Origin of the sequence: Salinicoccus albus DSM 19776, assembly GCF_000385175.1 — a bacterium.
Lineage (GTDB): Bacteria > Bacillota > Bacilli > Staphylococcales > Salinicoccaceae > Salinicoccus > Salinicoccus albus.
In genome coordinates this window covers 57672-115342 of sequence record NZ_ARQJ01000026.1, presented here as the reverse complement: position 1 = coordinate 115342, position 57671 = coordinate 57672, and the positions used below count along the sequence as shown (strand labels likewise).

At 44.3% G+C, this 57671-nt stretch carries 55 protein-coding genes (2 of these 55 cut by a window edge); 32 read left to right on the top strand and 23 right to left on the bottom strand.

The window, feature by feature from the left end; translation table 11 throughout:
• From G343_RS0106545 to G343_RS0106465, 17 genes are all read left to right on the top strand, one after another.
• Positions 1–1075, top strand: partial view of a S9 family peptidase gene (locus G343_RS0106545; RefSeq protein ID WP_020007325.1) — the 3' portion only. 710 nt of this gene lie to the left of the window's left edge; only the last 1075 of its 1785 coding nucleotides appear in the window; its start codon lies beyond the left edge, outside the window; its stop codon occupies positions 1073–1075.
• Between the two features lie 160 nt (positions 1076–1235).
• Positions 1236–2828 (top strand): ATP-binding protein, encoded by a 1593-nt coding sequence (locus G343_RS0106540; protein ID WP_020007324.1) that lies wholly within the window; start codon positions 1236–1238, stop codon positions 2826–2828.
• A gap of 2 nt (positions 2829–2830) precedes the next feature.
• The gene (locus G343_RS0106535) at positions 2831–3490 is read left to right on the top strand and encodes a response regulator (protein WP_020007323.1); all 660 of its coding nucleotides are present in this window, start codon (positions 2831–2833) and stop codon (positions 3488–3490) included.
• A gap of 144 nt (positions 3491–3634) precedes the next feature.
• Complete coding sequence (locus G343_RS0106530; protein WP_020007322.1) at positions 3635–4618, top strand: tripartite tricarboxylate transporter substrate binding protein; 984 nt, start codon at positions 3635–3637, stop codon at positions 4616–4618.
• A 24-nt stretch (positions 4619–4642) separates the two neighbouring features.
• Positions 4643–5089 (top strand): tripartite tricarboxylate transporter TctB family protein, encoded by a 447-nt coding sequence (locus tag G343_RS0106525; RefSeq protein WP_020007321.1) that lies wholly within the window; start codon positions 4643–4645, stop codon positions 5087–5089.
• 12 nt (positions 5090–5101) lie between these two features.
• Positions 5102–6601, top strand: coding sequence for a tripartite tricarboxylate transporter permease (locus G343_RS0106520; protein ID WP_020007320.1), 1500 nt, complete (start codon positions 5102–5104; stop codon positions 6599–6601).
• A gap of 12 nt (positions 6602–6613) precedes the next feature.
• Complete coding sequence (gene prpB, locus G343_RS0106515; protein WP_020007319.1) at positions 6614–7531, top strand: methylisocitrate lyase; 918 nt, start codon at positions 6614–6616, stop codon at positions 7529–7531.
• On the top strand, positions 7531–8943 hold the full coding sequence (prpD, locus tag G343_RS0106510) for a 2-methylcitrate dehydratase (RefSeq protein ID WP_020007318.1): 1413 nt from the start codon (positions 7531–7533) through the stop codon (positions 8941–8943). The genes prpB and prpD overlap by 1 nt, the downstream gene beginning before the upstream one ends.
• A gap of 307 nt (positions 8944–9250) precedes the next feature.
• Entirely contained in the window at positions 9251–10492 is a 1242-nt protein-coding gene (locus G343_RS0106505) for an MFS transporter (RefSeq protein ID WP_020007317.1), read from the top strand.
• Between the two features lie 104 nt (positions 10493–10596).
• A complete protein-coding gene (locus tag G343_RS15370) occupies positions 10597–10767 on the top strand; it encodes a hypothetical protein (protein ID WP_020007316.1) in 171 nt (56 codons plus the stop codon).
• 119 nt (positions 10768–10886) lie between these two features.
• A complete protein-coding gene (locus tag G343_RS0106495) occupies positions 10887–12965 on the top strand; it encodes a copper-translocating P-type ATPase (RefSeq protein WP_020007315.1) in 2079 nt (692 codons plus the stop codon).
• 85 nt (positions 12966–13050) lie between these two features.
• Positions 13051–13353 carry a metal-sensing transcriptional repressor gene (locus tag G343_RS0106490; protein ID WP_026366302.1) on the top strand — a complete coding sequence of 101 codons (303 nt, stop codon included), beginning with the start codon at positions 13051–13053 and terminating at the stop codon, positions 13351–13353.
• 29 nt (positions 13354–13382) lie between these two features.
• Positions 13383–13595 carry a copper chaperone CopZ gene (copZ, locus tag G343_RS0106485; RefSeq protein WP_020007313.1) on the top strand — a complete coding sequence of 71 codons (213 nt, stop codon included), beginning with the start codon at positions 13383–13385 and terminating at the stop codon, positions 13593–13595.
• A gap of 193 nt (positions 13596–13788) precedes the next feature.
• Positions 13789–15027, top strand: coding sequence for a hemolysin family protein (locus G343_RS0106480; protein ID WP_020007312.1), 1239 nt, complete (start codon positions 13789–13791; stop codon positions 15025–15027).
• A 72-nt stretch (positions 15028–15099) separates the two neighbouring features.
• Complete coding sequence (locus tag G343_RS0106475) at positions 15100–16083, top strand: Gfo/Idh/MocA family protein (RefSeq protein WP_020007311.1); 984 nt, start codon at positions 15100–15102, stop codon at positions 16081–16083.
• Between the two features lie 91 nt (positions 16084–16174).
• Positions 16175–17026, top strand: a complete 852-nt coding sequence (locus G343_RS0106470) for a metallophosphoesterase (RefSeq protein ID WP_020007310.1) — start codon at positions 16175–16177, stop codon at positions 17024–17026.
• Between the two features lie 58 nt (positions 17027–17084).
• The gene (locus tag G343_RS0106465) at positions 17085–17717 is read left to right on the top strand and encodes a LysE family translocator (protein WP_020007309.1); all 633 of its coding nucleotides are present in this window, start codon (positions 17085–17087) and stop codon (positions 17715–17717) included.
• Between the two features lie 18 nt (positions 17718–17735).
• Here G343_RS0106465 and menC read toward each other — a convergent pair whose 3' ends face one another.
• Complete coding sequence (menC, locus tag G343_RS14375; RefSeq protein ID WP_020007308.1) at positions 17736–18875, bottom strand: o-succinylbenzoate synthase; 1140 nt, start codon at positions 18873–18875, stop codon at positions 17736–17738.
• A 151-nt stretch (positions 18876–19026) separates the two neighbouring features.
• On the opposite strand from menC, the gene G343_RS0106455 reads away from it, so the two are divergent.
• The gene (locus G343_RS0106455) at positions 19027–20097 is read left to right on the top strand and encodes a PQQ-dependent sugar dehydrogenase (protein WP_020007307.1); all 1071 of its coding nucleotides are present in this window, start codon (positions 19027–19029) and stop codon (positions 20095–20097) included.
• Positions 20098–20164: 67 nt separating this feature from the next.
• Here the strand turns inward: G343_RS0106455 and G343_RS0106450 are convergent, their stop codons facing one another.
• From G343_RS0106450 to G343_RS0106410, 9 genes are all read right to left on the bottom strand, one after another.
• Complete coding sequence (locus G343_RS0106450) at positions 20165–20824, bottom strand: hypothetical protein (protein ID WP_020007306.1); 660 nt, start codon at positions 20822–20824, stop codon at positions 20165–20167.
• Positions 20825–20916: 92 nt separating this feature from the next.
• On the bottom strand, positions 20917–21165 hold the full coding sequence (locus G343_RS0106445; protein WP_020007305.1) for a hypothetical protein: 249 nt from the start codon (positions 21163–21165) through the stop codon (positions 20917–20919).
• Positions 21166–21214: 49 nt separating this feature from the next.
• The gene (locus G343_RS0106440; protein WP_020007304.1) at positions 21215–23854 is read right to left on the bottom strand and encodes an MMPL family transporter; all 2640 of its coding nucleotides are present in this window, start codon (positions 23852–23854) and stop codon (positions 21215–21217) included.
• Positions 23832–24302 carry a MarR family transcriptional regulator gene (locus G343_RS0106435; RefSeq protein ID WP_020007303.1) on the bottom strand — a complete coding sequence of 157 codons (471 nt, stop codon included), beginning with the start codon at positions 24300–24302 and terminating at the stop codon, positions 23832–23834. Before G343_RS0106435 ends, G343_RS0106440 begins: the two co-directional genes overlap by 23 nt.
• Before the next feature lie 160 nt (positions 24303–24462).
• Positions 24463–26457, bottom strand: coding sequence for a catalase (locus G343_RS0106430; RefSeq protein WP_020007302.1), 1995 nt, complete (start codon positions 26455–26457; stop codon positions 24463–24465).
• A gap of 140 nt (positions 26458–26597) precedes the next feature.
• Positions 26598–27707, bottom strand: a complete 1110-nt coding sequence (locus G343_RS0106425; RefSeq protein WP_020007301.1) for a mannitol-1-phosphate 5-dehydrogenase — start codon at positions 27705–27707, stop codon at positions 26598–26600.
• 1 nt (position 27708) lies between these two features.
• A complete protein-coding gene (locus G343_RS0106420; protein WP_020007300.1) occupies positions 27709–28134 on the bottom strand; it encodes a PTS mannitol transporter subunit IIA in 426 nt (141 codons plus the stop codon).
• A complete protein-coding gene (locus G343_RS0106415; protein WP_020007299.1) occupies positions 28134–30152 on the bottom strand; it encodes a BglG family transcription antiterminator in 2019 nt (672 codons plus the stop codon). Before G343_RS0106415 ends, G343_RS0106420 begins: the two co-directional genes overlap by 1 nt.
• 27 nt (positions 30153–30179) lie before the next feature.
• A complete protein-coding gene (locus G343_RS0106410) occupies positions 30180–31988 on the bottom strand; it encodes a PTS mannitol transporter subunit IIBC (protein ID WP_020007298.1) in 1809 nt (602 codons plus the stop codon).
• Positions 31989–32165: 177 nt separating this feature from the next.
• Here G343_RS0106410 and G343_RS0106405 point away from each other — a divergent pair, with 177 nt between their 5' ends.
• The 3 genes from G343_RS0106405 (at position 32166) to G343_RS0106395 (ending at position 34720) form a co-directional block, all read left to right on the top strand.
• A complete protein-coding gene (locus tag G343_RS0106405) occupies positions 32166–33188 on the top strand; it encodes a hypothetical protein (RefSeq protein WP_020007297.1) in 1023 nt (340 codons plus the stop codon).
• 169 nt (positions 33189–33357) lie between these two features.
• Positions 33358–34176 (top strand): hypothetical protein, encoded by an 819-nt coding sequence (locus G343_RS0106400; RefSeq protein ID WP_020007296.1) that lies wholly within the window; start codon positions 33358–33360, stop codon positions 34174–34176.
• 109 nt (positions 34177–34285) lie between these two features.
• Entirely contained in the window at positions 34286–34720 is a 435-nt protein-coding gene (locus G343_RS0106395) for a MarR family winged helix-turn-helix transcriptional regulator (protein WP_020007295.1), read from the top strand.
• A 40-nt stretch (positions 34721–34760) separates the two neighbouring features.
• On the opposite strand, the gene G343_RS0106390 is transcribed toward G343_RS0106395, so the two are convergent.
• From G343_RS0106390 to G343_RS0106380, 3 genes are read right to left on the bottom strand one after another with little or no spacing between them, the layout of a single operon-like run.
• Positions 34761–35894, bottom strand: coding sequence for an ABC transporter permease (locus G343_RS0106390; RefSeq protein WP_020007294.1), 1134 nt, complete (start codon positions 35892–35894; stop codon positions 34761–34763).
• Positions 35881–36933: an ABC transporter permease gene (locus tag G343_RS0106385; protein WP_020007293.1), complete on the bottom strand. Its 1053-nt coding sequence runs from the start codon at positions 36931–36933 to the stop codon at positions 35881–35883. The genes G343_RS0106390 and G343_RS0106385 overlap by 14 nt, the downstream gene beginning before the upstream one ends.
• On the bottom strand, positions 36933–37862 hold the full coding sequence (locus tag G343_RS0106380) for an ABC transporter ATP-binding protein (protein ID WP_020007292.1): 930 nt from the start codon (positions 37860–37862) through the stop codon (positions 36933–36935). Before G343_RS0106380 ends, G343_RS0106385 begins: the two co-directional genes overlap by 1 nt.
• Before the next feature lie 115 nt (positions 37863–37977).
• Here G343_RS0106380 and G343_RS0106375 point away from each other — a divergent pair, with 115 nt between their 5' ends.
• Complete coding sequence (locus tag G343_RS0106375) at positions 37978–39039, top strand: histidine kinase (protein WP_020007291.1); 1062 nt, start codon at positions 37978–37980, stop codon at positions 39037–39039.
• Complete coding sequence (locus G343_RS0106370) at positions 39017–39616, top strand: response regulator (protein ID WP_020007290.1); 600 nt, start codon at positions 39017–39019, stop codon at positions 39614–39616. Before G343_RS0106375 ends, G343_RS0106370 begins: the two co-directional genes overlap by 23 nt.
• A 32-nt stretch (positions 39617–39648) precedes the next feature.
• Here the strand turns inward: G343_RS0106370 and G343_RS0106365 are convergent, their stop codons facing one another.
• On the bottom strand, positions 39649–40575 hold the full coding sequence (locus G343_RS0106365; RefSeq protein WP_020007289.1) for a VOC family protein: 927 nt from the start codon (positions 40573–40575) through the stop codon (positions 39649–39651).
• Positions 40576–40662: 87 nt separating this feature from the next.
• Between G343_RS0106365 and G343_RS0106360 the strand changes: the two genes are divergently transcribed.
• A complete protein-coding gene (locus G343_RS0106360; protein WP_020007288.1) occupies positions 40663–41283 on the top strand; it encodes an alpha/beta hydrolase in 621 nt (206 codons plus the stop codon).
• A 1-nt stretch (position 41284) separates the two neighbouring features.
• On the opposite strand, the gene G343_RS0106355 is transcribed toward G343_RS0106360, so the two are convergent.
• Positions 41285–42124, bottom strand: coding sequence for an HAD-IIB family hydrolase (locus tag G343_RS0106355; RefSeq protein ID WP_020007287.1), 840 nt, complete (start codon positions 42122–42124; stop codon positions 41285–41287).
• 241 nt (positions 42125–42365) lie between these two features.
• Between G343_RS0106355 and G343_RS0106350 the strand changes: the two genes are divergently transcribed.
• From G343_RS0106350 to G343_RS0106325, 6 genes are all read left to right on the top strand, one after another.
• The gene (locus tag G343_RS0106350; protein WP_020007286.1) at positions 42366–43289 is read left to right on the top strand and encodes an AEC family transporter; all 924 of its coding nucleotides are present in this window, start codon (positions 42366–42368) and stop codon (positions 43287–43289) included.
• Positions 43290–43365: 76 nt separating this feature from the next.
• A complete protein-coding gene (locus G343_RS0106345; protein WP_020007285.1) occupies positions 43366–44394 on the top strand; it encodes an SEC-C metal-binding domain-containing protein in 1029 nt (342 codons plus the stop codon).
• 82 nt (positions 44395–44476) lie between these two features.
• Complete coding sequence (locus tag G343_RS0106340; protein ID WP_020007284.1) at positions 44477–46066, top strand: gamma-glutamyltransferase family protein; 1590 nt, start codon at positions 44477–44479, stop codon at positions 46064–46066.
• Positions 46067–46075: 9 nt separating this feature from the next.
• Positions 46076–46612, top strand: a complete 537-nt coding sequence (locus tag G343_RS0106335; protein WP_020007283.1) for a chromate transporter — start codon at positions 46076–46078, stop codon at positions 46610–46612.
• The gene (locus G343_RS0106330; protein WP_020007282.1) at positions 46609–47136 is read left to right on the top strand and encodes a chromate transporter; all 528 of its coding nucleotides are present in this window, start codon (positions 46609–46611) and stop codon (positions 47134–47136) included. Before G343_RS0106335 ends, G343_RS0106330 begins: the two co-directional genes overlap by 4 nt.
• A gap of 20 nt (positions 47137–47156) precedes the next feature.
• On the top strand, positions 47157–48311 hold the full coding sequence (locus G343_RS0106325; RefSeq protein ID WP_020007281.1) for an aminotransferase class I/II-fold pyridoxal phosphate-dependent enzyme: 1155 nt from the start codon (positions 47157–47159) through the stop codon (positions 48309–48311).
• Positions 48312–48357: 46 nt separating this feature from the next.
• Here the strand turns inward: G343_RS0106325 and murJ are convergent, their stop codons facing one another.
• Together murJ and G343_RS0106315 are read right to left on the bottom strand one after the other, a co-directional pair.
• Complete coding sequence (murJ, locus tag G343_RS0106320; RefSeq protein WP_020007280.1) at positions 48358–49878, bottom strand: murein biosynthesis integral membrane protein MurJ; 1521 nt, start codon at positions 49876–49878, stop codon at positions 48358–48360.
• Positions 49879–49894: 16 nt separating this feature from the next.
• Positions 49895–50917: an ATP-grasp domain-containing protein gene (locus tag G343_RS0106315; RefSeq protein ID WP_020007279.1), complete on the bottom strand. Its 1023-nt coding sequence runs from the start codon at positions 50915–50917 to the stop codon at positions 49895–49897.
• 213 nt (positions 50918–51130) lie between these two features.
• Between G343_RS0106315 and G343_RS0106310 the strand changes: the two genes are divergently transcribed.
• Positions 51131–51961 carry an aldo/keto reductase gene (locus tag G343_RS0106310; RefSeq protein ID WP_020007278.1) on the top strand — a complete coding sequence of 277 codons (831 nt, stop codon included), beginning with the start codon at positions 51131–51133 and terminating at the stop codon, positions 51959–51961.
• 36 nt (positions 51962–51997) lie between these two features.
• Here the strand turns inward: G343_RS0106310 and G343_RS14370 are convergent, their stop codons facing one another.
• The 6 genes from G343_RS14370 to G343_RS0106280 form a co-directional block, all read right to left on the bottom strand.
• Positions 51998–53074, bottom strand: a complete 1077-nt coding sequence (locus tag G343_RS14370; protein ID WP_020007277.1) for a glycerate kinase — start codon at positions 53072–53074, stop codon at positions 51998–52000.
• 11 nt (positions 53075–53085) lie between these two features.
• The gene (locus tag G343_RS0106300; RefSeq protein WP_051087881.1) at positions 53086–53991 is read right to left on the bottom strand and encodes an acetamidase/formamidase family protein; all 906 of its coding nucleotides are present in this window, start codon (positions 53989–53991) and stop codon (positions 53086–53088) included.
• 10 nt (positions 53992–54001) lie between these two features.
• On the bottom strand, positions 54002–55033 hold the full coding sequence (locus G343_RS0106295) for an NADH:flavin oxidoreductase/NADH oxidase (protein WP_020007275.1): 1032 nt from the start codon (positions 55031–55033) through the stop codon (positions 54002–54004).
• A gap of 92 nt (positions 55034–55125) precedes the next feature.
• Positions 55126–55554, bottom strand: coding sequence for an arsenate reductase (thioredoxin) (arsC, locus tag G343_RS0106290; RefSeq protein WP_020007274.1), 429 nt, complete (start codon positions 55552–55554; stop codon positions 55126–55128).
• A 19-nt stretch (positions 55555–55573) separates the two neighbouring features.
• Positions 55574–56872: an arsenic transporter gene (locus G343_RS0106285; protein ID WP_020007273.1), complete on the bottom strand. Its 1299-nt coding sequence runs from the start codon at positions 56870–56872 to the stop codon at positions 55574–55576.
• Positions 56872–57213 carry an ArsR/SmtB family transcription factor gene (locus G343_RS0106280; protein ID WP_020007272.1) on the bottom strand — a complete coding sequence of 114 codons (342 nt, stop codon included), beginning with the start codon at positions 57211–57213 and terminating at the stop codon, positions 56872–56874. The genes G343_RS0106285 and G343_RS0106280 overlap by 1 nt, the downstream gene beginning before the upstream one ends.
• A gap of 240 nt (positions 57214–57453) precedes the next feature.
• Between G343_RS0106280 and G343_RS0106275 the strand changes: the two genes are divergently transcribed.
• On the top strand, positions 57454–57671 hold the start of the coding sequence (locus G343_RS0106275; protein ID WP_020007271.1) for an agmatinase family protein. Its footprint extends 724 nt past the window's final position; only the first 218 of its 942 coding nucleotides appear in the window; the start codon lies at positions 57454–57456; its stop codon lies off the right edge, out of view.

The following is a 57671-nucleotide window of genomic DNA, read 5'->3' as shown; positions in this document are numbered from 1 at the left end:
CACCAAGGTAATGGATTTTGGAGAAGAGTCGATTACCGATATCGAGTTCAATCAGGATACCAGCAAACTGTACATTGTTACGGAAAAAGGGGTAGTGGATCACTTATACCACTATAATCTGAAGTCGCATACATCTGAACAGATCCCCACACCGTTTGATAATATTGGTGCAATTGTCCCTGTTAGTAATGGGGAGGTGTTTATACTCGGCGGCAGTGCCAACGAACCGTTCAATATCTGGAGATATACAGCGAGCAGATTTTTAAAGCTTACTAAAAACCAGGTGCTTGGTGTCACAGCAGAGCAGATGGTCGATCCTGAAACAATTACGTATCAGTCGTTTGATGGCCTGGAGATAGAAGCCCTGCTGTTTCGGGCAAAAGAAAGAAATCGCAATGGCTATACCATATTTTGGCCGCATGGCGGCCCTCAGGCGGCTGAACGCAAATTTTACCGGGCAATGTTCCAGATGCTGTTGAACCGAGGTTACAATATATTCTGTCCCAATTTCAGAGGCAGCACCGGTTATGGGGCAAGTTTTGTAAAATTGGTCGAGCAGGACTGGGGAGAGGGCCCACGGCTTGATAATGTAGAAGCCATCAAATGGCTGTTTGGTCAGGGCATCGCTTCTGAGGAAACGCTGTTCCTGGTCGGAGGCAGTTACGGCGGATATATGGCCTTGCTGCTTCACGGCAGACATCCCGAATACTTCAAAGCAGTCGTGGATATCTTTGGTGTATCGGATCTTTTCTCATTCTATGATACGGTGCCTGAACATTGGAAACCCATCATGGAGCGCTGGGTCGGGGATCCTGTCCGCGATAAGGAGAAATTTGAAAGAGATACCCCGACCACCTATCTGGACAGTATGACAAAACCAATGCTCGTCATACAGGGGGCAAAAGATCCACGCGTGGTTAAAAGTGAGTCCGATCAGATTGTGGAGAAGTTAAGGGGAGAGGGCCGGACAGTTGAATATCTCGTACTCGAAGATGAAGGCCACGGTTTCTCCAAGAAATCAAATGAGATAAAAGTGTATAAAACCATGCTGGGTTTCCTGCAAAAACATCAATAACGGATACGATTTCATAGCTCTGGGAACAGGGCTTTTTTTATACTGGACGTCGAAAATACTGCGAAGTGTTTTTATCTTTAAGCACACAAGTTCGTACGCTCTTCACCGTCCGGACTATTATTGCTATAATTGATTGAAAACGGTTTAAGGGGGGCGTGAGATGAGAAGATTGCTGGATGTCAGTCTGGAGATAAAGATAAATGGCATATTGATCGGTGTAATCACACTGATTATCATTTCTTTATCTGCTTTTTATATCTATCATTCAGGCAATGAATATCATGACAATGCTGAACGTCTGTCTCTGCAGTCGGCAAGGACGTTGTCTTATCTCCCTTCAATGATCGATGGGCAGACATTAAACGATGATCAGGATATACAGAATATAGTGGAGCAGTACATATTTGAGAATAATGTGGATTTTGTCATCGTCAAAGACAGGGGCGGAGAGATTATTACGCATCCAGACCCTTCCATGACCGGAGAGAATGAACCATATACATACGACAATCAAGCAAGGATATTTGGTGCTTCTTATACTGAACGGACTGATATGTATAGTGAGCCGGCGATCGTGGCTGTGGCACCAATATACGCAGGGGAGGAAGCGCGTCAGCTCCGGGGTGTTGTAAAGGTTGGTTATTTTGAAAGCCGGATTCACCAACAGATAATGAACAGTCTGTACCAATTGGCTTTAATCAGCTTTATATTCATTGTCATCAGCTTCTTTATCAGCAGATGGTTCGGAAGATATATAAAATCTGAGACACTTGGTTATGAACCAAAGGAAATCACCATGATATTGAAGAACAGAGATAACATTTTCTCATCCTTGAACGAAGGGATCGCAGCTTCCGATGTGAACGGCAGAATTATATATTTAAACCCGGCGGCAAAAAAATACCTTCACATCGAGCAGGATGCAGAAGTCAGTGAGTTAGACATATATTCATATTTCGACCGTGAATCGATAAACGAGAAGCCGGACACAGGCGATAATGTCAGATATTTTGAGAAAACACTTTACGATAAGGAAATCGTTGTCATTATTAATAATCTGTACGAAAAAGCTGAACATTCCGGATATGTATTTATCATTAGGGATATGACTGAAATGTCTGCGCTTTCCAACAAACTGAATATAGTTGAGTCACTCTTTGATGACCTGAGGGCCCAGAGTCATGAGTATAAAAATCAGCTCCATTTGATTTCAGGACTTCTTGAAATGGATAAATATAATTCAATCAGAGAGGTCCTGAATGAAGAAATCAATCATTTAGATGTCTATCAGAATGAATTTGCGGACATAAAAGAAGAACGGATTAAAGCCTTGATCATCGCCAAGATGAATAAAGCGAATGAAAAACAAGTGAATTTTGAGGTGGCACCGGGCAGTTATATGGAAGAAACGAGAGATAATGTCTTCCTGAATAAAGTGATTACTATTATGAGTAATCTGATCGACAATGCAATAGAAGCAATTGCTGAGAATTCCGGAAGCACAGTCCAGCTATATATCGCTCATTTTGACGGCTGGCTCGAAATAGCAGTTGAAGATGACGGCCCTGGAATTAAGGATGCAAGTAAAATATTTACCAAAGGTTTTTCTACTAAAAAAGCAGGAAACAGCAGAGGATACGGACTTTATAATGTGATGACAAATGTTGAACTGCTTGATGGGCACATTGATCTAAAAAATGATGGAGAAACCACCAGATTTATCGTTGAATTACCATTTTCTGAGGGGGGTTAAATTTGAAACTGTTAATCACAGAGGACGATTTCAGGATAGCTGAAATGTATAAGGAATATTTGGACAGACATCTGTCAGGGATTGAGATTTATTTGGCGAGAGATGCAAGAGAATGTTTGGATTTAGTTGAACAAGAGGATATACAATTGATACTCTTAGACGTTTATCTTCCTGATATGCTTGGAGATGAACTCATGGAGAAGATTACTAAAAGGTATCCATACACTGATTTCATAGTCATTACTGCGACTCAGGAAGGCGGAAAATTCAAGAAATTGATGCAGCTTGGGCCGCTGTATTATCTGGTTAAACCAGTAAAGCTTGAGCAATTAAAGGAAGTAGTGCATGATTACCAGGTTAAACAGGAAAAGTTATCTGAGACCGCTGAAATTGATCAGACGATGGTTGATGAATATTTTGGCAAAGTGATTGATAATAGTCACGATGCACTTCCTAAAGGTATTGACCCTGTTACGCTTCAAACAATTGAAGACGCGTTTGAAGTTGACGGGGAATGGACCTCCTCCCGGATGGGAGAGTATATAGGTACTTCAAGAACAACGGTCAGAAGATATTTGGAGTATTTAAAAAATGTGGGTAAACTGAGTGTAAAACAGGACTATGGGGACAAAGGACGGCCGGAGAAAATATATAGGAAATAAAATGCGTGAACTTTATGTTGTTTAATCACATAAAGTTCTTTATATTTTTAATTTTGCAAGCGTTTACATTTAATGCGTGTGTGTCTATCATATGACACAAGCTATATAGCGAATTTTTAAATAATTTAAGAAGGGGTTTTATAAATGAAGAAATATTTTAAAGTATTTCCAATTCTGATGCTATCTGTTGTGTTAGTACTCAGCGCGTGCGGAAATTCATCTGGAGAAGCAAATTATCCGGATGAAAATGTTGAACTGATTGCACCGGCAACACCTGGCGGTGGATGGGACGCAACAGCAAGAGCATTGCAGAATGTATTGGATGAAGAAGGATTCGTAGAACAGAATATAAATGTTGAAAATCAGCCTGGCGGCGGCGGAGAAGTTGGGTGGCAGTACTTGAGCGATCAGAACAGCCATTCACTGTCCGTCAATTCAAGCTTGATCCTGACTAACAATCTTCTCGGTCAAAGTGACCTTACATATGAGGATTTTACACCAATCGCAACTTTGGCAACTGAGTGGATTTCAACGGCAGTTCCGAGCGATTCCGATATTGAAGACGGTATTGATATGCTGGATCGGCTTAAAGAAGACCCTAAATCACTGACGATTGCTGTCGGCCCTGCTTTGGGGAATAATGATCACCTGTCCTTTGTCCGTGTTGCGGATGAGTACGGTGTAGATGTTTCAGAGCTGGAATTCATGATCTATGAAAGCGGCGGCGACGTATTGACTGCCTTAATGGGCGGACATGCCGATGTGGCAACCATGTCCATTTCCGAATCTCTGGAGCAGCATCAGAGCGGTGATATCGAGATTCTGGCAACGACTGCAGATGAACCGATTGAAGGCGCTGAAGATATCCCTACATGGCAGGAACTGGGCGTTGACTTCACCTTCCCGCACTGGAGAGGTATCATGGGTCCTCCGGATATGACGGAAGAGGAAGTCGCCTATTGGGATGAAACATTCAGCCAGATGGTGGAAACAGAGGCTTGGCAGACAGTATTGGAAAATAATGGATGGCAGGACTATTACATGAATAGTGAGGAATCCCGTGAATTCCTCGAAGAACAGAACCAGATGTATGAAGATCTGGTTGAAACTGCAGGCCTGACTGATTAAATATATAAAATGAAGAAGCGGGTGATGAGTATCAGATATATAATACCGTCAGTTACTTTGTTAATTTCCGTAATCTATCTCATATTGACTTTCAACCTGCCGGAGTCAAATGTGGGAAATCCTACAGCAGCGATGAATTATCCGCTGCTGATAGGTTTTGCATTGCTTGGCATGTCTATAATTTATCTTTTTTCTGAATTTAAAAACAGAAAAGAGCCATTTAAAGCATTTGAAGTTTTTAAAGATAAGCAATTAACAACACACGTCATTGTTGTCTTACTTCTGAGCTTGGCTTACACGTTCCTTTTTGAACGTATAGGGTTTTTATTTTCCACATTATTATTTTTAACTGGGTTATTATTCTTGATCAACGGAAGACGTAAATGGTTGACGAACATTATCGTGGCGGTCCTTTTTTCAGTGCTGTCATGGTATGCATTCTCCGAACTGTTAAGCGTCAGTCTGCCATAAGGAGGGGAAACGATGGGCGTAGATTGGAATAGTTTTTTTGAAGGATTTATGACTGCCTTAAGTTTCCAGAACTTATTGTTCATATTCTTAGGCGGTTTGCTGGGAACGATTGTAGGGATGCTGCCCGGACTTGGGCCGGCTACAGCAGTGGCTGTACTGATCCCGATTACATTCGGTATGGACTCCACCAGCGCATTGATTTTGCTGGGGGCGATATATTACGGCGCGATGTACGGCGGTTCCAGGAGTTCCATATTACTGAATACTCCAGGCGATGGTTCTGCGATCGCAGCGACTTTCGATGGCTATCCGATGACGAGGAAAGGGCAGGCCGGGCAGGCATTGACACTCGCAACACTTGCTTCATTAATCGGTGGAACGGTAGCGATTGCAGGCTTTGTCTTTCTCGCCAACCCGCTTGCTTCATTTGCTCTGCAGTTTGGTCCTGCCGAATACTTCTTCCTGCTCATATTCACGTTGTCAGCAGTGGTCTCGTTATCCAAAGGCAACATGATTAAAGGTTTTGTATCCATGCTTTTGGGACTGATCGTTACAACCATTGGAGTGGATTCACAATCCGGTGTGTATCGTTTTACATTCGGGAACCCCCATTTAAGCGAGGGAATTGATTTCCTTGTCGTGATTATTGGTGTCTATGCGGTTGGTGAAGTACTTTATAACATTCTGGTGATCAAAGATGAAAACCAGCAGATGAAAGAAGATGTCGGAAATTCGTGGATTACAAAAGAACAATGGAGCAGATCATTCTGGCCGATGATCCGCCAGGCACCCATCGGTTTCCTGGTTGGTATCCTGCCTGGTGCGGGCGGGTCCATTGCGTCCATGATCAGTTACACTACAGAACAACAGGTTTCCAAAAAAGGTGAGGAGTTTGGCAAAGGGGCGCCTGAAGGACTTGCGTCACCTGAATCCTCCAATAATGCGGCCTCCGTCGGGGCGTTCATCCCGCTTCTGACAATGGGGATTCCTGGATCAGGGACCACTGCTGTTATACTTGGTGCGCTTATCATGCTCGGTCTGCAGCCAGGCCCGATGCTCTTCCAGAACCAGCCTGAAGTTGCATGGACTTTCATCAACAGCCTGTTCATCGGAAATATTGTGCTTGTTATAATCAATATTCTGCTGATCGGTCTGCTGGTGAGAATCCTTAAGACGCCGCCCCAGATTTTATATCCGATCATTCTTGTACTGGCCTTTATCGGCACCTATACACTTGGGTACAGTATCATCGATTTCTTCATATTAATGATTTTCGGTGTGATTGGACTCTTGATGAAAATACTCAACATTCCTGTGGCACCGCTGATTCTTGCGGTCATCATCGGTAATATGATGGAACAGAACTTCAGGATGGCTTTCGTTAGTCATGATGGGTTCTTGCAGATGCTCACTGCGTCACCAATATCTATTTTATTCGCAGTATTGACAGTGGCTTCTGTTTTCTTGCCAGCATTATTCAGCCGTCTTTCAAAAGGAAGAACAGAAAGTTAAAGGGGATAACATATGACATGGATTGTAGAAGAACCGCTTAGTCAGAAGCAATTGGCAGAGGCATTTACAGCGGGCATAAAAAATGATGAAGCATTTCCAATAATAGGCGCTCATGATGGGATGAGCGCCTTATTGGCAAGAAAGACAAGTTTTGAAAGTATTTATCTCTCAGGCGGCGCCCTTTCAGCCAGTAAAGGGCTGCCGGATATAGGACTGCTGACGCTTGAGGATGTTGTTCAGAAAGCTAAAGAAATTGTCAGGGCTTCTAATCTTCCGCTTCTCGTTGATGTGGATAATGGTTTTGGCGAGCCGCTGAATGTGGCCAGAACTTGCCGTGAATTAGTGGAAGCAAGGGTAGCTGCGATACAGATCGAAGACCAGCAAATTCCTAAAAAGTGCGGACATCTTAACGGTAAAACCCTGATACCAATGGAAGAGATGATCAAAAAGATCCAGATGATCAAAAGGGTGGCCCCCACGTTAAAAATCATTGCCCGGTCAGACGCGCATGCGGTTGAAGGCATGGACAGCATGGTCAGACGGCTGAAAGCATATGCTGAATATGGCGCTGATGCAGTTTTTCCTGAAGCGATGAAGACTGCCGAAGACTTCGCGGATGTAAGGGAGGAAATCGATATACCGATACTCGCGAATATGACGGAATTTGGTAAAACGGAATATATCAGTTTGGACAGATTTTCTGAAATCGGCATTGATATGGTAATCTTTCCGGTAACTTCCCTGCGGGCAGCATCATATAATGTAGAGCAAATTTATAAGACGATCCGCGAAACAGGCAGTCAGAAAACAGTGCTGGATGAACTTCAGACAAGAAAAGAACTGTATGAAATCATCAAACTGGATGAGTATGAAGAGATGGATTCTAAAATTGACAGTACGGTACTTCCTGGTGAAAAGAGGGAACTGTAGTGAATTTTGATAATGTGATTGAAGAAATTGCTGAATATGTTAACCGGGATAACGCTTTTGATGATAGTACAATGACAATTTCGAATTTGATTTTAAAAGACAGTATGGGCTGTATGGTAAAATCCTTAAGCAACAAACAATGTCAGCAAATGATGGGGCCAATTGAAGAAGATCATTTTCCGGATGGAGGCATCCCGGTTCCCGGCGCTCAAAAGCCATTGAACCTGCTGGATGCCAGCTGGAATATCGGATTGCTGGTCAGGTGGCTGGATTACAATGACTGTTTTCTTGCCGCGGAGTGGGGGCATCCCTCTGATAATCTCGGCGGTATTTTAGCGATGGCGTATCATGTATCTGCCAGGGGGTCCAAAATAACGGTTAAGGATACACTTGAACTAATGGTCAAGGCCCATGAGATTCAAGGGGTGCTCTCTCTGTCAAACAGTTTGAACAAACAGGGATATGACCATGTTTTCTTCGTCAAACTGGCAACAGCGGCAGTGTCAGCAAAACTATTGGGTATGGGGACCATTGGTATCAAGCATACAATATCGAATGTTTTTGCGGACGGTCTGCCTTTAAGAATTTACAGACAGTCTCCCAATGTGACTGCAAGGAAATCCTGGGCAGCAGGTGACGCAACAATGCGCGGTGTTCAACTGTCATTGATAACAAGGAAAATGAATGAAGGTTATCCTGACGTTCTGAGTGAACAGAACTGGGGGTTCAACAAAAATATAATGAATGGCAATGATATAGATCTGGAGCGGGATTTAAGTGATTACGTTGTCAATAATATTCTTCTTAAAGCAGATTTTCCTGCAGAATTCCATGCCCAGACCGGCGCAGAAGCTGCGATGGAATTAAACAAAAGATATAAAGAGAGACTGGGTGACATTGAATCCATTAACATAGAAACGCATGAATCAGCACTCAGAATCATTGCGAATAAAAAACAGCTGACCAATCCGTCAGACAGAGATCATTCGCTGGAGTATATCATTGCAGCCGCGTTGCTGAATGGAGATTTAAAAACGGAGTATTATTATGATGAATATCACAGGCAGAACCCGGGGATTGATCATCTTATCGATAAAATGAATGTCGAAGAAAACATTCAATACTCAAGGGATTATCTGGATGAAGAAAAAAGATCAGTTTCAAACGCAGTACAGCTGGTGTTTAACGACAGGAGCACAACGGAATGGTTTGAAGTAGAGTATCCCATTGGACATAAGTTCAGAAGGGACGAAGTTAAACCGATCATTGACAGGAAATTTAAAAATAATTTGGACAGTTATTATCAAAATCAAAAAGCAGAAGAATTATCCACCTTATTTGAGGAACCAAATACCTTGTTCAATATGGAAATATGTGATTTTTTGAATAGATGGAATATACAAAAGGATTAAAAGTTAAGAAAAGAGTAGAGTATGTTATATGAAACATATTCTACTCTTTTTATGGGATAAAAGTATATAAAACAATAATCGATTTCTTAGAAAAGCATCGATGATACTATTCATTTGGGGTCCGCTAGCGTTACATACTCGATAAATGAAAGATAGTTTATGCAACGCTAAGGGACCAGCATTAGAAATGGATTCTTTTTATCCCGGTAAAAAGATGAATAAGCTTGAATTCCTCATCTTTATAAACGATGGGAAATGATTCTATATGCAGCCATTTTAATTTCGTTAAGAAAAGAGCGGATAAGAGATGACAGTTGATTATCTTAACACGACAAATAAATATCAACCCTGGAAAATGCTTGCCTGTCTTTTTATCATTCAAGTTTTTATGGCATTGGTTGGAAGAAGTCTTGCGCCACTTGGTCCATTGTTTGAAGAAGATTTATCCCTCTCCAAAACACAAATTGGAATGCTTCCAGCCGCCCTATTCCTTGGACAAGCGCTCATATCCATTCCTGCAGGTTTTCTATCCGATCGAATCGGCACTAAAAACATGCTTATTCTATTGACCCTTTGTTTGGGGATCAGTTTTGCTTCAATAAGTATATCGTCATTCTATCCTCTGATTCTCTCTTTAATCATGGCAGGAGGATTTGGTTATGGCGCTATGCACCCTGCTTCAAACAGAGGGGTCATTTACTGGTTTCCTATAAGAAAGCGCGGTACGGCGATGGGGATCAAGCAGATGGGGGTCACCGCAGGGTCTGCAATAGCAGCCTTAGTTTTACTGCCAATGGCCACTCAATGGGGGTGGCGGCCAGTCCTCCTGGTCACATCTGTACTTCTAATCGTTACAGGATTGTTTGTTTTTAGATTGTACGAGGATCCCGGCACCGTAAAATCAAAACCATCAGCCAATTCGGCTCATAATATGATGGCCTCTATCCAATCATTACTTAAAAACAGGCTCTATCTCATGGTGAGTGTCAGTGCCATGGCGCTCAATGGCACACAAATGATTTTAAACACTTACATCGTATTGTTCACCTATGAAGTTCACGCAGTTCCATTAGTCGCAGCCGGGATTTTACTCGTGATTTCAGAAATCGGCGGATCGGTTGGCAGAATTGTCTGGGGTATAATCAGTGATACATTGTTTCGAGGAAATAGAGTGATCGTCTTAGTCATTATATCTATAATATCTTCCGTATCTGCGCTCACTCTATTTCTACTTCCGGTCGGTACTGCATTTTGGATCTTTGTACCAGTTGTGCTGTTCTTTGGTTTTTGTATCTCCGGATTTAATGGTATATGGATGAATGCCGTAACAGAATTTGTCCCTGAAAATCAAACTGGATCTGCCAGTGGCTTTAGTATCATGCTGGGGTCTTGGGGCGTTATTATGGGTCCGCCACTTTTTGGACTTATCGTTGATATGCAGTCTTATCATACAGGATGGCTATTCTTATTCATTGGACTGTTGTTTGTCACTGGCATACTTATTTTGGTAATGCTTTGGGGAAACAAAAATCTTCGTGCCAGGGAGTAGTCACAAAAAATTAAGAAGCTTCGCCAAAATTTAAGGGCAGCATTTAATGAATTGGGGTATATTGTTATAAAAAGAAGCTGCTAATATGAAAGGATGGTGTTAAGATGCATCATGATTCCGAGCGGGAGGTTACGCGCCGTAAAAAGGAACACCCGCCAGCTGGCAGAAAGGAACATGACAACGTCCATTGGTATGATTTCATTATTGACGCAATATTTATCGGAGCCGGCTTTATAATGAGGATTGTCCGGGGTATCTTCAATCATTTAAGTTAAGAAAGCAGTAAAGTCCGGGAAACTGGGCTTTTTATTTTGCAGCAGGAGTATTCTTTTCTTGATAAAAATACCCTTATGGGGTATAATGCGATTAAATAGAGAAAATAAGGAGGATATATATGAAAGGTCATCACGATAACCATAGCCATGACGGACATGAACATCAAGATCACCACGGCAATGAAGACCACGAACACCACGATCATAGCGGTCACGACCATCATGGCAATGGTCATATGGGTCACGATCATGGGGATATGGTTAAGGAATTCCGGACGAAATTCTTCATTTCATTAATCGTAACAATTCCAGTCCTATTATTATCTCCCATGATCCAGAACTTTTTGGGCATCGATTTACGCTTTGAAGGAGATATGTATGTACTGCTCGTGCTGTCCACATTCATATTTTTCTACGGCGGCTGGCCGTTTCTGACAGGTGCGATTTCTGAACTGAAAGACAGGAATCCCGGCATGATGACGCTGATCGGCATGGCGATCACCATTGCTTATGTATACAGTGCGATGGTTGTGTTCGGCTGGCCGGGTGAACAGCTGTTCTGGGAACTGGCTACACTGGTTGTCATCATGCTGCTGGGCCATTGGGTAGAGATGAATTCCATCAGCGGCGCATCAAAATCGCTGGAAGAATTGGTTCAATTGATGCCTGACGAAGCGAACAGGCTTAAAGATGACGGCAGTATTGAAACGGTTGCAATTCAGGATTTGACGCACGGAGATTCAGTACTGGTTAAGCCGGGGGAAAAGATACCTGTTGACGGGGCGATTACTAAAGGGTCTTCGCAAGTCGATGAATCGATGATCACAGGTGAATCGGTCCCTGTTGATAAAAGTACCGGAGAAGCGTTGATCGGCGGTTCCATCAATAAGGGCGGGTCTCTCACAGTTGAAGTGGAGAAAACGGGGGATGACGCCTACCTTTCACAAGTGGTTGAAATGATCAGGTCCGCACAGGAAACAAGATCTAAAACCCAGGATTTTACGAACAAGGCAGCGAAATGGCTCTTCTACCTGGCGCTGGCTGCAGGTTTTATCACATTTGCGGTATGGATTTTGCTCGGCGCGCCGATCGATACAGCGGTTCAACGGATGGTGACGGTTATGATTATCACCTGTCCGCACGCGTTAGGACTGGCAGCCCCGCTTGTGATTGCAGTGTCTACTTCCCTGTCAGCGAAACTGGGTCTGTTGATCAAGGACAGGGCCCACTTTGAAGAAGCAAGAAAAACTGATGCGGTCGTGTTTGATAAGACGGGTACGTTGACGCAGGGAGCATTCGGTGTAACCAACATCCAGACGTTCGGGGAGTTATCCAGGACAGAGATATTGAAATTTGCCGGAGCTGTTGAGAAAGAATCAGAGCATCCGATTGCTGAGGGTATATTGAATGATGCCCAGGAAAAAGCGATTGAGCTGTATGAATCTGAAAACTTTCAGTCTATTACAGGCAAAGGAATTGAAGGACAGGTTCAAGGAAAAACAATTCATGTGGTCAGTCCCGGATATGTCATTGATGAAGCGTTGACTTTTGATGACACTGAATTCCAAAAATGGTCTGAAGAAGGGAAAACAGTCGTTTTTCTGCTTATTGACGAACACATCGAAGGTGCAATTGCATTGAGTGATATCATCAGAGAAAGCTCTAAAGAAGCCGTGAAAACGCTGCATGATCATGGTATAAAAGCAATTATGCTTACCGGGGACAATGAAAAAGTTGCCAATTATGTAGCGAAAACAATTGGCATCGACGAAGTTTACGCAGAAGTGCTTCCGGATAAAAAAGCTTCCAAGATAAAAGAAATTCAAGAAAGAGGGCTTAAGGTCGCAATGACTGGAGACGGTATCAACGATGCACCAGCTCTGGCTACAGCTGACCTGGGTATTGCTGTCGGTGCTGGTACGGACATCGCTGTAGAATCCGCAGATATTGTACTGGTCGATAGTGATCCGAAGGATGTGCTGGGCATATTCAGATTATCCAAGAGAACCTACAGCAAACTGGTTCAAAATCTGATCTGGGCCTCCGGATACAATATTGTGGCGATTCCGCTTGCCGCAGGTGTACTGGCACCCGTCGGCATCGTGATCAGTCCGGCAGTCGGTGCCGTCCTCATGAGTCTGAGTACCATCATCGTTGCCATCAACGCCCAGCTGCTCAGGAGATTCAGGATTGAATGATTGCTTAAGGCCTGTTATTCCATTGACTTTTATACCCTTAAGGGGTATAATGGAATCATCATACGAATATGGGGACGTGAACAATATGGTTGAATCTTTAAAAGATCATACAGTGACACCACGTACGGAAGAAGAGAAGGAAAAGGTGATGAACCGTCTGAAGCGGATAGAAGGACAGGTGCGGGGCATTCAGAATATGATTGATGAAGACCGTTATTGTGTGGATATTCTGGTGCAGATCAGTGCCATACAATCCGCATTGAAAAATGTCGGATATTCAGTCACGGAACGGCATATGAAACACTGTGTGACTGATGCAGTGAACAAGGGCGAAGGCGATGATTCCATCGAGGAACTCATGGCAGTGCTCAAGCAGTTCTCCAAGTAATATAAAGTAAAAATTTAGGAGGTAATATTTTGGCACAAAAAACAATAGATGTACAGGGGATGACATGTGCCCATTGCAAAAGTTCTGTAGAAGGCGCACTTTCATCCCTTGACGGTGTATCAAAGGCAGATGTGAACCTGGATGAAAATAACGTAAACGTGGAGTATGATGATTCGAAAGTGACTGACTCATCAATGAACGATGCGATTGAAGAACAAGGGTACGACGTTGCAGGCAAATAAATGATATTGCGGAGGTTGTTATTGACAATCTCCGCATTTTTATTCTAATTCATGTACAATTAAAGGTTGTGTGTCCAATATGTATTCCAGTAATCCAATGTAATTAAAATTTCCTCTGTAAAATGTTAGAGTAGAAACACTACAATCGTTTATAATTGATTGAGATACGGTGTTAATTTGAGGAGGAAAAGAATTGATCATTGCGATCATTATATTGTTATTTACATCACTGTTCTTTTCAGGAAGTGAAACTGCGCTGACAGCAGTGAATAAAACGAGATTGCGTTCCCTTGCTGACAATGGGGACAGACGGGCTGAAAAATTACTGAAATTGGTCACCAACCCAAGTGTGTTCATTACAACAATTCTGATTGGAAATAACATAGCGAATATTCTGCTGCCCACTCTGGTGACGGCAATGGCAATCGATTACGGCATAAGTGTTGCAGTAGCATCTGCAGTGCTGACGGTTACGATTATTCTTGTTGCAGAAGTCATCCCAAAATCTATAGCAGCTGCATTCCCGGACCGGATCTCATTGATCGTCGCTCCTGTCATTGGTTTCTTTATGTTTGTATTCAAACCGGTGACTGTAGTGCTGAACTGGATTACTGACGGAATTACTGATTTCCTTTCAAAAGGGGAGGCAGAAAAGTATTCAGTTTCTAAGGATGAGTTGCGTACAATTGTTGAAATTGCCGATTCCGAAGGTGTGTTTGCCCGGGATGAATCCTTCCGGATCCGGGGTGTGCTTGATTTCAGGAATCTGAATGTTAAGGATGTCCTGACCACTCCAAGGACAGAAATGGAGGCAATATCGCAAGACGCATCGTATGAAGAAGTGCGTGACAGTGTGATCAATAATATGTTCACCAGATATCCTGTATACGGTGAAGATATGGATGATATCATTGGCATATTCCATTCCAAGTATCTGCTTCAGTGGTCGGTCACGCCTGAAGGCACTCTAATGTCATATAGTGATACTGAACCAATTACTATCCATGAATTTCAACCTGTGGAATTCGTGCTGAGGAAAATGACAAAGGAAAGAAGGCATATGGCGATCGTCATCGATGAATTTGGCGGGACAGAAGGGATTTTAACCCATGAAGATATTATTGAAGCGATGCTCGGTTTCGAAATTGAGGATGAGACAGACCTGGGTAATGATACCTTAATCGAATCAATGACGGATAAAGATATCATCTGCGATGGTAAAATCACACTGCACAGACTGAATACCGTGTTCCGCAGTAATATTCCTGAAGGGGAAGATACTTTATCTGGGTACTTATTCAAGGAATTCAATGACTTCCCCGCTGAAGGGGATGTGCTGAAGAATGAAGGATTCACTTTTACTGTCCGGCAAATGGAAGACAGAATGATACGTAAAGTGCATATTGAAAGAGACGAAACGGTGCAGGAATGATGATCAGTCATATGTATAATCATCACTCTTTTTAGGTTTGGTGAAAAAACTGAATGAAAGAAGTGAATCTATATGAAAATATCAACAATCGGGACAGGTGTCATCGTCGAGCGGTTTTTGAACTCAGTCAGCCGGATAGATGGTGTCAACGTTTATGCTGTGTATTCCAGAAGTGAAGATAAAGCCCTGAATTTAGCAAATGCTCATGGTGTGAAGAGAACTTATACAGATATACATTCAATGTTTTCGGATGATGCATACGACACTGTCTATGTCGCTTCACCGAACAGTCTGCATTACGATTATGTGAAGCTCGCACTTGAACATGGCAAACATGTGATTTGTGAAAAGCCGTTCACTTCAACTTTAAAGGAGCTGGAAGAACTGATTGCACTCAGCAGGAAAAAGAATTTGTTCCTGTTTGAAGCGATCACAGGCATTCATCTTCCTCATTTTAAAGCAGTGGCGGAGAACCTTGAGAATATAGGGAGCGTAAAAGTTGTGCAGGCCACTTATTCACAGTATTCCAGCCGATACGATAAGTTAAAGAATGGTGAAATAACAAATGTCTTCAATCTGGAATTTTCAGGTGGCGCACTGGCTGATCTGAATATATACAATCTCCATTTTGTTATGAAGCTGTTTGGCGCACCGAATGGAATATCTTATACAGCCAACAAACATGAAAATGGGGTGGATACATCAGGTGTCTGCGTGCTGGATTATGACAATTTCTTCGCTACATGTGTCGGTTCCAAAGACACTTCGAGTGAAAATTTTATACTGATTCAGGGCGAGAAGGGTTTTATCCATGTGAAAGGCGCCGCCAATACGATGGATGTTGTGGAAATTCATACAGACAGCGAAGTTGAAACAGTAGACTTAGTACAGAATGAGAATAATATGGTTGCAGAAGTAGAAACGTTTGCGAAGATAATGGATGAAGCGGATCATGAGGAGTCACTCAGGCTGCTGAATCATTCGCTGACGGTGATGAAATACTTTGAGGCAGCGCGTAAAAGTGCAGGTATCTTCTATCCTGCTGATGAAAAATAAGCGCACATCCATCTGAATGAATCACTCGGAGGGTGTGCTTTACATGTTACATTCAATTTCATAAATTAAATTAAAAACTTGAGGTAAAATTATGAGAATCTCTCCCGTATTTGTTGGATTTTTAGTTGCGTGTGCAAGATTTCTATATAAAGAGAATAAAGATATTGCCACGGCACATCACAGGATTGAATCGGACAGAATTCCAAAAAGTTTTGATGGATATAAAATCATCCATGTATCTGATTTTCATAATTCGTATTTTGGCAGGAAGTCTGAAAATCTGCTCAGGAAAATAGAAGAAGCTGAGGGTGATGTCATTTTCTTTACCGGTGACATCATTGACAGAAGAACACCAAATCTGAAACGCGCTGTTCATTTTCTCAACAAAATGGCTGAAATGCTGCCGACATATTACGTCACGGGCAATCATGAAGCGCATTACAAGAAGTATAGAAAGCTGCATAAAGAGATAGAAGCTTCCGGGGTCAAAAATATCAGCAGAAAACGATGCCGTCTTTATCACGGCGATGAATATATCAATCTTTTCGGCATGGAGGATCTGTGGTTCTACGGTGATGAAAATGATCCGCTGGTTGCTGACATATTCGATAAGATTATAAAAAAAAGAATGATTTCAATCGGGCGTGACGGTGATTTTACAATTCTGCTGTCACACCGTCCTGAACTGTTTGAGATGTATATCCGGCATCCAATTGACCTTGTGTTTTCAGGTCATGCGCATGGCGGGCAGATCAGGCTGCCGTTTGTTAAAGCCCTGTATTCGCCCCAGCAGGGCATTTTCCCAAAATTTACTGAAGGCAGCCATAGTAAAGATGGAACTACAATGTTCGTCAGCAGGGGAATAGGCAATTCCAGGTTTCCCTTCAGAGTGTTCAACCACCCAGAACTCATCGTTGTGGAATTAAAGAGCACAGATCATTAATTCCATACTGCACTGAATGATGTTATTATAATATTAATATACAATAGGTGGTGTATGTATGGATAATCTATGGGCGTATATCACTGTAGTCGCTGTGCTTGCGATGATGCCTGGTGCCGACTCAATGATCATTATGAAAAACACATTAACTTTCAACAGTAATGCCGGACGGATGACCATTGCAGGAATCGTCCTCGGTCACCTGTTCTGGACAATCATCGCCGTACTTGGGCTGGCGGTGGTCATCGCTAATTCCATTGTCCTGTTCAGTATCATTAAGTACGCCGGTGCTGCCTACTTAATCTATATCGGAATAAAAAGTATCACAGCCGGGCAGCTTGTTTCAATGGATGATCTGAAAGGAAAAACAAAAAGAAAGAATGCGAACCCCTCCATCAAGAATACCTTCATGCAGGGGTTCCTCAGCAATATACTGAATCCGAAAGTGCTGTTGCTTTATATCACAATTATGCCGCAGTTTATGACTGTGGGCAGCGGTGTCGGGGAAAATCAGCAGCTTATCATACTGGCAGGCATTCTGATCGGTATTTCCACCGTCTGGTTCCTGCTTGTCGTGGAACTTGTCAATATAATGAAAAGATGGCTTAAAAGCATGACTTTCCAAAAATGGCTGGCAAAAGGGGCAGGGGCAGTATTAATACTTTTTGGCATCCGGACAGCATTAGAATAAGGACAGGCCCGGGCGTTTCTAATCATAAAAGATCATGTCAGGTTTATCCGCCTCAGTAATCACTTCGGTTTTCTTCAGGTATTGCTGCATCTTGTCAAAATCAACAGCCGCGCCGATCCCCGGTTTGTCGATGACAGTGACGACACCATTTTCTGCGATCACTTCTGGCGTGGTAATGTCTTCATACCAATATCTGCCTGAGGAGGCTGTATCACCCGGCAATGTAAAATTGGGCAGAGTGGTAATTGCTACGTTATGGAATCTGCCGACACCGGCTTCAAGCATGCCGCCGCACCAGAGCGGGATGCCGTGCTTCTGTGCAAGATCATGGATCTTTATGGATTGTGTAATACCGCCGACCCGGCCGACTTTAACGTTGATGATCTCACAGCTGCCAAGCTCTATGGCGCCAGCTGCTGCTTCATAGGAATCGATGCTTTCATCCAGACATACAGGTGTCGTGAGCTGCTTTTGCAGTTTGGCATGATCGATCAGGTCTCCTGCAGCAAGCGGTTGTTCAATCATCATCAGGTCAAATGCATCCAACTCTTTTAAAACCTCGATATCATCCAGGGTATATGCAGAATTTGCATCCACCATTAAAGGAATATCTCCAAATTTATCTCTGATTTTGCGGACCATGTCCACATCACGGCCGGGTTTGATCTTCACTTTGATGCGTTTGTAGCCTTCTTCAACCTTCTCACCGACCTTCTCCAGCAGGGCGTTATCAGTATCTTCAAGTCCAAGAGAAACGCCGACATCAACTTCAGATTTGGAACCGCCGATCACATCAGCCAGGGGCTGCTGCTGCTGTTTGGCATAAAGGTCCCACACAGCCCCCTCAATGGCCGCTTTGGACATGTTATTTCTTTTGAAAGGCTTGAACAGTTCCCAAACATCATCCGGATGGTTGATCGTATTGTGGATGACAAGCGGGCCAAAATATTTTTTCATCGCAATTAAAGATGCATCCATAAACTCTTCAGAGTATAATGGATCTTCTCCCGACACACATTCCCCGAAACCGGATACGCCCTGATCATCAACAGCTTCAATAATGGTGATGAAGCGTTCCTGCTGGCTGCCGAAACTCGTCGTAAAGTGACTCTTCAAGTTCATCACCAGCTGATGCATTTTGATTTCTTTAATATTCATTAATATCCTCCTCTAACTATATGCTGCGTAGGTTTAATTATATACCTTCATTTATGGATATGCCATTTAAACAACATATACGATAAATTTGAATTTTCTGCCAATTAATAATATATTGATAGGACATAACCAGATTGGGAAGAGGTGTATGATGTATAAACTTTATATTGCTCCAGTGGTTTTCTTTTTATTCTTGAGCGCCTGTCAGAACATGCCTGAAGAAACTGAAGAACAGGCCGAAGAATCGACAGATGAAGAGACTTCAAGTGTCTCTGACTCCGAACCGGCAGCCGTTGCGGAAAATCTCAATTCACCATGGATGATTGAGGCGGCCGAAAATGGGTTTTATGTTTCTGACAGGGACGGCGGTCTGGTGCTGGTAAACGACGAGGGTAAAATGGAACAGAATCTGGATCTTTCCACCCCGGTAGTCTCCCAAAGTGAGGGCGGGCAGCTCGGTTTTCTGCGCCATCCAGAGGATTCGGACAGGGCTTTTCTTTATCATTCCTATGAGACAGATGAATATCAGAACCGCGTCGTTGAACTCAGCAGGGAGGGGGAGTCATGGGTCGAGAACGATGTCGTTATTGAAAACATACCAGGTTCATCCGTCCATAATGGCGGCCGGATGCAGATCGGTCCGGACGGTTATTTATATGTCACTACGGGTGATGCAGGAAATGGTGACTTAAGTCAGGATACAGAGCGCCTGGCAGGGAAGATATTACGGCTGAATTTGGACGGTTCCATCCCTGAAGATAATCCGTTCGATAATGCAGTGTACAGTTATGGGCACCGTAACCCGCAGGGAATGACGTGGGATGATGAGGGACGTATGTATGCGACTGAGCATGGAGATAATGCGCATGATGAAATCAATTTAATCGAACCGGGGAATAATTACGGCTGGCCGATCGTGCAGGGTGATGAAGAAGAAGATGGAATGACAGCGCCGATTTACCACACAGCCGAAGAGACATGGGCGCCTTCCGGAATGGATTATCACAATGGAAAACTGTACATTGCAACGCTGGCGGGCGAAAGTATTATGGCGTATGATATTGAATCCGTAGAATCTGCGGTTTTTTATGATGAAGGCAGCCGGTTCAGAGATATTCATATTGCAGATGACACCCTTTACGCACTGACAAATAATACGGACGGCAGAGGAAATCCGGGGGGAACGGACGATCGTCTGATATCATTCGAACTTGAAAATTAGGTGGTTTCCCTATTCATCAGGAAAAAGCTGGAACTTAAGTTCCAGCTTTTAGTGTTTGTGTCCTATCTTATTGTCTGCTATCGTCGTTTGATTCTTCAGAATCACTTTGTGATTGTGTTGTGTCTGTGTTTGATTCTTCAGATCCCGTTTCTGATTGGCTCACATCTGTATTTCGTTCTTCAGTATACGACTGGGCCATATCTTCGTATGGTTTTTCAAAATCCCTTTGTGTCAAAGGCGCCCCCACTGTTTCTGCTGCTTCATCATCAATTGAACGGCTGTAGAGGAAGAGGATGATGATTGCTGCAATCCCCACAGTAATGACGTTTAATAGCGCGAGGAGTATCGCGACAACAGTATTTTTCGTGTACGCTTTAAAGATACCGATAAAAGCGATTGACTCTATCAGTATATAACTGATCGCCACGTCGCCGATGGACAGCCCCAAGAAGTAGATGACCAGACCTGCGATTGCAAAGACTAAACCGATATGTCTCGGATTGAACTGGTCTTTGGAGATTACATGGCCACCATACATCTGGCCGCCAAGGTAGAAAGTACCAAACGGGATAAAGCCCATGAACGGAAGGTGCAGGTTCTTCTTCTCAGCTGTTCTGAAGAGAAAGAAGCCCTGGAGCAGCCATTTGATGAGCCCAAGTAAAAGAAAGAACAATATCAGCAGTATACCGATAATTGCTATTCCGGCAAACACACCAAACATTTCCATTATTAACACATCCTTTAATAAAATTGTACCATACACAAATTTTACTTCAAATTAAAAGCCGGGGATTAACAAAGTTAATTCCCGGCGATGTTTTATCGGTTATATTTTCTGTAACTGCGTCTATTTATCTTTTCTGCACTTCTGTAGGCGTCAATGACAGCATATAGCCAGACGATTGGCAGGAATACATAACCAATCAGTATAAACGTTAATGCTCCATTAATCAGTTGGATGATAATGATAATGATTCCTTTGAATATCTGACCGTTATATATCTGTCCAAGACCGTTAATCAGAGCACTGAGAACGGCAGCAACGCCTGCGCTTTTTTGTGGATGCATGAATTCACTCCTTAAATTTCCGCTTAAGTTTGCCACTAATTTATACCCATTATTCTTCGTCTTTAAACTTTGTCTGGTTGACATTTCCGGGTGCTCTGAACGGCCACCAATTGCCCTTGCCAAATGTGACTACAAGCGCCGGCACGAGCAGCGGCAGTACAACAAATGCATAGAACAGCAGGGCGAATATGATGATGCTTGCCACCTGTATCAGTATGACCATGCCTGACGGGATCAATGCAGCGAATGTACCTGAGAGTATGATCACTGCTGTGATGACGACGACACCCATCCGTCTGATGGAATATTCGATGGCATCTCTGATACTCCTGTTCGCCAGTTCCTCCCTGAATCTGTCGATGATGAATATCGAGTAGTCAATACCCAGCGCTGCGAATATGATCAGGCTGAAGAAAGGCACCGCCCAATTCAATTCACCCATACCGATGAAGCCCAGCAGCCATTGCGTAATGGTCAGTGATGCGAAATAGGTGACAAAGATTGAACCGATCATAGAAATTGGCAGGATCAGTGATCTGAATATTACTGCAAGTATGACGAATAATGTGATGATAAAGATTGTCACGACACGGTTATAGTCAGAGTTGGAAATCTCATTCAGATCGCGGTTCATGCTTGTAACGCCTGAGAAGTATGCGTCTGTCTCGTTGCGGTCCAGTCTCTGAAGTTCATCGTTTACTGTACTTTCCACATCGTCAAGAATGTTCATTGCTTCATGGGAATAAGGATCGACATCCAGGATGACATTCATCGTCAGTGCTTCATTGCTGCCAAATGAATATTGATCAATGGAAGACTGGACATCTTCGTTATTGATGTAATCCTGAGGGACATGAAGACCGGTCTGGTCGACTGCAGAATTGGCACTGATACCATCCAGAAGCGTCTGGACTTCCTCCAGACCGTTCTGGATTTCTGTAATTCCTTCAGCTGAGTCACTTAGTCCGCTGCTCAGTTCCTCCATTTGTGCTTGGGCAGCTGCAGATTGTTCAGCCATCTGAGCATTTGCTGTTTCGACTTCTTCTGACATGGCTGTCAAACCCGATTGGACTTCTCCAAGCTGCTGTGCAGCACCTACGGTATCTCCTGTCTGTGTCATGTAAGTGCTGATCTGGCTGATATTTTCATTAATATCTGTGATGCCCTGGCTGAGCTGCGATAAGTCTCCACTTTCCATATTGCTTTCCGACAGGTTATCACTTGTTTCACTCAGCCCGGAAGAGATCTCCTCGAGCCCGCTTATCATATCGTCCATACTGTCGCTGGTCTGGGACAGCTGACTGCGGACTGAAAAGTCTTCGACCTCCTCTCCTGAAGGACGTGTTAACGTCTGGACCTCTTTGACACCTTCTATATTATTGACCGTTGAAGCCACAGCATCCAACCTGGAAAGACTTTCTTCAGTGAGCAGGTCATCACCGTTGGACAATATGACCTCGACAGGAAATATTGTGCCTTCATCAAAATTATCGCTGATAACATTCGTGGCATGTACAGCGGGATATGAATCATCGATTTCTTCCAGGGAATCAAAATTAACTTCCTCATTATAAAGGAATGAGACAGCAATAAGTATGGCAATCACTGAGAAGATGATCCGCGTTGGATATTTCAATGAGAATATGCCAAGCGGTGTCCACAGCCTGCTTTCTTGAAACTCGGTTTTCTTTATGCTCGGCCAGAATATATAGCGGCCAAGCAGATGCATCAGAGCTGGCAGTATGGTGTACAGCGCCAGCAGCAGGAATATGATTGCGATTGCGACCCCGACAGCAGAGCGGTAAATTTCAAAGTTCGCAAAATACAGGACTCCAAATACGATTGCTCCGGAAATCCCGCTGATAAATACTGTTTTACCGCCGGTAGAAAATGTACGGAGGATCGCTTCGTGTTTATCATAATGCTGCATCTCCTCTTTGAACCGGTTCAAGAGCAGTATACAGTAGTCGGTCCCGATACCGAACAGGATGACAATTAAAAAGCTCTGGGTCTGCGGTGACACTGGGAAGCCGAACCATTCCACTGCCCAGCCGACGTAAGATTGGCCGAGCAGGTATGCGATACCGACCACAGCTACAGGAACAAACGGTGTAACCACAGAGCGGAACATCAGTAATAAGACTGCGATCACTATGATCAATGTAAATATTTCCGTGGACTGGATGCCGTCCATCGCACTTTCTTCAAGTGTGACCTGTATCAGTTCGTCGGAAGTAACGGAAGCTTCCGCTTCAGTTGGATTCAATTCGTTGATATCTGCAGCAATGCTGCTGACGTCTTCAATCGGGCCCACATATTCCATGGGAATCATCATGACCCCATTGTCATCATTGATGAAATTACCCTGCATATCGGACTGCAAATCGAACGGATTAATCACATTTTCCACATCTTCGATATTATTGATTTCGTCTATGTAGGATTGGATATCCGATTCATTTTCAGAAACTGTACCTTCAAATTCCAATACCAGAGACACCATTTCGTTATCCTGATCGTATGCTTCGAGGAACTGGCGGGCCTGTTCGCTCGGCTGGTCGTCAGCCAGCTGGACATCTCCTTTTTCTGCAGCCAGCTGTGTCAGGTTTGGTGACATAACAAACGATACAACCGCGAATATCAGCATGAGGGCTGTGATCGGCCATTTAAATTTCAAAATATGTTTCATCATTACTTCCTCCAGGCAAATACTTCATAATTATTACTGTTGCTTTATACAATTCTTTCAATTCTTCTTCAGACAGACTTTTGATATCCATTTCTATCTTTTTATGTATGGATGTCATGAATTCCCTTAGGAACTGCTCAGCTTCTTCTGTCATATAAATCAATTTGGAGCGCCTGTCATTCGTCAATCCGTTCTGTCTCACCGTTATCAGATTTTTGTGCTGGAGTTTCTTCACCGTATGTGTAATGGCACTTCGTTGTACATTCAGCTGTCCGGCGAGCTGGGAAGGGGTGGCAGAACCATTCAAGTATATAAACTGGATGATATCAAGCTGCGTTTTTGAAATATGCAGGCGGCTGACAGACTCAGTGACATCGCTGAAAATATCTGTATATCCGTAACCATATATGGTCATCAAATTTTTGATCACATCAGACTGTTCTTTCATTAAAATCAACGCCCCGCTCTTCTATTGTTTAGCATGCTCAACCAAATTCAGCAATTCAAAGTTTAGCATGGGTATACATGCAGGGTCAAAACAAAACCTGTGACAAATTATCGAAATAAAAAAGCCCCTCCGTTTGGAGAGGCTTGAGGCGCAGAGAAAGTTACCTTTCCCAGATCCTGTGGGAAGCAACATCATTCAGAAAGTCATTGAAATTCTCTTCAATGTTCGAGACGCCCTTGTCATTCTCATCAAATGAAAGCGGCTCGAATATATTTCCGGAAAGGCTGCCATAGCCAATTGCTTTCTTATGTTTAAAAGCAATTTCAAGGTTTTCTACTGCTGCTTTCGGCAGTTGATCCTTCCCTTTGAGTGCGATGACTGAATCAAATAATACGGAATGGACCGTATCGAATGTCTCATCAATCTGCAAATCTCCGACTTTATACATTTTGTCTGCGATGAAACTCGGCTGAAGACCTTTTTCTTCCAATTTGGATTTTGTTTCCTTCAGTGTTTCTTCTGCAATATCAGGCATAATCATCACTGCGACAGTACGGGTGTCGAGAGCGAAAGTAGTGTTTTTCATGCTCAGGGCAGGCGAACTTTTGTCATAAGTGGATTCCTCAACTTCCGGCGGCATTTCTACACCGACTTTGTCAGCGACATATTCTGTCATATCACGATCTATATGATTCAGCAGATCAGAGATGGCAATTTCCCTGATTTCCATGTCACATTTGCCAAGTTCAAAGCTGATTGCATCATAGATGTGCTGTAGTTCAACATCGGACATTGAATTAAGGAACATTTTTGCCTGGCTGAAGTGATCTGTAAAGCTGTCACTTCTGGCCTGTACTTTTCTGCCATCTACTTTTTCATGATAATGTTCATATCCGCCTTTTTCCGCGCTGAGCGGCTCCGGCTGATTGTTATTCATGCTGTTCTTATGATAGGCAGTCTGCCCTTTATGAATGGATACCTGTCCATAACCTTCACGCTGGTTATTACTGAAAGGGCATACAGGACGGTTGATGGGAAGCTGGTGGAAGTTGGGGCCTCCAAGTCTGATCAATTGCGTATCTGTATACGAAAACAATCTTCCCTGCAGCAGCGGATCATTGGAGAAATCAATGCCGGGTACAACATGACCGGGGTTGAAAGCGACCTGCTCCGTCTCTGCAAAGTAGTTGTCCACATTTTCATTCAGCGTCAGCTTGCCGACAATCTGTACAGGTACATCTTCCTCCGGCCATAATTTTGTCGGATCAAGAATATCAAAATCCATCTTGAATTCGTCTTCTTCAGGAATCACCTGAAGGCCGAGTTCAAATTCTACGGGGATGCCGTCTTCAATGTTCTGCCATATCTGTGCCCGGTTGAAATCCGTATTTTTGCCGTTGATCATCTGCGCTTCGTCCCACAGGACCGAATGGGTCCCGAGCTTCGGTTTCCAGTGGAATTTGACAAAATGGCTTTTCCCTTCCGCATTCACCAGTCTGAATGCGTGGACACCGAAGCCTTCCATCATGCTGAAGCTTCTTGGTATGGCCCGGTCGCTCATCAGCCACATTACCATATGCGCACTTTCAGTGTTCTGGGAAACCCAGTCCCAAAACGTATTATGTGCTGAAGCTGCCTGTGGCATCTCATTATGCGGTTCCGGCTTTACCGCATGAACAAAATCCGGGAATTTAATCGCGTCCTGCATGAAAAATACCGGCATATTATTAGCAACCAGATCAAAGTTGCCTTCATCGGTATAGAATTTTGTTGCAAAGCCGCGGACATCACGCGGAATATCCATGGAACCTCTGTTTCCGGCTACGGTTGAGAACCGGGTGAAAACAGGCGTTTTCTTACCTGGTTCCGTTAGGAATTTCGCTTTTGTATACTTTTCCAATGATTCGTAGACTTCAAATTCACCGTGGACACCAAAGCCCCGTGCGTGGACAATCCGTTCAGGGATCCTTTCGTGGTCAAAATGCATCACTTTTTCACGAAGATGAAAATCCTCCATTAAAGTGGGGCCTCTTTCACCAGCTTTAAGAGAAAACTCATCTTCACTTATCGGCAATCCCTGATTCGTCGTGAGCGGCGCTTCTTTCGTGTTATCAATTGTGTCTTTCTGAAGATCGTCTTTTTTCTTATTACTCATCATAAACCCCCTTCTTAAAATAGTTTCTATAAGTAACATAACAGGGGAATAAACCGATTGCATGTAATTACATTATACCGTTTTGCATAAGGTTTATACGGGTATGATAAAAGGTCCGCTTATTTTAAGCGGACCTTTTATCACCGTTGGTTGGTTATTTCTGTTATCAAATCATCACTGAGTCCGCTGTGTCTCGACAGGAAGCCTTCAACCCCGAATTCTTCAATCAGCTTGTTCATTTCCACCTGCTCAGGATCGTCTGTATCATCGAATTGAACCGCAAGCCCCGCAAGCCTGCTCAGAGACGCATGGGGCTTAGCCTGCTCATGCAGATAAACAAGCGGTTTGATGATACGATCCCGGGGCCCAAGCTTTCTCATCACACCTCGTCCGACACGGTTTAAACCATCAGACAGGTAAGGGTTGGTGAAACGTTTTATAATTTCATTGATATACGTTTGCTGTTCTTCCGTTGTAAAATCATAGACTGAAGTGACATAGTCCATCGTTTCCGTCAGTACATCATCAAGAAAGTTCTTTACTCTGGCATCTGTCATGGCCTCTGCAACCGTATCATAATCGAGCGTTTTTCCAAAGTAGGCGATGGCTGCGTGTCCGGTATTTACCGTGAACATTTTCCTTTCGATAAACGGCATTAGATCGGCAACGTAGTTCACGCCATCCAGCCGGTGATCACCGGCCCAGCTGTCTTTTTCAATCACCCATTCGAAAAACGGTTCTACTTTTACATCCAAAATATTCTCATTGGTCTGAATCGGTACGATACGGTCTACTGCCGAGTTTGGAAAACCGGCATGATCCGCCGTGATTTCCCCGATCTCATCAGTGATTGCTTCCTTAAGTGCTGCCGTCGCCATTACTGCATTTTCACACGCAATGATGTTCAGCGGTCTCATGTTCTCCAGCCGTTTCGGTAAAGAGGCTGCGATATTCTTTGCGATAAACGGCAGGATGTTCACACCGACTGCTGTCGTGATAATGTCTGACTCCAGAATCGCCGCATGAAGGGCATCGAGATTTTTCGTGGTATTGATGCCACTGACGCCGGCGATTTCAAAAGCTTCACCATTTTCTTCAGCAATATGCACAGTATAGCTATTGTCATTGTTCAGTGCATCAATAATTTCATCGTTAACATCCGCAAACGTCACTTCAAAGCCATTGTCATGGAGTACTTTACCAATGAAACCGCGGCCGATGTTTCCTGCGCCAAAATGTACGGCTTTCATATTAAACACCCTCTTCTTCAAAGAGTGCGATGATTTCCTCAGCTGAAGCGGCGTTGATCACCTTTTCCGCATTTTCTTCTTCTGAGAATATGATCGCGATTTTCTGCAGAAGATCCATATGTTCATTCTCTTTGCCGGCGATGCCGAGTATCACTTTCGCTTCGCTGCCGTCAAAATCGACGCCGGCGGGGATCTGGACCAATGACAATCCACTTGTGATCACAGAGTTTTTCCCTTCTTCGGTGCCGTGCGGTATTGCCAGGCCATTCCCCATGAAAGTGGAAACAACCTGTTCTCTTTCAAGCATCGAATCGATATATGCTGCCTCGACAGCCCCCTGTTCAACCAAAATGCCCCCGGCAAGTCTGATCGCTTCTTCTTTGGTTGCTGCCGTCTGGTTTAACATAACATTCTCTGTATTCAACATTATAAATCATGCCTTTCTGTTCTATAAATATTTTGGATAAAAGTTTTTATTATTTCTTCAATGGGTGTCTGATCCCTGAATAATGCTTCGATGTATTCATGGTTTTCACCGAACAGTACGCTGATATCACTGAGAAGATCTGAAATCAAGGTCTCTTCAGGCACAAGCATCAGTATCTGGTGGCTGGTGAGCACGGCCTCATCATTGTAGTTCTTATCTTTGATTCCCTTTTCATTGTGGATAAAAACAAGCTGATGCCTTTTGATAAGCGGGGACTTGATATGAGGAAAAGAAAATCCGCGCTTTCCGATGATCAGCCCGGTGCGCTCATATCTGTTGATGAGCTTGTCACTGATCCCTTCAATGGCTTCTGTATCCAGCGAGCGCTGATCAGCGAGTGTACTTTTTACAGATTCTATGGCCCCTGTACCAGATGACTGGTTGATGAAGATCCGGTTCAGATACAGCTCTGAAGCCTGTATCACTTTATCAGGATCGATGTGGAAAGATTGTGGTTCAGTAGATTTTTTTAAAACCTGAGCACTGTCTGAGATTTTTGAGATGGCTTCCAATATTTTATATTCATCATGTTCATCGACTAACGGACTGACAAGAATATAGCTGTCCATATCGAGCGGAACAGTGCTTAAGACGAGTTCACCGTCGTGAATATCAGCCGCCTTCAAGTCAGAGATGGATAACTCCTGCCTGATATAAAGGTTGTTGAACCTGGATTTTAATTGGTTGGCCAGTATCCTGCTTGTGCCGATACCGCTTGAACAGACCGTGGTGACTTCCACCTTCGGATTCCCGTGAAGAATGCCCCCGAAATGGATGGTCAGAAAACCTGTTTCGGATTCATCCAGTGTTGTGATACCAAATTGTTCCTCAAAAGTTTCACGCACAACCTCAAAAAGGTCCGGATAGTTTTCTTTTACAGTGTCTACGAGCGGATTGACAGTAATGATGCCTGCTTCCTGGCGATGGAGAGTCGGTTCAATGTGAAGGACCAAGCCATCCTTAAGCTCAGGATAGGCATAGAATGGGTAGTTCATCCGGGCACTGACCTGCTCGATGAATGCAGTTGTCAACGCTTCAACGGAATGTGTGACGAGCGACTCCTGAAATTTCCTCCTGCTGCCGCGAAGATGCATGGCGATAAAATAAACTTCTTCCTCGGGCAGGGAAGATTCAAATTCATATTCAAGTTTTTGTCTCAGTGAGGATGAGACAAAGTATTCCTGCGTTTCTTTGAGTTCTTCTTTCAAAGCCTCCCTGACAGCAATGTTCTGCTCATTTTCAGTACGGTCAATTGCAAGCACGATATGAAGTGTCAGGTTCAGGTATGCATTTTCGGTAAGCTGGTAGGGCAGGACGTCAAGTTCGTCCATCAAAAGGCGTTCCACTTTAAAGATGTTATCTGCTTCCAGGATGCCGATGATTTTATTATTGATGAGGGAACTGAAAACAAAGTTGTTTTCGATGACCGAATAGATACTGTTTGAGTTCAGTTCATTAATCATCATGTCTGCCAGGAAATTCTGTTTGGCAAGTTCATCCCCGATCAGCTGGATACCGATGGCACGTGTCTTTTTGATCTCAAGATTAAAGGTTTTCAATTGTTCGTCCATCTGGCTGATGAGTTCATCCACTGTGTGCTCGCTGATACCGAGTTCTACAGCCAGCGCACTTTTTTTGAGTCCCTCCTGATTGAGTATCAGATTGTAGACGAGCACAACTTTCTTTTCTTCTGAGCTTAAGTCTTTATCGGCATGTTCTGTGATGAATTTACTCAGTGCATCCACTTCAAGCGGAGCAAGTTCCAGTTTCACACCTTTTTTGTATTCACTGCGCAATTTGATATTCAATTTAAAGAGCGTTTCTCTTACGTTCTTCAGCTCCCTGTGCACTGTCCGTGAGGACACCCCGAGCTTTCCTGCAATTTCCTTAATGAGCATAAAGGTGCCATTATGATACATTAGCTCGTTGATAATTTTCTTCTCGCGGGAACTAATCATAATGACACCTCCTGATTTTTGTTCTATCTAATTATTCTGCTGTTTTTTGAGCGTTTCTGTCAATTCATCGTAGTGCGGACTGTTCAGGAAATTGTCGACTGAAATGTGCTTCGCCTCCGGCACTTTGTTTTCAGCGCGCTCTGTTAACGTTTTCTGGGTGATGATGATATCTTCATCACCCTTCAATTCGTTGATTGCGGAATTGGTCACGTTAATGTCCAGTCCGGCTTTTTTGAACTTATTCTTGAGCATGCCTGCGCCCATGGCGCTTGATCCCATGCCGGCATCGCACGCGAAGACGATCTTATCGACCTGGCTGTAGTCAAAATCTTCATCAGCAGCAGAAACCGCTTCTGATTCAGCTGTCTCAGTTCCATCAAGCTGTTCCGCCTGCAGTGTTTCAAGCAGTTCATCGTATTTCGGGCTGTTCAGGAAATTGTCGACTGAAATGTGCTTCGCCTCCGGCACTTTGTTTTCAGCGCGCTCTGTTAACGTTTTCTGGGTGATAATGATATCTTCATCACCTTTCAATTCGTTAATTGCGGAATTGGTCACGTCAATGTCGAGCCCGGCTTTGTTGAACTTATTCTTGAGCATGCCTGCGCCCATGGCGCTTGATCCCATGCCGGCGTCGCATGCGAAGACGATCTTATCGACCTGGCTGTAATCAAACTGACCGTCCGTCGTGCTTTCTGCTGAAGGATCTGAAACTGATTCATCAGAGGTTTTCAAAGAACCTGCGACTGAAGATTCTTTCCCTTTGGTTTCTTCCATTTTAGCTGTTGCCGCATCCAGGCTTTCCTCATTCTGTCTGGTGAATCTGAGGATCAGTGACGCAACCGCGAATGAAACGAGCGTTGCCACAAGGACACCGGCAATCATAACCAGGTATTCACCGCCGGGGGTGACAAGGAAGTATGCAATAATGCTTCCCGGTGCGGCCGGTGAAGCCAGTCCGAAGTCGAAGAGGCTGAATGTCAGAATACCGGATGCCCCGCCGAGAATTGCAGCAAGCAGTAACGTTGGTTTCATCAACACATACGGGAAATAGATCTCGTGGATGCCTCCGACAAATTGGATGAATGCAGCCCCGGGTGCTGTCGCTTTTGCCGTCCCTTTACCGAAGAATGTATAGGCGAGCAGGATTCCAAAACCAGGGCCCGGGTTCGATTCCAGTGTGAACAGGATCGAGCGTCCCGTTTCCAGTGCCTGTTCTGTGGCAAGCGGCGTTAAGACGCCATGGTTGATTGCGTTGTTCAGGAAGAACACCTTTGCGGGTTCAATGAATAGACTGACAAGCGGCAATGCACCAAAGCCGATGATGGCATCTACACCCATGCCCAGCAGCTCGGTCAGACCGTAGACGACCGGTCCAAGGCCATAGTATCCGCCGATTGCAATCAAGAAGGCGAGGATACCGGCCGAGAAGTTGTTCACCAGCATCTCCAGTCCTTGTCTTGTCCTCGGCATGAGGAAATTGTCGACCAGCTTGATCAAGTAGCCTCCGAGCGGCCCCATAATCATTGCACCAAGCAGCATCGGGTTATCCGGATATGCTGCGATGATCCCCATTGTTGCCGTCGCACCGACCACACCGCCACGGAGATCGTGTATGAGACGACCGCCGGAAAATGCGATCAGGAGCGGAAGAAGGTAATAGATCATCGGATCTACCATAGAGGCCAGATTTTCGTTAGGGAAAGGGCCGCCTTCGATGAATAGTGCTGTAATAAGCCCCCAGGCGATAAAGGCTGCGATATTTGGCATGATCATACTGCTGAGAAACGAACCAAAAGCCTGAACTTTGCGGGAAACGCCGCTTTTTTCTTCTGCCATAGCTGACACCCCTGTCTTTAATTTTATTATACCTTCATATTAATCCACTGTATGCGCTTATACAAACCAAATAAAATACGACTTTGGCAAAAAGTCCATGACAAATGTGGATTTACAGTATATTTACGTGAAAATTGATCAGAGAATGTTATACTGAAAAAAAAAGAGGGTGACTATATGTTCCAGTATCAATCCGCCTACAGGCAAAATGGTGCCGGATTGCACAGCAGGACATTCTGGTTTACTGTCCTGATTTTCATTTTAATCTACGCCGCAGTCATGCTGTTTATGTTTCTATCTGTGCTGCCGGCAATCTTTATGGATTCAGCCTGGGGCCTGCTTTGGATAATCCCGATGATCTTCCTGCTCATATTTCTGTCGCTTTTTGTCATCTATCCAATAACGATAGGCGTGCTGAGGTATTTTGCCAAAACTTATCGGGGGGTGGATTTTGGGTTTAAAGAAGTCTTCGTCACATTTCAAAAAGGAAACTACAGCAAGATCATCAAGCTGAGTCTGATCATCGTCGTTTCCTATCATGTCATTGCGTTTGCTTACGGTATTTTCGTACAGTTTTTATTCACCGCAATCAATGCGCCTATAGGGATTATAATGGAAAGGTTTTCCACAGACGGTCAAATCAACGGCGGCCAGATTGCATTGATCATATTCATTCTGTTGTTGAATCTGCTGCTGATCATTTTATCCTATATACCATTCATATTTCTAGCCATCTATATGTTCCTGGCTTATATGGTATATATCGACCAGCCGCTGATACCGACAATGGATAAGTTGAAGATTGCCTGGGATGTCATGTTCCGCGCCGGCGGCAGTCTGTTGAAGCTGCTGTTCAGCAACGTCGTGCTGTTTATGGTTCCACTGGCGGTCTATTTCATCGTCATCGTTACAGGTGTACTGATTGCGGTGCTGTTTAACAACAATGCTTTCGGTCTGGTGTTCTCTGTCCTAATGATTGGTTCTGCGCTTCTGTTGGTTATTGGTTATATCATTATCATGTATTTCATGACCGGAAGTGTCGTGGCATATTACTTCATATGCAGGGACGAACTAGACAGAAGACAGGCAGCACAGTCAGTTTCAACAGAAAAAGACACTCGTTATTATACTTCGGAACAGAGTTTTGAAGATGATGATGGAGACGAAGGTCAAAGACCAGCCGAATCGGATAACAGATAAGTATGTTGAATTATGGATTGGAGCCTGGACTCCAATCTTTTTGTGCCTTGAAAAATATTTAGTTTAGGGCAGAATCCGACGGCATGTCTGCACCTAGCTTTTCGTTAGTGAAAGGAAATGAAACGTGATATGATTTACGGACATTAGAGTATGTAAGGAGTAAGGAGAAATGAGAGTCTCAAAATACCTATTTGTCACGTTGACTGCTTCCTTCATTATATCGGGGTGCCAGGAGACAGGCGACGATGAAAATACAGATGAATCCGCTGCGGGCAGCTCTGATGACACACAAAGCACTGAAGTTACGCAGGAACAAACTCAGGAACAACCCGAAGAAGCGCCGGATAATTCAGTAGAAGAGCTGCAGCAGACAGATGATGAAGCATTGAATAGAATGATAGATAAATCAGAAGAGATAGAGAGTTATGAATCAACAGTCGTATTACAATCCAGCGTTGACGGCGGCAGCCGGAGCGAACTGGATGCGGATATAAAATTCAGGAAGGGCAGTGAAAATAATGAACCCCAGTTTCATCTGGCCTCAGAAGGGGAGGATCGTACAATCTCCAAAGATGGACGGACGTTCTATAATAATGGCAGCGACTGGGTGGATATATCCGAGTCGGCAAGCATCGAACAGCTCCATCTTGTGAAATATCAGAATGTGGTTTCAACATTTGCAGATATCAAAGATGAGCTTGAAACTGAGGAGAATGGTACCACGACCGTCTATACCTATGAAGGAAACAGCCAGGAGGTTCTGCAGACATTTCAAGAGCTGTTTGCAGTTCAATTCGGGACGATAGATACTTCAAATGTGGAAAACAGTGTTGAAATCGAAGTGGATTCAGACATGAATCTGATCCAGTCGATTGACTATGAAGCCACGGGTAAAGATGCAGAAGGAGAATATGAACTGAGCGGAGATGTTGAATTCACATCCTTTGACAGTGTGGAAGAGATAGAATTGCCGGAAAGTGTAAGATAATAGATGACAGCTTCGGCTGTCATTTTTTATTTATTTTATCTAAAAATTCGAAAAAAACAGTTTAAACTTAAAATAAGTATGTTTAAATATAGGTAAGGAGTGAATGATCTTGAAAGATAGAAACCATTTTTATAACTTATTTAACTTAAATGAGTCATTGATGAACCTGACTATGAGACATTGGAATAAATCCTTTGGCGAAGACGTTTCTCTGACCCAGCTGATTGTATTAAGTGAACTGAAGCATTTTGGAAGGATGACACAGAATGAACTGGCAGAAAAAATGGTCATTTCAAAAGGGGCGGTCAGTCAAATAATCAAAAATCTTGAAAATAAGGAACTGGTGTCAAGGGAAGTCGAAGATGAGGATCGCAGAAGCCGCTTTCTTGTTATTGAGCCTAAAGGTCTTGATACCATTACAAGGGCTGAAGCACACGCTGAGACACTGAAAGAAGAGCTGTTGGAACTTGTTTCCCAGGAAGAACTGGATCAGTATCTGGAAACTCAGTACAAATTCATGGAACATTTCCAGAATAGGATTTAATGTTAAGCCGGATGAAGGGGCGCCTCCATCCGGTAATTTTTTATGAAGTCATCTTCTTTTTGTTTTCCAAAATCATCCCGATGATCAGGAATGCAACGGTGTACAGCACCAGGATGAACATTGGCATGGCAGCTTCCGCCCAGCTGATATCCGGTTCAGCATAGATTTGTGTGAAGTAGTAAAGGGGTAAGTACCTGGCAATATTCTGAGTCGTTTCTCCCATCACTTCCAGAGGAATCATGATGCCTGAAAGGAAAGCCATGCCGATGGCGATGAAATTGGCCAGGCCATTGATGATAAATTTGTTGGTGGTCATCGCACCGACCACATAGTGGATGGACAGGATGAATGCCGTGATCAATATGAGCGCCACAGCCATCTTACCGAGTGGGATACCTTCCAGGTGTCCCACTCGGAGCAGGATTCCCCCCAGGAACATGAAACCGGATATGAACAGTCCGACGACAATTTGAGCTGCATTCATCTGTACCATGAATGTTCTTGTCGTCATCGGTGAGCTGCTGATTCTCTGCCTGAGTTCAGGCGCATTAAATTCCGCCATGACGTTGCCTACGATCATCAGCAGAAACAGCATACTCCAGTAGCCTGCAAAGTTTACGAAGTTATACATATAACTGAAGTTGTTTTCTGATTCAACGTCCACTGATTCGTGCATCTGTACATCAACGTCTTCAGACAGTATTTCATTAATCATGGCTGTATCCATATTACCCGAAGTTTCATACTCCGCTTCCAGGAATGTAAAGAACTGGTTGATTAATGTTTCCAGCTGAATGTGAGTCATATTCCTTTCGTCGCTGATTGTCTCAACCGGTGCCTCATTATTCAGGAATTTGCGCTCTGCATCTTCCTTTACGATGATGACTCCGTCGCTGTTATTCAAGAATATTTCTTCCTCCAGCGCTTCTCTGTCTGCACTATTACCATCTTCTGATTCAACATTATTTTCTCTTTCAAGATGTTCGATAAACCCTTCGCTGAGTGCAGAGTTGCTGTTATCGACAACTTTTAAATCCATTGCCTGGGATTCATATGTCTCGCCCGAATTGCCCAGTGTGAAAGAATAGGCGAAGCCGAAGAATACAAAGAGCAGAATGAGTATCAAATATTTATATTTCCAGAAGTGGAGGAGGATGCCTTTAAATACTGTCATATTGTTTCCTCCTTAGTACAACGAGTGTGATGGTATAGAACGCTAGTGCTAACGCTGCCAGGAAAATCACGGTAGACCAGTAATCATTAAAATTACCAAGGAAGTTAATACGGTACATAGTGTCCGTCAGTCTCGCCACCGGATTGAACGTATTGATCCAGGGCAGGTTGCCGTCAATCACCTGTTTCAGTGGCGGTCCCATCAATCCTGACAGTGCTGCAAGTCCAATGATTAATACTATTGCTATAATAGTTTTTGCAGCGGCGTTGATTTTAGGTACCAGGCCGAGGATGAGACCAAAGCCCACACCTGTAAAGTTTGCAGTTATTAAAAGAAAAATTGTCGGCCAAAGTTCTGTGAACAGGTTGATCTGATAAAAAATGATGATGACGATCAGGATGAATGTGTTTGAGAATAAGTTGAGCGCCATTGCTCCGATTACGCTGGCAGCAAGCAGTTTCCCCTTGCTGTACGGACTGGCTGCAAATCTGGCCCCCATATGGCTGAGGTTAGGCTGCATGGTAGATATGAATTCTATACTTGAAAACATGCCGTAAAAAGCGATCATGGCAATGAGCGAATAGAAAAGTACCGTTTCGGGCTGAGTGTCCTGGCTGCTCGCATCTATAAAACTCGCATCCATATCGAAGTGTTGCGGGGGGATGCCGGATTCCACAGTGGACTGCATCTGCGTCAATACATCCTCCATGACGGTCTGATTAAAGCCGGATTCCGTAACGAGCAATTCATAATCGCCGTGAACATATGCTGCCATTTCTCCTGCTTCCATCTGTTCGACTGCAGCATCCTCAGTCATAGTTTCCAGGTTGATGAACTCGATGGATGCCAGTGCTTCAGACAGCGGATGGTCGTTTTCAATACCTGCATTTATGTCCTCAAGCTCTGTGTTTGACATGTTTGATGTTGTCATCATAAAAAGTGCGCATAACAGCAGCGGGTAGCATAATGTCCAAAACCAGTAACCAAAATCTTTGAAATTGATAATGATCAGATAGATGGTCATGCGGAAGATGTTCATCAGTCTCTCAGCTCCTTGCCTGTCAGTTCCAGGAAAATATCACTCAGGGTGGCTTTTTCGCTTGAGAGTTCTGTATAGGTCAGGTCTTTGGATTCGATGAATTTAATCAGGTTTGAAATATTGTTTTCCTGTTTTTCAAAGTGGATCATATAATTATCATTCTTTCTATTCACACTGACCGCATTCGGCAGGGCTTCCAGCTGACTTTCGATATCTGATTCATCAGTGATAACGCCGACTTCGACACGTTCCTGAGTAGAGATTTGATTTTGAAGCTGTTCAACCGTTCCATGGGCGATGTTTCTTCCGGCATCCATAATGACCATCCGGTCACACAGATTTTCGGCTTCCTCCAGGTAATGTGTGGTATATACGATGGTTTTGCCGCGCGCCTTCATCTGCCTGATACCTTCCAGGATAAAATTCCTGCTTTGGGCATCCACTGCAACGGTTGGTTCATCCATAAAAAGAAGATCCGGCTGATGGGCCATGCCGCAGGCGATATTCAACCGGCGCTTCAACCCGCCGCTCAGTTTTTTGGGGATGAATTTCCGGTATCTGTCCATGCCGACAAATTCAATCGCTTCTTCAACCAGACGCCGTCTTTTTGTTTTGTCAGAAACATAGAGCCCGCAGTAGAAATCGATATTTTCGTATACATTCAGCTTGTCAAAAATTGACAACTCCTGGGGAACGAGTCCAATTCTTCGTTTCACGCTGTTGTTATTTGGATGGACCTTTTCCCCGAATATTTCAATGTCCCCGGAATCGAACGCGAGCAGAGAGAGCATGCAGTTGATTGCAGTTGTCTTGCCGCAGCCGTTCGGACCGAGCAGACCGATGATTTCCCCTTCCGCAGCTTCAAATGAGAAATGGTCCAGCGCGATCAGTTCATTATATCTTTTAACGACTTTGTCCATCATAATCATGGGGAAAACCTCCTGTATCATTAGTTAAATTAAGTATATACTGTAACCAGCTGAAATTTTAGTGTATATAATAATGAAATGACATGACATTCGTCATGAATTGGGGGCCGGAATCATGAGAATTGTAATAGAGAAGCTTGTACTGTACTTTATCCTGTCGGCATATTATTTTTCAGTGACTGATGACCCCAGCATCGTCATTTCACTGCTGGCCTTCATCCTGTTCTTCTCAGTGGATATTACAAATTCCAAATATAAAGTTATTATCGTCATACTGGTTTTTACAGGTTCCGCAATCATGTTTTCAGGGTGGGTGCATTATCTGCCGCTGCTGAGTTTTGTGACAGCAGGAAAATATGGGCGATGGTCTGTCTTGACGCTGTTGTTAAACTATATCTCGCTCGATTTTATACTGACTGCAGTATCGGGAATTGCGATTTATGTTGTTTATCTGAGAGAGCATCTATATGCATATGAATATGAAAACAGGATAATCAGAGACCGGCTGATCAATGACAACAGATTGCTGAGGCAGCAGCATAATGAATTGCTGCATAATCATGAAAGGGAAGTTCATATGGCCGGATTGAATGAAAGGAACAGGATTGCCCGGGATATGCATGATGCACTCGGCCATTCGTTATCCAGCAGCATACTCCTCATAGAGTCATTACAGTACGTCAAAGATGAAGAAAAACTGAAGCAGTCTCTCGGACAGCTTCAGGCCAGATTGAAATCCGGTATGGATGATATCAGAACGAGCATCCATCATCTGTATGAAACATCGATCGATCTCAAAACACGGATTGGCGATTATATTGAGGAAATGGACCAGTATAGTATCAAGTTCCGATTTGATATTGATTCGGACATCAATCATGAAATGAAAATGGACATATTATCTATCGTCAGAGAAGCGCTCAACAATATAAAAAAGCATTCCGATGCCCGTAATATTGAAATATACGTCAGGGAACAGCATGCTTTCATAACGGTCTCCATAAAAGATGACGGTACAAAACGACCTGCTAAAAACAGGGGAATGGGGCTCTTGTCCATGAAAGAAATTGTTGAGAAATATAAAGGGATATTCAATACATTTTATGAAGAGGGGTTTACCCTCCACGTCATACTCTATAAGAAGGGGGACCACAATGAATATCATACTGATCGATGATGATGCGCTGGTTGTCAATGCGCTGCAGACCATATTGGAGGGCTCCGGGCATACGATAGCCGCTACGGGCGGCAGCGGCAGAGAAGCCATTAATCTGTACAATGAACATCATCCGGATCTTTTGATGGTTGACATTAGAATGAGCGGGATGACTGGCCTCGAAGCCAGCAGAGAAATCCTCTCCGGAGACCCCGGGGCGAATATTCTGGTGATCACTACATTCAAGGACGATGAATATATCCAGGAGGCATTGGAAATGGGCTGCAAAGGTTACCTGCTCAAAGATAACTTCAAAGGCATCCTGCCAGCGATTCAGGCAGTGGAATCCGGCAATATGGTGTTCGACAGTGACATTGTCAAAAGCATGTCCACAAAATCGCATTCCCGGGCGATGTCCAAATTGTCGAAAAGAGAGCAGGATGTGCTGGAACTTGTCGCCGAGGGTCTCAGTAACAAAGAAATATCAGAAAAACTGTATCTGAGTGAAGGGACTGTGAGGAATTATATTTCCCAAATGCTGACAAAACTTGATTTGAGGGACCGGACACAGCTTGCTGTCTACTTTTATAAAAACTAGCGCGCATTCCAGGGTAACTCCTGGAATGCGCGCTAGTTTATCGGTATAAGAAATGCTTCGATGATATGCCGTTCTCTTTCAAATTCCGGCGGGACGGACAGCGATTCCCCCAATGTCTCGACGGGTTCATCGATTGTAACTCCGGGTCCGGCCGTTGAAAGCTCCAGCGTAATGCCGCCGGCCATTTCAACATATACAGATTTAAAAAATTGCATGTCGATGATGCCTGAATTTGGCCATTTTTCCTCATCAAGCAGTTTTTTCAGCGCCGCAAGGGCATCCTCATCGTCGACACGCATTGCGAAGTGGTGGACACTGCCATATCCTTCTTTTTCTATCCGGCTGTCCCTCTGTTCAGTGATAAATACTGAGTCATTGCCGATTCTGACTTCTGCTTCCTCTTCATCATCCGATACTTCATCGACCGCCTGTCCGCCGAGCATTTCGAGGAGTTCCATGGCCGGTTTCAAATACTGCACCGTAATCTCGACGGCTCCGATGGAGGTGATTGCATATCTTTTTGGGATTTCCGTTGTTTGGTTCGGCTTTGTTTGATTGTCCTCCGGATCTATCATCAGTGCCAGCCGTTGTTTTTCCTCATCTTCAAAAATCATGGTTGTAAATCCGTATCTTTCAACAAACCCCTCATGGTAAACCCCCTTTTCGTCAAATCTGTGCCTGAAGAATTCCAATGCTTCCATTGAAGGGACCCGGAAGTAAGTACGTGAGATGCCGTTTGTCCCTGGCTGGAACTTCGGTGCATGATACGTTTCGAAAAATGTGACCTCAGTGCCTGGTGTACCCTTGTAATCCCCGTAAAACAAGTGATACATACCGGTATCATCCCGGTTGACTGTTTTTTTGATGAGTCTGAGACCTAAAATGTTAGTGTAGAAATCATGGTTGTCCAATATTTCTTTTGTGATTGAAGAAACGTGATGGATTCCTTTAACAGTCATGGATATCGCTCCTTAAAAATCTAATTCCTAATACTACCAGTATATATTAGAGATGGGTTAAACTCTAATAAAGGAGGACGATCGGCAATGAAACACTTATATATAAAAGGCAAGGATGACAGTGATCGTACATTGATACTTTTCCATGAAGCGGGAGGCAGAGAAACCGACCTGCTCGAAGTCGCTGCGATGGTGAACAGCTCTGCTGACATCCTGTCATTTCGGGGCGATGTGGAAGAAGAAGGACAAGCCCGTTTTTTTAAACTGACTAATGCTGATGAACTGGATTGGGAGAGTCTAAAGAGAGAAGGCGGTAAGCTGGCAGATGAAATTGTCAGTTTATCACGGCGATACGGCATCGATCTTGAAAAGGCCGTATGTATTGGCTACTCTGACGGCGCCAGTATGGCGGCGCAACTTCTGTTGAATCATGAACTCCCGGTCACCGGTGCCATCCTGCATCATCCTGCACACAGCATTGACCAGATTGAAAATTATCTTCTGCTCGAAACTGTTGTATTGCTTACGGCTGGTGCCGGGGATATGGATGCAACCGCCAGCGAAGCTTATGAATTAAAAAAACAACTTGAATTAAGAGGGGCTTCCGCCGAAGTCAAATTAACGGAAGCCGGACACGAAATAATTTCTGAAGAACTGATGGAAGGCCGTGTCTGGTACACAGAGCTGGATCTGGACGATGAGGCGTGAATTAAAGATATTTTTGTCTTAAATATCGTTCCAGCCCGTCTTCATCACATGTATATTCTGTCACATCATCGGTGCAGGCTTTAATATTATCACCGGCATTTTTCATGGCAGTGGATCTGCCGGCCGGCCTGAACATCGCCAGATCATTCATGGAATCCCCGACGGCATGCACCTCTTTGAAATCAATGGTGTAATGGTCCAGGAGTGCCTTCAAGCCGGTGGCTTTATCCCGTCCTTTCAGCATGATTTCGGCATTATGGATGCTCGTCGTATATAATTCATAATCATTCTGTGATTTATCGGCATCCAGATAGTTGAACCAATCGGTGATTTTATCTAAATCCGGGCTGAAAAAGAATATCTTGACCACGTTTTCATATGACATTTCATCCACCCATTTGGCTGGATCATTCAAAGCTTTCTGAGCGAATTTTTGTTCAAATGGTTTCATTGTATCGGGGCTTAGCGTTTGGATATCCCTGAAAGCATACGCCTGATCCCTGAGCAGTGTCCGGCTCGGCTTTTCCAGCGTATGGACTTCATAATATATTTCATGCTCACTGGCCTTATCTATCATGTTTTCGACAAATTCAGGCTTGAACGATGAAGTTTCGATGGGGTCTTCCCCGATATAGACCCCCATTCCTGATGCTGCAACATATCCATCGAGCGGACACGCCTCAGGTTTGAGTCCTAATATGGCATGCTTTGTCCGGCCGGTCGCAAAGAATATACACATCCCTGCATTATGTAATTCCCCCAGTGTCCGGGCAAGAGACAGCGGAAAATCTCCGTTGTGGTTAAGGATAGTGCCATCCATATCAAGAGCGATTGCTTTCATAAGTGAATTCTCCTTGGAATAAGTTTATAGTCAGCGTATTATTTATATATTAAAATAAAACAATGAACTGAAGCGATTCAGTTTCTGCCGGCGATTTAAAGACAGAGCAGTCTGCCTCAATGTCAGCCTGCATACTTGGATTATATACTATATCGAGTATTTGGGCATCCGCAGTAATTGTTTTTGCCTCATCGTTCTTTTCGATTTGTCCGCATTATAATATTCCGGGAGGTAACGTGGCATGACCGAATTTCTATTCATCTTCACCAACGTCATCATACCGATAAGTATCATCGTGTTTATCGGCTACATTGTCCAGCTCAGGTTTCAACTGGACCGGCCGACACTGGCGAAACTGACGATCAACTATATAATGCCCGCATTCATCTTCATGAGTCTTTATGAGTCGGATATTGATTTTTCGCTGCTGTTGAATGTGATATTTTTGCTGGGGATATTTGCAGTCGTCACTTTTGTCATTACCCGGGCAATCGGTAAGTTCATGGGACTGGATAAAGGACAGCGGGTTTTATTCACCAACTCGAATCTCTTTTATAATGCCGGCAATTACGGGGTGCCTGTTAATGACCTGGTGTTTAAAAGTGACCCTTTTGCCATGACGGTACAGGTGATGCTGGTGGTTTTCCAGAACATGCTGGCGTATTCCTATGGTATATTCTCATTGAACTCGCAGAATGTAGGCAAGTTAAAAGCGCTGCTTGGTTATTTTAAGATGCCGATATTCTATGGGCTGTTTTTCGGACTTATATTCAACTTCTTTAACCTGAGCATCCCCGGACCGCTGGAATCTGCCCTGGACTATATGAGGGATGCAATGATCGGCATGGTGCTGTTCATACTCGGTGCCCAGATTGCCGGAATCAAGTTCAGACGGTTGAGATTCAGTGCACTGGTCGCCAGTTTGATCAGGCTGGTCGTCGGACCGGCAATTGCGGCGGTGTTACTTTTCTTGTTTAATGTAGAAGGTGTCACCGCCCAGGTCATCCTGATCACTTCTGCCATGCCGGCCGCAGTCAACAGTTCGATCATTGCCCAGGAATATAGTGATGATCCGGAATACGCTGCTGAAATCGTCATGATGAGCACACTGCTTTCCGCTGTGACGGTATCAGCGGTTATCTACATTGCATTGAACATATTTTGATTATTTCTAAGAATCATGGATAATGTGGTAGAATGAAATCATATATCAGTCTGGATGGACAAGGGAGTTTTCTTGTATGGCAAGTATAAAAGCACGATTGAATGAATATAATATGAATGATTTGAAGCGTATGGCGCGTACGCTTTCTGTGAGTAATTATTCTAAATTCAAAAAAGACGAGCTGATTGATGGCATCATTGAACAGCAAAAAAATCCTGAATCCGCAACTTTCGCATATCAATATATTGACGAGCCATCATTCAACAGCTGGAAAGATGCCAGTGAAAACGGCGCCCGGGACTATTATAATCTGGAGGAGATATTCGGATTGTACATCATGGGATTTGCCTTCGAAGACCCTGAGCATGAAGATCAGTTTTATATTACAGATACTGTAAAAGATCGTTTTGCAGAGGTGGATACAAAAGAGAATCATGAAAACAGGGTAGCCGTCCAGAGAAAGCTTAATCTGATCCGATCTGCGTTGCATCTGTACGGTATTGTCGGTTATGATCAACTGATTCATCTGTACAAAAAATATTATAGTATGGATCTGACAATTGATGAAATTACGGAATTCCTTGATAAATCTCCATACGACGTTACGTTGAATTCGGAAAACCAGGAGATAGTCATTGATGATATGAATGAGGAACAGTACAAAATGGTACGCAGCATGCAGGGTGAAAGGCCGTATTATGAACCTGAATTTGCCAAGTTCATCAAGTTTGCCGATCCGAATTACATTGATGAATCCGAAAACCATCAGGCATTAAAAGATTGGATTGCAGACAATGTAGATGGTACCGCGCATGAACAGCAGGAGGTTTACATTGCACTGTTACAGCAGATCATGCAGGGCGCCAGCCGGGAAGAGATCATAAAATACCTGGCATCGCTCGGTGCTGAAAACGATGCGGCGGACCAGCAGGCGTTCTTTGATAACATCGCGGGTATCGTCAATCATACCAGACATTTTAAATATCGGGGATTTAAGGAATCCGAGCTCAAGACCCGGACGGTTGTCAAAGAGTTTAAAGTCGGCAGGAATGATCCGTGTCCTTGCGGCAGCGGGAAAAAATATAAAAAATGCTGCGGTGCATAATTGAACTAAAGCCCTGTATGATTTCAGCAGGGCTTTATTTATATATGATCGATGGAAAATTCAAAAAAGGGGTTGTTACATAATGGATCATTATAGATATCCTTATTCAAACAGACGGTTAAGTGTTTACGGAAAAAATGGAATGGCTGCAACAACCCACCCGGTGGCAGCTGATGCGGGGACTGAAGTGATGAAGGCGGGAGGCAACGCCATGGATGCAGCAGTTGCGGTTGCAGCAACGCTGACTGTTGTTGAACCGACAAGCAACGGCATCGGCGGTGATGCGTTCATGATTGCCTGGATGAACGGTGAATTGCATGGGATGAATGCAAGCGGCAGATCCCCGGGAGCATTGAGTATGTCGGAGATCAGGAAAAGGGGATATGACCATATGCCCAAATACGGCTGGCTGCCGGTTAATGTGCCGGGTGTGCCTGCGGCGTGGGGGAGTCTTATCGAAAGATTTGGAAAGCTGACTTTAAAGGAAGTGCTGGCCCCCGCTGTTCGTGCAGCAAGAAGCGGTTTTGCAGTCACGCCTACAGTCGCGCGATATTGGAGAGCGGCCTATGAAAATTTCAGACGCTCTGTCCATGAATTCAAAGAAATAGAGCCATGGCTCGAAATTTTTGGCAGTCCTTCACCGGGAGAGATTAAAACTTTGCCGCATCACGCTGAAACGCTGGAAGAATTGGCCGAAACCGGGGGGCGAAGCGTATATGAAGGGAAACTGGCAGATGAAATCATAAATTATGCGCAGCGAACGGGTGGTCTCCTGACACACGAAGACCTGAAAAACTTCCAAGTGGAGTATGTCGACCCGATCAGTGTGAATTATAAGGGGCATGAAATTCATGAAATCCCGCCAAACGGCCAGGGGATCACAGCACTCATGGCGCTGGGGATGCTGAGTAAAGACAGCTTCAACAGTCTGAACGAAGAAACCTGCCATTACCAGATTGAGGCCATCAAGCAGGCCTTTGCAGACACCACCCATTTTGTTGCTGACAAAGACTACATGAAAGTCAGCCCTGAAGACCTGCTGGATGAATCGTATTTAGAACAAAAACGTCAAGAAATCGGTGAATCTGCAGAACTCAGGCATCATGGAGATCTGCCCGGGGGCGGTACCGTTTATCTTGCGACTGCAGATAACGAAGGGAACATGGTATCATATATCCAGAGCAATTATATGGGATTCGGTTCCGGTGTGGTGATTCCCGGTACTGGACTTGCACTGCATAATCGCGGACATAATTTTTCGATGGATGAAAATAATGTCAACTTTGTCGCCGGCGGTAAAAAGCCATATCATACGATCATCCCGGGGTTCATCACCAAAAATGGAAGTCCGCTGGGGCCGTTCGGGGTGATGGGGGCATTTATGCAGCCTCAGGGACATATTCAGGTCGCGATGAACCTGATTGATTACAGCATGAATCCGCAGAGTGCACTGGATGCCCCAAGATGGCAATTCAAGGAGGGTCTCGATGTGGAAATTGAGGACCGTTTTGATCCGGATATTGCAAGAGCGCTTTTGAGACGGGGGCATAACATCAACGTGAATCTGGAGCCGAACAGTTTCGGACGCGGTCAGGTGATTATGCGCGGTGAGAACGGTGCTTTAATCGGCGGGACGGAATCGCGTACGGATGGTTCAATTTCAATATACTAGGTGAATGATATGCAGTTGAAAATATTCTGGGTGTTTTTTAAAGTCGGGATGCTTGGTTACGGCGGCGGACCGGCCTCTATCCCTTTGGTACATAAAGAAGTGGTTGATACATATCAGTGGATGACGGACGACGAATTCCAGGATTCGCTGGCGATCGGCAACGTACTGCCCGGTCCCATCATTACAAAACTGGCAGGCTATATCGGTTATCTTCAAAGCGGCTGGCTGGGGCTGGTCAATGCAGTTTTTGCAGCGATTCTGCCGACGATTATTTTGATGATTGTCCTGTTGAAGCTGTTTACCGAATTCAAGGATCTGGAATGGGTGCAGGGCATGAGTAACGGTGTTGTGCCTGTGGTTGGCGTGATGCTCTTCTTATTGACATATGAATTCTTAGAGAAGGCGCAGGCAAAAACAACCTGGCGTTTCATCATCCTCTTCACACTCGGCGCCTTTATCCTCCTGTATGTCATCGGTCTTCATCCTGCAATCGTCATTTTGGCAATTGTCATTTTCAGCCTGGTCAGAAGGGAAGGCAGAATATGATATACTTACAGATTTTTATCGCATTCTTCATCCCGGGTGTACTTGGTTACGGCGGGGGACCTTCTTCCATCCCGCTGGTAGAACAGGAAGTTGTGCAGAATTTTGGCTGGATGACTTCCCAGGAGTTTGCTGAAGTACTGGCTCTCGGCAATGCACTGCCTGGCCCAATTGCAACGAAAATGGCCGGTTTCATTGGATTTGAAGTTGCCGGCGTCATCGGTGCGATTGTCGCCGTCGGGGCCACTGTACTTCCGTCATTACTGCTCATGGTCTTCCTGGCAGGATTGCTCTACAAGATAAAAGGGACTAAGAAATTTGAAACACTGACGACGCTGATCAGACCTGTGATTGCAATTCTTCTGGGCATCATCGCTTTTGATTTCTTCAGCAGTGCCTTTACAGAATCTGGCGGTGTGCATACCCTCATACTGATGATTGCAAGCTTTTTAATGCTTAAGAAATTTGACATTCATCCGGCTCTAGTCATTATTTTCGGCCTGGTATACGGTGCGCTGCTCTTATAAAGAGAAAGGAGAATCACATATTGCCACAGTTAAATAAAAATCTGGAAAATGTAAGTGTGCCGGGAACAAGGCAGATGGCCAACCGTGTTGCTGATATGCCTGACAGTATCGATCTGACGCTCGGCCAGCCCGATTTCACCACACCGCAGGTGATAAAAGACGAAGTGACGACAGCGGTTAAAGACAGACAGATGAAATATACGCATAACAGAGGCACACTGGAACTGAGGACAGCGATTTCGAACTTCTATCAAAAGAAGTATCTGGCACCGTATGACCCCAAGGATGAAATCATCGTGACAAATGGCGGCAGTGAAGCGCTGGATACAATTTTCAGGACGATCATCAACCCGGGTGACGAAGTGATCATGTTCGCGCCCATCTATACAGGCTATGCCCCCATTGTTACATTGCTTGGCGGTGAAACAGTGCTGCTGGATACTGCACCGGCACAATTCGTACCGGAGGCGGATCAACTGGCACAGGCGATTACGGATAAAACCAAAGCAGTGCTGCTGAATTATCCCAATAACCCAACGGGGACAATCTATCCTCGGGGAACGCTGGATGCCCTGGTTCATGTTTTTAAGAAACATGATATTTTTGTTGTCGTTGATGAAATGTATTCTGAAAATACACTGGAGGGAGAGCATTTTTCACTGACTTCCTATCCAGAGATCAGAGACAGGCTGCTTACGGTAAATGGGCTCAGTAAATCGCATGCCATGACCGGCTGGAGAATCGGGTGGCTGCTTGGCAGCAGGGAAATGGTTGAGAAACTGACACTTGTACATCTCTATAACTCGCTCTGTACGAGTACACCAAGTCAGATTGCAGGATATACTGCACTTACTGAAGCGCCTGACGCCCCGCGTGTGATGAATGAGGAATATGTGAAAAGACGCGATTATATATATCAGCGGCTGTCAGAAATGGGACTCGATGCAGTGCTCCCAAAAGGGGCATTCTATATATTCCCTTCGATAAAAAGATATAATGAAAGTTCGTTTGACTTTGCTGTTGATCTGCTTGAAAAAACGCAGGTGGCAGTCGTACCGGGTGCTGCTTTTTCCAAATACGGGGAAGGCTACATCAGGATTTCATTTGCGACAAGTATGGAGAATCTCAAAGAGGCAGCAGACAGGATGGAACAATATCTTACAATGGAACGATGAAAGAGATGCCGGCTGTTTCCTAAAACGAAAAACAGCCGGCATTGTATTATCTTTTGTTAAAACGTCTGATAATGGATTTGACAAAGGTGTCTGCCCCTTCCACTTTCAAAATGTAGATCAATCCGGAATAGATAGTGATCATCAGTAAAATTGAAATGGCCAGTAACAGAGGGTCGCTGGCACCGGCCCCCGGCAGAGTGTAGATGATCCAGGCAATTACTGCAGAGACTGCAGAGGCAGCACAGATCTTTATAAAAGATGGGATCATTCGTTTCAGATGCAGCTGACCAAGTTTTTTTCGAAGTGATTTGAACAGAAGCAGAGCTGTGATAATGGAAGCTGTACTCGTTGCCAGTGCAATCCCGCCGATTCCTATAACAGGTGCAAGCGTGAAGCTGAGTACAACATTGATGCCCATTGAGATGGCACTGTTCACCATTGGTGTCCGGGTGTCCTGCAGTGCAAAAAATGTGCGCGTCAATATCAGATTGATGCCGGCTCCGGACATGCCCAGGGAATAAAAGAAAAATGCAGATGAAGTCAGTGACACCGCTGATTCATCAAATGCCCCCCGGGCGAACAGGAATCGTACAATTGGCTCGGCAAACACCATGGCTCCTGCCGTTGCCGGAATGATTAACAGCATGACGCCCGCAATTGTCTGGTTCATTATGTATTTCAGTCCGTCAATATCCCCTTTTGCAGCCCTTTTGGATATGTCCGGATAAAAAACTGTGACGAAAGAAGAAACAAATATACCGATAAATGAAGTGTTCAGTGTATTGGCATAGTTAATAGAAGAAATGCCGCCGATAGCAACCCAGGAGGCCAGGGAACGATCCACCAGACGATTGATCTGGGTCACACTTGACCCCAGGATCACAGGCAGCGACAGCGCGGCCATTTCCTTAATGTGTCTGTCCTGTGGTTTGAACACCGGAACGAAATAAAAAGAATGCCGGCACGCAAAAAAGATGATGATCAACAATTGCACAAAAAGCGCCAATACATTAGCGAATGCCAAAAGGTAGATCCATCCTGTGCTGCTGCTTATGATGATGGAAACGATAAGGACCAGATTCATGGGTATACCGATTAATGAAGGGACTGCAAAAATCTGTTTATAATTTAAATAGGCACTCAGTATGCGGATGATGATTGTAAAATAAATGCCGAAAATACTGACGCGTGTAAACATTACAGCCAGCTCCAGCACTTCACCTTCAAAACCAAAAGCGAAAATCTTGACCAGATATTCGGTAAAGATCAGTGCCAGTATGACGATAACAGTACAGATTGACATCAATATACCGATCAGATTGTTCGTAAATCTGATGCCGCTGTCTTCACCGAACTGGTTGTCGATCTTTGAGTAAAGCGGGATGTATCCCGTAGATATACCGGCTGCAATCACGCCAAAGATGATGGTCGGTATACTCAGGGAGATCAGAAATATATCACTTATTTCCGAGGCGCCATAGAAATAAGCCAGCGTCAGGTCCCTCAAAAAGCCTGAGATTTTAGATATGATGGTAAGCAGCATCAGCATGATAACAGATTTTTTCATTTAGATCCCTCTAACTTTATGCATCATGGACGAAAATGTGATCTCTGAATCTCAGCATTCTCGTGTTCCATACAGGTGTTACATCCACCTGATTTCCAAGAAAGTGGTATTCGATGAAAAGTGACGGGAAGTTGACTTCAGCTCCTAAGCTCATCACCTGGCTGCCGCAAAAACGTGGATTGATATCTGTAAGTTTATATCCATCTTTGCTCTCCATGGATTGAATATTGATGAATCCGTCAGTGACCAGTGCCTCAGTAATCTCTTCTGCTGCGTGGATTAATGTTTCGTTGTTGACGACTTTGCCATCAAGAACAATATTATTGGACACACCTGTCCGTTCCCTCGGAACGGCGACTACAGCTTTGCCGTCGTTCAGGTAGACATCTACACTGTACTCCTTGCCGTCTAAATACTCCATAGATATTTTCCTGCAGTCTTCATCTATTGCTCTGCAATAGTCATCAAAATTCAATACATTTTTTCTGCCCGTTTTAATCGCTTCTATATAATTCGATTTGTCTGTCAGGATTGCAAATCCGAGAGAAGCATAGCTGGTTACATTCTTGATGACAAAATGGGAGTCATCTTTAAACATGGCGCCCTTTATATCAGTGAGTTCCTGTGCTGAGTTGAAGCCTTTGTATCTGGGTATATACTCTTCAAACCCTAAAGACAGGAGTTTTTCGTAAGCCTCTTCTTTATGCATCAGGTTTTTGAAATCATCGCTTACCGGCAAAGCAACAGCAGGGCTCAATTTGTTACGGTGTTCGTGGAAAATCATGACCTCTTCATGCAGGGAGGGAAAGATGATATCTATGTGCTCTTTATGGGAAATTTCCTGTATGGCATTTAAATAGTTTTCTGCATCAGTATAGCGTGGAACCTGGTATGTACTGTCACACAGATGGTGACCGGCAGTGACTGAACGTCTGTCAATACCGATGAGGGTTACATCCTGACGTTTTTTAAGTCCGTGGATGATCCCCTGGGCAATCGGTCCGCCAATGCCGGTAACCAGTACTTTTATATCATTCATTATGATCTCCTTTCATTCGAATGCTGTTTTGATAGTCAGCTTACAACAATTACTTTATATCTTATCTGTGGACAATTCATGGAGGGTTATATATAAATTAAAAATTGATTAAAAAAATGTTAAACTTTTGATGGGTGAATACGTTGGAAATATTTGTCCATAAATATTCATTTTTGACCATAATAATATAATTATACAGGAGGCATATGTGAAATGGCAATAAGCAGCAACGATAAATACCTGCTTAACAATGGTGTTGAGATGCCGGTGATCGGCTTTGGGGTATATAAGATTGAAAATGAGCTGATGAATGATACAATTCATGCTGCACTTAACGCAGGGTACAGACATTTTGATACTGCAGCATTCTATCAAAATGAACAGGAGCTGGGAAAGGCGCTTTCAGAATCTGATGTATCTAGAGAAGAACTTTTTATTACTTCAAAAGTCTGGAATGATGACCTTGGATATGAAGCAACCTTAAAAGCATTTGACAAAAGTCTGCAAAATTTGAGGACAGACTACCTTGATCTCTATTTGATCCATTGGCCGGTTGAGGGAAAGTACACAGATGCCTGGAAGGCGCTTGAAAAACTGTATGAAGAGGAAAAGGTAAGAGCGATAGGGGTGAGTAATTTCCATAAACAGCATCTGGAAGATATCTTTGAAGCGTGCAGGATAAAACCGATGGTCGACCAGCTGGAATACCATCCGCAACTGGCTCAGAAAGAGATGAAAGCATTCTGTGAAGATAATAATATCCAGCTTGAAGCATGGGCGCCGCTGGGCAGAGGAAGATACTTTGATGATCCGGTCATCCACAATCTTGCAAACAAATATGACAAGACACCGGCGCAGGTTATTTTGAGATGGGATATACAGAAAGAAGTTTCAACCATTCCAAAGTCAATCACACCTGAGAGGATTCAGCAGAATATCGATATATTCGATTTTGAGCTGACACAGCAGGATGTGACAATGATCGATCAGCTGGATCAGGATAACAGACTGGGCAAAAATCCAGATAACTTCAGTTTTGATTAAAAATGCCCGGTGCACCTCTGAGGTGCACCGGGCATTTTACCCGAATATGCTTACAATTGTATGTCTCAAATATGCTTCCGGATTTCTTTTTACTTCTTCTGCTGAGTCGGCATAGTCCGTCAAAGCGCAGACTCTGTCAAAATGATCTGTCAGATCTTCAGTGATTTGAGCTGAGATCAGGTAGACCGGTTTGTCGTGTTTTTGCGCCAGCATGGCAACTACTGCCGGGACTTTTCCATCCATTGTCTGTGAATCACTCTTGCCTTCGCCTGTAATGACGGCATCCGCATCTTGTATCTCTTCTTCCAGCCGGATCATTTTCGCTATGAAACCGCCGCCTTCGGTAATTTCTGCGCCCAGATTCAGGAGCATCCATCCCAGACCCCCTGCTGCGCCGGCGCCGGGTGTATCGCTGTGCACGTCACTGTATAACCCGCTGATTTTCTCTTTTAAATGTAAAAGCATCTCTTCATAATACTCTATATGTTCACTGTCAATTCCTTTCTGGGGTCCAAAAGTGGCTATCGCACCGTTCGGACCGAGAAGCGGATTGGTTACATCTGAGGCAATTATCAGATGTATGTCATTTAAAGGGCGGATGGCGCTGTCATCGAGCTTTGTGATATACGGAATCTCATGATTCATGACGGATAATGGCTGGGTATTCTGGTCCAAAGCCATGCCGCCCAGGGCCATGTACATGCCGTAACCGCCGTCGTTCGTTGCAGAACCGCCCAGACCAATTATAATTTTCCTGGCTCCCCGGTCAATCGCATGGAACATCATCTCACCGACGCCGAAAGAAGTCCTTTCATCCGGTTTTGAGTCAGTGATCAAATGCAGACCACAGGCTTCTGCTGTCTCTATAATTGCAGTCTCCCCGTCCATATAATAGTCAGCAGTAACAGTCTTACCTTCGGGGCCTGTCACATTGACCTGTATCTTTTGGTAACCTTCGCTGCTGAAACAGTGCATCAGCCCGTCACCGCCGTCACTCATCGGTTTTAATCTCCCGATATGCCCGACTTCTTTTAATGCATCATTAATAATTTCAGCGATTCTTTTTTGATTTAATGTGCCTTTAAAGGAATCGGGAGCGAGTACAAATTTCATCATATATTCTCCTAACTGAATTCGATCGAATAGTGATTCAATACATAATGGGGGATAAAGAACCGGGCCGTTTTTAATGGATCGACTACCTGGTTGATCTGCGCTTCGCCTGCCAGACTCATTAATATTGTTATTTCTTCCAGGGACAGATCAGTCAAAGGCTGCAGTATTTTTATCATTTGTTTGACTGATTCATCAACGCCATTATCCAGAGATTCGTCTGAAACGAACATATATATTCCCTCTTCATCGATGACCACAGGATGAACTGTCGCGAGGTTTTCTGCCTTCTCAAGTTTCACAGTCACGGCGGCATCGATTTCAAGACCGCTGATACCGACTTCACCGTCTCCCATCTTCGCATGAACATCTCCGAGTCCGAACAATGCACCTTCTTGGAAGACAGGCAGGTAGACTATGGACTTATCCGTACACTTTTTCGAATCCATGTTGCCGCCGTGCGGCCCCGGGGTGCTGTTGGGTACGGATGCATCAGCCGGTGCATTGCCGATGACACCGATCATCGGATTCAGGGGCATGATCAGTCCGTTAAAATTTGTAGTGTGGTGTTCAGTATCTACATCAAACATTTTCACACAACGCTTTTCGATATAGTCACGCATCACGCCTGCACCTGCATTCACAGTAGCCAGTCCTCTGGAACCGAGTTCAATTGTTTCGATGGTCACTTTTAATACATCCCCTGGATGGATGTCATTCACATAGATGGGGCCGGTGGCCGGATTGCTGTTACTCCAGTCAACAGCACTAAAATCCATGTCGGGCGAGATGATCTGGTCTGAAAAGCAGTCTGCAGTATGGATTTCAACAGTATCTCCGGGGTTGATATTCAGCACAGGTTCTTCTTTCTTTGACATGACATAGTAAAGGTTTGTTTTATCCAATACGTGTTTCATAGTCTGTCCCTCAAATCTTTCTGAATCCTCTGTCATATTGTTCAGGTATGAAGGTGCGGTCTGAAGGTTCCTGATTGCGACGGGCATTGAGCACCCAGTATGGATCCTGCAGCATGCCGCGTCCGATTGCGGCCAGATCGGCATCTCCGGAGGAAATCACATGTTCTGCAACATTTACGTCCTGCAAAAGACCGACAGCAATCACCGGGATGTCCGATTCTTTTTTGATGTGCCTCGCGAAAGGCACCAGATAACCCGGGAAATTGCCGGGAAAACGTTCTTTTGACGGCGTGCCTTCACCGCCCGCCGAAACGTCAATCATATCTACGCCCGCTTCTTTATACTTTTTGGCGAGTGTCGTGCCATGATCAAGGTCATAGCCGCCTTCAGAAAATTCCACAGCCGACAGTCTTAACAGGAGCGGCATATCATCCGGCAATACTGATTTTACAGATTTAATCACTTTTGTTCCGAAAAGGCTCAAATCCCGGCCGTATTCATCCTCTCTCTGATTTGTCAGCGGAGACTGGAACTGATGGATCAGGTAGCCATGTGCACCATGCAGCTCAATCGTATCAAACCCGGCTTCCACCGCACGTACTGCGGCCCATTTGAATGCATCCACCATCTCGTTCACTTCTTCTGTAGTCAATTCGTGCGGTGTTTTGAAATCTTTACTGAATGCAGAAGCCGAACTGGATACAGGCTGCTCAGCATCCACTGCTTTTCTGCCTGCATGTGCAATCTGGATGCCGATTTTAGCGCCGTGTTTATGGCAGGCATCAACAATCCGTTTGTAGTGGGGGACGTGACCATCCGACCAGATGCCGAGACAGCGATCAGTAATTCTGCCACGCGGTTCGACATTTGTCATTTCTACGAGGATCAGTCCGGTCCCGCCGACCGCCCGGGAAGTGTAGTGTGTAAAATGCCATTCATCCGGTATGCCGTCCTTTGCACTGTACTGGCACATTGGCGACATGACTGCCCTGTTCTTAAGATCCAGATTCTTTATACTGTAAGGCTCAAATAACGAAGACATCAGATTCCTCCTTTTTATGTTATTTTTATTGTTACGGATTCGCCTTAAAACATCAAAGATAAAGACTTGACGATATAAAAAAAGAGACGTTCTCACGTCTCTTGGATTTCACCATTCCCGAATTTGATGACTCTCTCTTCTATGGCATCCCTTACCTTTTCGAAGACTGCATGGACTTCCGCCTCTGTGCCGGCCGTCCGTGCCGGGTCTTCAAATTCCCAGTGCAGCCGCGTGACATGCGGAGGCGTCACCGGGCAATTGTCATTGGCATCACCGCAGAGAGTAATGACAAACGCTGAGCTGTCAAGCAGTGCTTTGTCGATAGTGTTTGACCGTTGCCGTGAAATATCGATGGCTGATTCTTGCATTATGGAGACCGCTTTTGGATTCAGGCCATGTGCTTCTGTACCTGCGGAGTGGACTTCGTATTTATCCCCCAGATATTTGCGGCCGAACCCTTCAGCCATCTGGCTTCTGCATGAGTTTCCGGTACACAGGAAATAAACGATGGGTTTTGACATATAAACGCTCCTTTAATTATTAAATGATCAGCAGCCATACGTACAGGCTGAGCAATGTGATGAAAAGTACAGGTATTGTCAGGAGGATACCGATTTTAAAGTAATACCCCCATGAAATGTGTACGCCTTTCTTCTTAAGCACATGCAGCCACAGCAGTGTGGCAAGGGAACCGATCGGTGTGATTTTCGGGCCCAGGTCGGAGCCGATGACATTGGCATAGATCATCCCTTCCTTGACAAGTCCCTGGACACCTGATTCAGCGATAGCAAGCGCGTCGATCATGACCGTTGGCATATTATTCATCACTGAGGAGAGGAGAGCCGCAGTGAATCCCATAACCATTGTTCCTGCAAATAATCCCTGATCGGCCGCCATACCGATGAAATCGCCCAAAAGGGAAGTCAGACCGGCGTTTTGAAGGCCGTAGACCACCACATACATCCCCAGTGAAAAAAAGACAATGTCCCATGGGGCGCCTTTGACCACCTGCATGATTGGTACAGCCTGTGAGCGTCTGCTCATGAGTATGAAAAACAGGGCGATGATGCCCGCGATAATGGAGACGGGAATGTTGAGTGGCTCACTGATAAAATAGCCGATCAGAAGCAGCAGCAGAACAAGCCACGACCAGTTGAACATTCTGTAATCCCGGATGGCATCTTCAGGTTCCTTTAAATGATCGACTTCGTAATTCTCCGGAAGGCTTTTTCTGAAGAAAATATATAAGACGACAATACTCGCCAGGATAGAGAATAGGTTCGGTACAATCATCCTGGACGCATATTCAATAAAGCCAATGCCGAAAAAGTCGGCGGACACAATATTTACAAGGTTGCTGACGATAAATGGCAGAGAAGCGGTATCGGCGATAAATCCGCTGGCCATGATAAACGGCAGGATCATCTTTTCCGTGAAGTTCAGATTTCTGACCATTGCCAGAACAATCGGTGTGAGAATCAGCGCGGCGCCGTCATTGGCAAAAAGTGCAGCGACAATGGCACCGAGTAAGATGATATAGATGAAGAGTTTCAATCCGCTGCCTTTTGCAAATCTTGCCATATGTAAAGCGGACCATTCGAACAGCCCGATTTCATCCAGAATGAGTGAAATCATGATTACAGCGACAAACGTCAGCGTTGCATTCCAGACGATCCCCCAAACATCGGCGACATCAGAGAAGGTAACCACACCAGCGATCAATGCCAGGACAGCACCGAGACATGCCGACCATCCGATACCGAGCCCTTTTGGCTGTCTGATGACTAAAAATAAAGTCACCAGGAATATAACAATTGCGATAAGTGCAGAGGAGGACATCAGCAGGCACCTCCTTTGCACTTGGAAAGCAGCACGTCGATTTCCTCTTTAATATCAGGCACAGCGTCAATAACAGCAGGAATCATATTATAAAACTCACTTTCCTTATTGAGGGAAAGATATGTCCAGTACCCGTCCTTTCTTTCATTAACAAGTCCAAAATATTTGAGTTTTTTCAAGTGCTGGCTGACAGCTGGCTGGCTCATTCCGAAGCACTCCGTAAACTCACAGACACAGCATTCCCGTACGTTCATCATCGCTGTCATTGTAAGACGGGAACGATCCCCGAGAAGTTTAAACAAATTGGCAGTTTCTTCAATATCCGTTTTTATTTGTTCCATCCTATCCCTCGATTATTGTTTATATAAGTATACTCAACCGTACAAAAACATTATATAAGTAAATGCTTATTTAATCAATAGAATTCTTATTAAGAGCCATTCATTTGATAGAAATGATATGAAGTGAAGGCCGAGAAAGTCAGCTGTTTAAAGGCAGTATGCCTTCATTAATTCATCTTTCCATTAAAGATGTTAGAATAATGGAGTAAAAGTAAATAAGCATAAAAGGAGGAAATATCATTGGACTCTAATATTTACGGCAATACACCGCCGATGCTCGGCGGTAAAAATTTAACGGCGGCGACGGAGTATGATACAGATATACTGGTTTATGGCGTGCCGTGGGAAGGTGCCTCCACATGGGGGGACTATACAGGCAGTGAACTGGGACCGAAACAGATCAGACTGTCATCAGCAAGATATAGTACTTACCTGCCGGAGTTTGATCACATAAATGT

Bases quoted from the DNA above. Each gene is read 5' to 3' on its own strand.
- prpB (WP_020007319.1), top strand. From the start codon at position 6,614: ATGACATGGATTGTAGAAGAACCGCTTAGTCAGAAGCAATTGGCAGAG.
- G343_RS0106490 (WP_026366302.1), top strand. From the start codon at position 13,051: ATGGTTGAATCTTTAAAAGATCATACAGTGACACCACGTACGGAAGAA.
- G343_RS0106285 (WP_020007273.1), bottom strand. From the start codon at position 56,872: ATGTCCTCCTCTGCACTTATCGCAATTGTTATATTCCTGGTGACTTTA.
- murJ (WP_020007280.1), bottom strand. From the start codon at position 49,878: ATGAAAAAATCTGTTATCATGCTGATGCTGCTTACCATCATATCTAAA.
- G343_RS0106365 (WP_020007289.1), bottom strand. From the start codon at position 40,575: ATGACTGTTAAAGGAATCCATCACGTTTCTTCAATCACAAAAGAAATA.
- menC (WP_020007308.1), bottom strand. From the start codon at position 18,875: ATGAATATTAAAGAAATCAAAATGCATCAGCTGGTGATGAACTTGAAG.
- G343_RS0106330 (WP_020007282.1), top strand. From the start codon at position 46,609: ATGATATACTTACAGATTTTTATCGCATTCTTCATCCCGGGTGTACTT.
- G343_RS0106295 (WP_020007275.1), bottom strand. From the start codon at position 55,033: ATGTCTTCGTTATTTGAGCCTTACAGTATAAAGAATCTGGATCTTAAG.
- G343_RS0106350 (WP_020007286.1), top strand. From the start codon at position 42,366: ATGACCGAATTTCTATTCATCTTCACCAACGTCATCATACCGATAAGT.
- G343_RS0106385 (WP_020007293.1), bottom strand. From the start codon at position 36,933: ATGAACATCTTCCGCATGACCATCTATCTGATCATTATCAATTTCAAA.
- G343_RS0106280 (WP_020007272.1), bottom strand. From the start codon at position 57,213: ATGGAACAAATAAAAACGGATATTGAAGAAACTGCCAATTTGTTTAAA.
- G343_RS0106540 (WP_020007324.1), top strand. From the start codon at position 1,236: ATGAGAAGATTGCTGGATGTCAGTCTGGAGATAAAGATAAATGGCATA.
- G343_RS0106410 (WP_020007298.1), bottom strand. From the start codon at position 31,988: ATGGCAGAAGAAAAAAGCGGCGTTTCCCGCAAAGTTCAGGCTTTTGGT.
- G343_RS0106440 (WP_020007304.1), bottom strand. From the start codon at position 23,854: ATGAAACATATTTTGAAATTTAAATGGCCGATCACAGCCCTCATGCTG.
- G343_RS0106400 (WP_020007296.1), top strand. From the start codon at position 33,358: ATGAGAGTCTCAAAATACCTATTTGTCACGTTGACTGCTTCCTTCATT.
- G343_RS0106445 (WP_020007305.1), bottom strand. From the start codon at position 21,165: ATGCATCCACAAAAAAGCGCAGGCGTTGCTGCCGTTCTCAGTGCTCTG.
- G343_RS0106465 (WP_020007309.1), top strand. From the start codon at position 17,085: ATGGATAATCTATGGGCGTATATCACTGTAGTCGCTGTGCTTGCGATG.
- arsC (WP_020007274.1), bottom strand. From the start codon at position 55,554: ATGTCAAAACCCATCGTTTATTTCCTGTGTACCGGAAACTCATGCAGA.
- G343_RS0106300 (WP_051087881.1), bottom strand. From the start codon at position 53,991: ATGAAACACGTATTGGATAAAACAAACCTTTACTATGTCATGTCAAAG.
- G343_RS0106345 (WP_020007285.1), top strand. From the start codon at position 43,366: ATGGCAAGTATAAAAGCACGATTGAATGAATATAATATGAATGATTTG.
- G343_RS0106405 (WP_020007297.1), top strand. From the start codon at position 32,166: ATGTTCCAGTATCAATCCGCCTACAGGCAAAATGGTGCCGGATTGCAC.
- G343_RS0106525 (WP_020007321.1), top strand. From the start codon at position 4,643: ATGAGTATCAGATATATAATACCGTCAGTTACTTTGTTAATTTCCGTA.
- G343_RS0106435 (WP_020007303.1), bottom strand. From the start codon at position 24,302: ATGAAAGAACAGTCTGATGTGATCAAAAATTTGATGACCATATATGGT.
- G343_RS0106475 (WP_020007311.1), top strand. From the start codon at position 15,100: ATGAAAATATCAACAATCGGGACAGGTGTCATCGTCGAGCGGTTTTTG.
- G343_RS0106430 (WP_020007302.1), bottom strand. From the start codon at position 26,457: ATGAGTAATAAGAAAAAAGACGATCTTCAGAAAGACACAATTGATAAC.
- G343_RS0106390 (WP_020007294.1), bottom strand. From the start codon at position 35,894: ATGACAGTATTTAAAGGCATCCTCCTCCACTTCTGGAAATATAAATAT.
- G343_RS0106340 (WP_020007284.1), top strand. From the start codon at position 44,477: ATGGATCATTATAGATATCCTTATTCAAACAGACGGTTAAGTGTTTAC.
- G343_RS14370 (WP_020007277.1), bottom strand. From the start codon at position 53,074: ATGAAATTTGTACTCGCTCCCGATTCCTTTAAAGGCACATTAAATCAA.
- G343_RS0106520 (WP_020007320.1), top strand. From the start codon at position 5,102: ATGGGCGTAGATTGGAATAGTTTTTTTGAAGGATTTATGACTGCCTTA.
- G343_RS0106375 (WP_020007291.1), top strand. From the start codon at position 37,978: ATGAGAATTGTAATAGAGAAGCTTGTACTGTACTTTATCCTGTCGGCA.
- G343_RS0106415 (WP_020007299.1), bottom strand. From the start codon at position 30,152: ATGATTAGTTCCCGCGAGAAGAAAATTATCAACGAGCTAATGTATCAT.
- G343_RS0106315 (WP_020007279.1), bottom strand. From the start codon at position 50,917: ATGAATGATATAAAAGTACTGGTTACCGGCATTGGCGGACCGATTGCC.
- G343_RS0106495 (WP_020007315.1), top strand. From the start codon at position 10,887: ATGAAAGGTCATCACGATAACCATAGCCATGACGGACATGAACATCAA.
- G343_RS15370 (WP_020007316.1), top strand. From the start codon at position 10,597: ATGCATCATGATTCCGAGCGGGAGGTTACGCGCCGTAAAAAGGAACAC.
- G343_RS0106310 (WP_020007278.1), top strand. From the start codon at position 51,131: ATGGCAATAAGCAGCAACGATAAATACCTGCTTAACAATGGTGTTGAG.
- G343_RS0106335 (WP_020007283.1), top strand. From the start codon at position 46,076: ATGCAGTTGAAAATATTCTGGGTGTTTTTTAAAGTCGGGATGCTTGGT.
- G343_RS0106530 (WP_020007322.1), top strand. From the start codon at position 3,635: ATGAAGAAATATTTTAAAGTATTTCCAATTCTGATGCTATCTGTTGTG.
- G343_RS0106355 (WP_020007287.1), bottom strand. From the start codon at position 42,124: ATGAAAGCAATCGCTCTTGATATGGATGGCACTATCCTTAACCACAAC.
- G343_RS0106450 (WP_020007306.1), bottom strand. From the start codon at position 20,824: ATGGAAATGTTTGGTGTGTTTGCCGGAATAGCAATTATCGGTATACTG.
- G343_RS0106455 (WP_020007307.1), top strand. From the start codon at position 19,027: ATGTATAAACTTTATATTGCTCCAGTGGTTTTCTTTTTATTCTTGAGC.
- G343_RS0106505 (WP_020007317.1), top strand. From the start codon at position 9,251: ATGACAGTTGATTATCTTAACACGACAAATAAATATCAACCCTGGAAA.
- G343_RS0106370 (WP_020007290.1), top strand. From the start codon at position 39,017: ATGAATATCATACTGATCGATGATGATGCGCTGGTTGTCAATGCGCTG.
- G343_RS0106470 (WP_020007310.1), top strand. From the start codon at position 16,175: ATGAGAATCTCTCCCGTATTTGTTGGATTTTTAGTTGCGTGTGCAAGA.
- G343_RS0106380 (WP_020007292.1), bottom strand. From the start codon at position 37,862: ATGATTATGATGGACAAAGTCGTTAAAAGATATAATGAACTGATCGCG.
- G343_RS0106420 (WP_020007300.1), bottom strand. From the start codon at position 28,134: ATGTTGAATACAGAGAATGTTATGTTAAACCAGACGGCAGCAACCAAA.
- G343_RS0106425 (WP_020007301.1), bottom strand. From the start codon at position 27,707: ATGAAAGCCGTACATTTTGGCGCAGGAAACATCGGCCGCGGTTTCATT.
- G343_RS0106360 (WP_020007288.1), top strand. From the start codon at position 40,663: ATGAAACACTTATATATAAAAGGCAAGGATGACAGTGATCGTACATTG.